This is a genomic window from Stenotrophomonas sp. STEN029 (genome assembly GCF_056760015.1).
In genome coordinates this window covers 1-57,671 of the sequence record NZ_JBRREC010000005.1, presented here as the reverse complement: position 1 = coordinate 57,671, position 57,671 = coordinate 1, and the positions used below count along the sequence as shown (strand labels likewise).

The window sequence follows — 57,671 nt, the reverse complement described above, 5'->3', positions numbered from 1 at the left end:
TGGCTACCAGCACTGACTTTGCAGGTGGGTGACTTGATGATTGCGCCCCCGTTGCGAAGGTTCAGCGTGACCATGGGAGTTCTTGCATTATTCAGCACCTGCCCCGCAAAGATGCCATCATTCCCAATCTTGCCACTGCCTACCGTCGCGCTGGTTTTGATCAATTCGACGGTTACAGTGGATGCTGGAATACCCAGAACTTGCCCAATCCGATAATATATTTCCGCAGTGTAGTTGACCGATTTGGGTCCACTATCGCCAGTCAAGGTCTGCGTTATTCTGATTCCAATCCCAGGCACCGCAGTAGTAAGCCCCCCCGGCACCGTTGGGACATAGCCATTGGAAGTAGCTTGAAAAATAGCCAATGAAGAGCTGTTTGGTCCAAACGGATCGCAGATGAATGTATTCGCGCTCGTCGGGCTGATGCTGAAGGTACGTGTGAGAATCACCCCCCCAACCGGCAAGCTGGATGGAACACTGATTTCGCCTAGATTGATGTCGATGTTCTGCGCGGAAAAGCTCACTAATGGATTGACACGGCAGTTCGCTGACGCATGTTGGGAATAAGTTGCTCCCAGCACTGCGAGCAGGGTTGCAGCAAGCAAATGCACCGTTGGATGGATCACCGGCATACCGTCTCCAATGAAGTTACTCCGAACTGATCCTGCCCAGGAACAGCCGCCACCTGATAGTCAAACACGCAACGTTGCGATGCTTGCGATCCCCATTCAACTTGCAGCCTGCCGTTATCGCGGTCACTACGAACATAGAGGCGACCGCCCTGCCCAACCAGGCCAACCAGCTGCCCCTGCTCATCCTTGACTGAGGCACCCAACGGTAGCGATTTCCCCGCTGCGCCTCTCACGCTGATCAGCAGCGCGCGTCCGCTACGCGTCTGGAAGCGCAGCAGACCGATAGCGCCAGCGTAGGGTGCTATCGACTGGCTACTGGACTCCAATTCAACATCGCGCGGCATGTCTCCTGGATCCAGGGTGATGGCATTGAGCCGAAAGGGCGACACATACGGCACAACGGCATAACCGCGCCGATCCACACGTAGACCCAGTGCATTGGTCACCTGCGCATCAGCCGCTCCCGGCGCATGCACCAACACCATGGTGTCGCCGCGATACGGTGCGAAAGTAACCCCGCCAGCATGCATCACCACATTGCCGCTTGCACTCAGCGACAACTGGCGGAAGTCATCCGAGTAGCCATAGGCGCCATTGAGGCTTGTGTAACGGCCACGATAACCCGCAGTGGCCATGACGCTGGTGCTCCCGCTACGGCTGTCTGCCAACGTCAGCCCATAGTCAAAGTTGTAGTCGACGCCGGCAGACCCGCTGATACCGATTCGGCTGTTGTCATAGCCACCGGCTTGGTTGCGCGCACCACTATCGCGAATGCCGATATCTGCATTAAGCGACATCGATCGATTCCGCCTGCCCAATGGCATGCTCATGCTGAGCAGATATTGCGTATCACGTACCGCAGGCAGGCCGACTTCGGTACGCACCGCAGAGAAACCGAAATTCACCGCGCGCCAGGCATTGTTGTAACCCACCTGGTACTGCACGCTGCTACCTGCGATATCGTAGAAATCACGTACCGATCCCGTTACATACAGCGCACCCCAGCCCTTGGCCAACGGCTGATTCAAGGTCAACTGGAACTGGCTGCGTTGCCGCCCGTAGCGTTGCGCGTCGAAGCCACGCGAAATTGCATCACGATGGTTCAATGCATCCTGCAGGCTGTAGTAGCCGCGGGTTGAATACCGGTATGCCGCTAGGGTCACATTGGTACCCAGCTGACCAATCAGGTTGCTATAGCTCAGCCGCATGCTCGCGCCCAACTTGTCCTCACCTCCCTGGAAGCGCGAACGTGCCTGCGTCATGTCGAACGACAATGCGCCTACCGGCGTTGCAAGTCCTGCCCCATATAGCAGCGCACCATAGTTCTCGCTCAGCAAGCCGCCGCCATACAAGGTCAGACGATTGCCAATGCCACGCTGGTAGGTGCCCTGCGCCAACCAGGGCTCATCCAGCAGGTTCTCGTTGCGCACCTGTCCGACGGTGAACGCGTAGCGTGACATCCCCGGGCGCAGCATCTGCGCCACCGCGCCGAACGGAACCTTGAAGGAGCGCGTGCGACCATCAGCCTCGACAACACTGACCTCCAGATCGCCGCCATAGCCGGTCGGATACAGATCGTCGATAACGAAGCTGCCAGGCGATACCGTGCTCGAGTAGATCAGCTGCTGGTTCTGGCGAATCTCCACGCGCGCATTGGTTTCGGCTATACCACGAACGACGGGCGCGTACCCACGCAGCGAATCGGGCAGCATGCGATCGTCGGTCGCCAGGCTGACGCCGCGATAACCTACCGAATCGAACAGCTCACCGCTGGTATAGGCCTCACCAACAGTGAGCGCTCCACCCACCCTTGCGAATCCTCGCTGGGCATAGGTCGCGATGCGCTGCCAATGGCTGCCATCACCCTCGTTCCAGGTCAGGTTCGAGTCCTGGCGCAGCTGCCAGCCCGCCAGATTCAGACCCACGTTCAGGCCAAGATAGGCGCTACGGTTGCGTTGACCAAACGCGCCACGCGTCTGCCCATCCACCATGTTGAAACTGTAGCCGACGAAGCCCGCATTGATACCGCGGTCCCATAGCGCAGGATTCACGTAACCGCGCGCCTCGCGGCGAAGATTGACCTGGGGGATGCTCAGGTCGTAGCGCAGATTGCCGCTGTCATAGATACCGAATGCATCTGGCATGCGCTCCTGCACCTGGTAACACACGTTTTCTGCATTGCCGTCGGCGGCGGCCGCCTGCAGCTGCTCGGTATCTACACCGAGTTCCTCGAGCAGCGCGATGTCCAGGCAGGCACCCACCTCGCCCTGCCGGTTGGCGCGGAACGGCAGGTCACGGCGCCCCTTCCAGCTGCCGTTGACGTAGATATCCACGCGGTAGTCGCCCGCCACCATCGGGTTGCCATTGCTGAAAGCGGACAGATCGACCTTGGTGCCGGAGCCGGAGAGAAAGTTGGAGTCGAATTGCGCCACTTCGGGAGCAGCGCGCCTCGACGGGCCTGCGCTCACCAGCAACGCCTGCTCGCCCAGATTGGCGCTTGGCTCGGGAGACGCTGCCGGCGCCGCCCATAGCTGCAAGGGCAGCGCAGCGCCTGCGACAAGCAGGAACGTGGGCAGCATTCGCTCCCTGCCCGTTGCAGCATCGAAGATCGATCTCCGAATTGATGATGACAACCTGCTCTCAATCACACCGGCTTCCTTCAGAACGATCGCAACTGCGATACCGCTCGATCCATCGAGCCGCTACTCAGGGGCCAGCCGATACGCTGGCGCTGTTCTCCACCCGTCCGCCGTAGTCGTTGATGGTGATGAAGCGCACCTTGTCCATGGGACCGGTGGCATCCAACGTCAACTGCTGGTTGGGGCCGACCATCTTTCCTTTCTCTTCAACCAGCCTGTCTGCGCTGGCGCTGATTGCATGCACCTCCGCCAAGGTCACGTGGTAAGGCGTGGGATTGTCTGCCCTCAGCTTTCCGCCCGACCAACTCCAGCGCAGTTTCGGCGGCGCATCATTGGCGGTATCCGGCAGCCTGTTGGGGCGGTAGAACAACTTGATCCGCGAACGGAAAGCCACCTGCAGATAGTTCTGCTCTTCACCGGTTTCCTTCGGCGATGGCGCGACATCCAGTACGTTCAACCAGAACAGTGACTCGCGATCCTTCGGCAGATCCGCACCGGTGAAGATCACCCGCAAGGCCTGGCTACGCCCTGCCTCAACCCGGGCGATGGGCGGCGTCAGCAGGAACGGAGCGTCACTGTTTTCTGCCGTCTGCTCGGGGTCGCCGCTGTCGATCCACGCCTGTACCAACGATGGCGCCTCGCCAACATTGTTCACCTGGACGGTGATCTCGCGCGCCTGCTCCGGGTAGATCACCCGTGTCCCGCTGATCACCACGCCCGCCATGGCCGACGGGGAAAACGACGCCATCAACACTGCGCCAAGCAGTGTCACTGGAATTTGTGCTTTCATCGCAGTCGCTGCTTCTATGCGTGGAAGATATCCCTCGGCCGGCCGCATCGCCGACCGAGGGTGACGGCAACTGCAATCAGTTGTAGATGATCGTGTACTTCACGCTGCTGGTGACTTCACCCGGGCTGACCGCGCCCTGGGCGTAGTACTCGACCGCGTAGTTGAGGTTTGCCGATCCATCGGCAGCAACAGTGACCCATTGCGAGTTGGTCTGCGGCTGGCCCGCGCCTCCAGCGGCGACCGGCAGCGCGAGGTTGTTGCTGCCAAGCAGCTGCAGCTGCACCTGGGTCGCAGCGTTGGCGGTAGCGGTGTTGTTCAAGCGACCGCTGCTGGCATCGATGGTGGCACCCGGCTCGAAGTAGGTCGCCACGCTGCCAGCATCGCATTGGGTCAGATTGATCGAGAACGGCGTGCGGCCGGCAACCTGGCCACTGGCCGCCAGCGCGCTGGCGCCCACCGTCGGCAGGGTCACGGTGAAGTCCTTGCCCTGCGGCGTGGAAACGGTGCAGGTCTTGTCGGTGATTTCACCATTAAAGGTGATGGTGCCGTCAGCGGCGCTTGCGGCGAGCGGTGCTGCTGCCAGCAGGAGTACTGTGATGATGTTGACGTTGCGCATTGCGATTACCTTGCTCTGATGGAGTGGAAGTGGGTCCGGGGCAAGCAAGGAATTCAACGAAGCAATACTCAATCCTTGACTCGCTTCCCGATCAGGACTCGACACCTGCTGTTCGAGAACTGGACGAGAAGTTATCAGGAACAAATGTGACGCTCTCCACATTAATTGCCAATTAGCCGTTCCAATCAAATCTGCGACAGCCTTTCGCATGACAGCTGCACATGCAGCACATATGTGCCCTTTCGTGTATCCGGATTTCACTCGGTACAGTCGATCGACCAGACGTCTCATCTGCCGTGGAAAAAGATCGACTTGATCGTGATCACTCAACACGCGTGATGTCCGCGAGCAGAACGGCAAGTTGCCTCTTCTGTTGCGTTTCGCGCAGGCGCCTACTGAAGCTCCCAAACGCGGAGTACGGCCATGATTCGTTCTCTCCTGCTCGGTGCGGCGTTGCTTTCCATCACTTCGGCAGCCAACGCCAGTCAAGGCACCATTCGCTTCGTGGGACGCGTAGTTGATTCAGGCTGCAGTATTGGGCTGGTGCACGATCAGCGACAACTGAACCTGGATACCTGCCCGATGTCTGCGCAAGGCGCGCAGCTGGAGGTATCCACTCTGGCCACCGGCGATGTCATCACCTTGGCCGCCTACAAAGCGCAGGTTGGGCTTGCGGCACATCAAGGCGAGGCACACGAGCGCTTTTTTTCCAAGAGCTATGCACTGCAGCCCAGCCCGGGGCAACAGGCAAAAGCAGGCTATCTGGTAGTGGTCACCTACCCGTGACACCCGCAACGGAAGCCGGCAGACCTGAAAGGCCTGCCGGGCTCCGTCCCACTTTTCCATGGTCATCCGATTGTTGGGCTGCAACCCTTGACGCCAGCGACCCGCGCCGATCAGTCGACGTGCAAGGACTCGCGAATCGTGAAGTCGCGCGAGTACCGCGAGCCGTCGCGGTCAATGCTGGTATCAGGCTGCAGGCACGCGTGGAGTATTCTGGCTTCGAACCGCCCGCACACTCCAGCCAGCCAACAACAGCAAGCACGCGAGTGCATACGCCGACGCCACAATCATCTGCGTCCAGATACCCGGCACGAGCTTGAGCAGCACCATCGCCATCCCCAGCACCAGCACAGCCAGCACGGGGAGGCGCAGCATCAAGGGGTCGGCCAGCAGCGCGTAGCGGCGCAGGAACAGATAGGCCGTGAGCAGACAGCCGGCCAGCGCTGCCCAAGCGATGCCCGCGATGCCGGTGACCGCGGGCACCAGCAACAGCACCAGCGCATTGAGACCACTGCCCATCAATTCGTAGCGCATCGGCAACACGGTGTTGCCAACCGCATAAGCGTAGCGCGCGAGCAACGCATTCCACGCGCCAAATACAATCACGCAGGCAAACCACGCCAGCAACATCGGCAACGCGCCCTGCTCCATGCCTGCAGGCAGCAACAGCTTCACCAGCGATGGCGCGCTGGCAATCATGCCGGCCGCGGCAGGAATGGTCAGGGTAGCCGTCACCAGCAGTCCGAGACGTAGTGCGTTGCGTCGAGCGGCCTCGTCTTCGCCCAGCTGCGCCATGCGCGCCAGCACCACCTGGTTGAGGCTCATCAGCGCGACCAGTGGCAGGTTGACCAGCTTGCGTGCCAGATTGACCAGCGTGATCGCGCCTTCACCCAGGAACGAGGCACACACGCGCTCCAGCAAGACCAGCCCTTGGCTGGCACCCGCGCTGGCGAGCAGCGGCCCAAGCCGACGGTACAAGCCATGCGCATCGGCCTGCTGCCAGTACCAACGCCACGGCCGCCAGCCACCGCGCCACAGCAGCGGCAGCACCGAGAGCAGCATCAACACCGCACCAGCAACAAAGGCCCAGGCCAGATCGCGTTCGTTGGTTGCCGAGCGCTGCATCAACAGCAACAGCACCGCTGGCAGGTTGTACAGAAACGAACCCAGGCCTGCCACCAGGAAGCGTTGCTGGGCCTGCCCTATCGCGGCAGCCAAAGCATGCACCAGCAGCATCGGTACCACGCAGGACAGAATCAGCAGGCTGGACGCGGCCGTATGCTGCACCCCCGTCGCCAGGCCAGGTCCGATCAAGCGGACCCAGATGCCCGCACCTGCCGCCAGCGCAATCGCGATCAGCGCGCCCACCAGCAGCAGGCTCAGCATCTGCGTGGACACCCATGCCGGTTGCCGCGGGCCTTCCAACTGCTGGTACAACGGCAATGCGGCGGACGACAACAGACCTGCAGCCAGCGTCATGCGGATGGCTTCGGGCAGGAACAACGCGACCAGGAAACCATCACTGCGTGCACCTGCGCCCCAGGCATCAACCAACAGCCATTCGCGGCCGAAGCCGAGCGCGAGACCGGCCACCGTCACCAAGGTCAACCAGAGCGTGGCGCGGAACATGGCTCAGTGCAGCAGGGTCAGGATGTTCTTGCCACCCACCCGGTAGGACAGGTTGTGCGGGCGTTCGCCCATTGGCTTGGCGCCGCTGCCGCCGATGATCTTGTACGGCGGAACTTCCTTGGCCACAACGGTATTGGCGGTGATCACGCAGCCACGCCCCAGGTGCGCACCGTGGGCGACCAGCGCACGGCTGGCGATCCACACATAGTCCTCGATCACGATGGGTGCCGACACCGACCAGAATTCCGGGGCGGTCAGATCATGCGTCCCGGCGATGATCAGCACATGCGATGCAATCGCGACGTGGTCGCCGATGCGCAGACCCGCACGCGCATCGATCTGGCAATGCCAGGCAATCACGCTGTCCTTGCCGATCACCAGGCTGTCCATGCCCAGTACCTCGGTGTTGCGCCAGATGGTGGAGCCCTCACCAATCTTTGCGCCGCCGATACGCAGCCAGGTCAGGCGTACCCAATGGAAAGGCACCTTGTTGATGGCGATGTTGTAGAGCTGCTCCCACAGGCGCAGGCAGCGATCCTTGAACGTGATCCAGTTGATGCCGTAGCGCGGCACCAGCTTGGTCGGCAGTTCCATCTTCAACTCGTGGTAGAGGCGCTTGCCCAGCGGATGCTGCAGGCGCCATTCAATATCCACCGAGCAGATCGACACGCGCAGCTGATCGCCACTGACTTCCTCGAACGCGCCCTCGTTGGCCAGCAACCACTCATAGGCCTCGGTCAACGCGGCAGGTTCCACCCCCATGCGCGCAGCGTAGTCGCCAAGCCGCGAGCGCAGGTCGACGGAATGAAAAATACGATGCCTCATTGCTGCTTCCTCGAACTCGATAAAGGCCGGCCCTCTGCGCCGGGTGGAACAGCGGCTGCACTCTGCAGCCCGAGCCCCATCACCAGCCAGAACAAGGCCACCAGCACCATGGTGAAACTGTAGTAGTGATCGATCAGCCCTGTCAGCAGGGCGGCAACCAGCGCGGTGGTACAGCCCATCCACAAGCCGTTGCGGCGGTCGATGGTGAGCACCTTGCCCTGCGGCCGCACCTGCCGCCACCAGCGCCAGGTCACCACGCAGTACAGCAGCATGCCGAGCAGGCCCAGCTTGTACATGTAGTACAGCCACAGGTTGGAGATACCGAGCAATCCGCTGCCGGGTACCGGCGGCTCGGTACGGAAACCAATTCCCAAGGGATAACGCGCAACAGCCTCGGGAAAGCGCTTGTATTCATCCACGCGTACCTCGGTACTGGCGTTGTCCGATGAGAACATTGTCGCCAGACGGTCCTGCAGTGGCGCATAGGTCACGGTCAGTACGCCACCGAGAATGATCCCGGCCATCACCATTGCCCGCGCATACGGCACCCGCAGCCAGGACAGCCACAACAGCACCACACCGATGGCGAGGATGGCGCCGCGCGAGCTGCTCAGCAGCAGGGCAGCCGCGCCGAGCACGGCCACCGATGCCCCCAGCACGCGTCGCCAACCGTGCTGGTAGAGCCCGTAGAACGCAGCAAGTGGCACGAACATCGCCATCGCACCACCGGTCAGGTTCGGGTGGACCCACGGCGAACCGAGACGTGCGTTCTCTGCGCTGAAGATGTCCAGCAAGGCCTCCGGGTGCGCATAACGCAGCTTCTCCAGCACGGGAATCATGTCCAGTGCGCTGCGTGATCTGACGAACATCCCCAGCGACAACACCAGCATCGCCAGATTACCCAGCAACAGCATCACCACCAGCTGCTCGCGCTGCTTCTCCTGTGACAGCATCAGCGGCGCCAACAGCAGCAATGACAGGTTGACCAGCCAGCGTACCCAGTTCACCGGCCCGTTGCCGTCAGCCACGATCGTGACCTGCCCCACCACGAACGGCAGCGCGCTGAATGCCATCAACAACAGCATTCCACGTTCGACGCTGCCCCACTGCGGCCGCTCCAGCCGCTGGAAGAACAACTGCAATGCCACCCCGGCCCAGGTCAGCCCGAGCATGGCCTCGGCCATGGTGAAACGAAAGCCGACCTGCAAGGTGCTGAAGGGCATGAACGTCGCCACCAGCGCGAACAGCGACAAGCCGACCACTGGCCAACGCAATACCACCAATGCGGCTGGCAATCCCAGCAGCACCACGATGAACTTGGACGGCGGCAGGAACAGCAACAGGCTGCCAAACAGCAGGCCGCAGAGCACCGCGATGGTCGTGCCCAGCCTCATCGCGACGCCGCCTGCAGCAGTTGCGCTACCCGCTGCTGGTAGGGGCCAGCGCCGTAGCGCTGTGCTGCCGTGATCAAGGTTTCGCGTGCCTCGTCCTCGCCTCGCCCGCAAGCCGCTGCGAGCAAGGCATCACGCAGCGACGTCGCACTGCGTGGATCGAAGCGCAACGATTGCGGTGGAGTGATTTCATCCAGCGCACTGCCGGTGGCAACCGCGACCGGCGTGCCACACCCCAATGCTTCGATCACCGGCAGACCAAATCCTTCCGCGGTCGCCGGGTGCAGCAGACGTTCGGCATCGTGATAGAGCCGCGACAGCTGCGCGTCACTCAATCCGCTGCGCCAATGCAGGCCAGGCAGGCCAGCCAGCTCCGCGTCCACATCAGCGCGATCGCCAACCAGCACCAGGTCCGGCAGCGGATTACCTTCCCCACGTAGCGCACGCCATTGCTGCAGCAGGAACGGAATGTTCTTGCGCGGCTCGCGGGTCCCCACCACCAGCCAATAACGCGCGGGCAAGGCTGGATCGGCCGCCGCGCTGGGTACCGCCAATGGCAGCACTGCGTTGGGCAATACCGAGGTCCGCGCCCGCGCACCCGGATACAAGCGGGCAAGCTCGCCAGCGCTGAACTGTGATGGCGTCCAGATCGTGTCTGCCGCACGCACCGCGTGCCCAATCAGGAAGCGGTCCATGGCAGCGTAGACACGACCATGCAACCACGTGGCATGACGCCCTGGCAAGGTCAGCTGGAATACGTCGTGCAGCAACAGTACCTGCCTGCGCAGCGTCGCCGGGCGGCGCAGCGGCAAGCCGCTGTTGGCGGTGGCGATGTACAGATCGATGCCCTGCTGGCGCAACGCGCCCGGCAGGAAACCCAGCTCGAAAGCCATGCGCGTACGCGGACGATGCAAGCCATTGCTTGCCACCGACGCAGGCGGACAGATCGCCAGCTGCCGGTGCGGGTGCCCATCCGGCGCCATGCTGAAGCGCACCAGTTCACGGCCTTCAGCCAACAGTGCCTGTTCAAGCGCCAGCACCTGACGGGCGATGCCCGAGTGCGGCGCGGCGGTGACTGGCCGGTAATCAATGCCTATGCGCATGTCAGCTCGGTGTACACCGCCTCCAACTGGTCGGCGGAACGCTGCCAATCATGTTGCGCGCGCACGTAGTCACGGCCAGCCTCACCGGTCGCATGCGCCAACTGCGGATCGGCCAGCAGCTGCAGCGCCGCAGCAACCAAGGCGGCAGTATCGCCCCCGCCTTGATAGTGGGTGCCACGCTGGACGTCCAGCCCGGACACCGCCTGCGCTGTGGCGACCACCGGCAAGCCCGCCGCCATTGCTTCCAACACCTTCAGCTTGGAACCGCCACCGTCGCGCAGCGCGGCCAGGAACAGACTGCTCTTGGCCTGCACCGGTTGCAGACTGGGGACGAAACCGCGCCACTCGATGCGTGCATCCGGCCAGCGCTCGGCCCAGTGCGTCGGCAATGCGTAACCGCACAGGCATAGCCGGGTCTGCGCTGCAGCCGCCCAGATCGCCGGCATGACCTCGTCCAGCAGCCATTCCACCGCATCGATGTTGGGCGCGTACTCGAAGTTGCCGACGAACAGGATCCGTCCGGCGCCAGGATCGGCCACCACCTCGGCAAAGGCCTCGGTATCGGTGCCATTGACCACCACGGCGATGGGCTGCCTGCTGTATGCGGCCAGCACCTTGGCATCATCCTCGGTCAAGGCCACCACCTTGCGTGCTGCACCCACTACGTGACGTTCCCAACGCTGGTAGCGCCAACGGTCCAGCCGCGCCAACGGCCTGAACACTGCAGGCAGGCGGCTGTAGGTGACCTCGGCAAGCGTGGATTCGACATTGTGCTCACTGAGCAGGAAACCCGCCGCGTACCGCTGCAATGGCGCCCGGCACGGTTCGTACATGTACGAATGCTCCAGCTGCACCACATCCCAGGGCTGCTCCAGCAACGTTCCCAGCGTGCGACCGAAGTCCGGCGCGTGACCATTGACCGAAGCCAACAGCGGCACCGGTGACAACAGTCCGTTGATCATCGTCTTCAACGAACGCAACGGGCGCCGCTGCAGCACGATCAGGCGCTCCAGCAGCGGCTCGAGTTGCGCCTGGGTTGCAGCGTCCAACGGCACTTTGCTTTGCACCAGCAAGGTGATGCGATGTCCGCGCGCGGCCAGGCAACGCAGCAGATGGTATTGGCGCAGCTTGCCGCCACTGGTGGTTGGCCATGGCAGGTAAGGCAGGATCCACAGAATCCGCAGCGGTCGCATTACCACTCCAATACCGACAGCGTCGTCGATACCGGTACGTTGACCGCATCGCCGCTGCCGATCTCCTTGTGCGCGCCGCTCAGTACATCGTGCAGCACCGCCTGCTTGAGGCCATTGACCTGCACCTGTCCGGGTTGCGCGCCCCAGAACAACCATAGCCGACGGCCGTCCGGGCGCTGCCAGCCAATGCTGATCATGCCCGGCGTATTACCGGTGAATACTGGCGCCTTGCCCGGGACCAGACGCGGCCCGGTGATCTGCAGCAGCCGTCGCACCGCGCTGTACACCGGCTTGGCGGCAGCAGCTTCATCCAGCAGCCCATAGCGGCGATCACGCGCACCTGCGCGCTGGTCCAGGTCACTCAGGGCGAACAGGAAAATCTTGTCGTAATCCAGCGCGCTCATCAGCGCCAGGCGGCGGGTCACGAAGTCCGCCTGCCCCTGTGCGCCGATGATGGGCTGCTCTTCCTTGGGGCCTGCATAGCTGGACCAACCCCATTCGTCGGCCCAGATGTCACGCGCACCGGCGGCGCGCAAGGATGCATTGCCTTGGCGGGCACGCTGCACGAAGTCCATCGCATGTGCGTCGTCGCCTTCCGGATACAAGGAGTACGGGTGATAGGCGGTAATCACGTCCAGCGAGAACAAACCGCCCTTGGCCAATGCTTCAACCATCAGCGCACCCCCGCGGGTGGGCATCTGGCTGAAGTAGCCCATGCCACCCAGCACGATCTTGCGACCAGGCGCCTCGCGACGCATGGCCTCCACGCTGGTCAGCAACAGCTGGCCATAGGCGGCAGGATCCTCGCGCGGTCGCCAGAATGCAGGCAGGTTGGGCTCGTTCCACACCTGCCAGGCAACAACCTTGGGATAGCGCTGCGCCAGCTGCACCAGGGCGCGCGCGTAGAGCTTGGGATCCTTCGGCGGGTATTGGTCCGGGTTCGGACTGCCGGCTGGTGCGGAGGTGGCATGCGGCGCCGATCCGACCAGATACACCTCGGCCTTGAGACCGCGCCGTTCCATTTCCGCCATCAAAGGGTCCAGTACATCCCAGCGGAATTGGCCCTCTTGTGGTTCGATGGTGTCCCAGTGCAGATCCACCCGCACCCACTGCAGGCCCAAGGCCTGCAGCTGGTTCATCTGTTTGCGGTATTGGCTGGGCTCAAACCACAGGAAGTGTGCGTTCACCCCAAGATAGTCGGCCCACACCAGCGGTCGCGGCGGCACCAGTTCCAGGGTCGCGCGTTCGCCCTTGGCACAGGCAGTGACGCCCCATAGCAGCGAACCGACCAGCACTGCTGATGCAAGTACCCGCAGCAGCCGCGCCTTGAACATGCCTGGTCCTTTCATTGCTTACGCTCCACAACCGATCTAAACAGTGCCGCAAATTCGCTGGCAATGGTCGCCCACTGACGCTGTGCGCCCAGCGCGGATGCCGCTGCCGCCCAGCTGTGCGCCAACGACGGCTCATCCAGGAGGCTGCCAATCCGTTCGGCCAGGGCCGCGCTCTGCCCCTGCGCATAGACCACGCCGTTGCCGTGGGAAACTTCCTCGGCAAACGCGCGCGCATCCGAGGCAATCACCCCGCGCCCGCTGGCGTTCGCCCACGACAGCGCACCACTGGTGCCGCGCATGCGGCCAAGCAAGGCCAACTTCTTTGAATCGCGATACGGCAACACCATCGCGTGATGGGCCTGCACGCAGTCCAGGATGCCGCTGGCAGGCAGGTCGAGCTGCCACTCGATCCGATCTGCGATGCCCAATTCGGCAGCGCGTCCCCGCAGCTGCGACAGGTAGTTGCCGCGGCTGCCAAACGCCAGCTCAGGCGCCGATCCGCCAGCCATGGTCACTGCAAGCCGCGCCTGCGGGCGCTGGCGAAAAACCGTGGCCAAGGCATCGAACAGATCCTCGATCCCCTTGCCCGGATAGATGAAACCGAAATACAGCAGCTTCAGCAGCTCGCCGTCAGGCAACGCGGCGGTAGCAAACACCGGATTGCCGTGCGCGATGAAGTGCACCTTGTCTGGCGCAACCTGCATGCGCTCGACCAGACAGCTGCCGCCGGTACGGGTCAACGCAACCATCGCATCCAGACCGGCAGCCAGGCTGCGCTCGCGCGCCAGCGTGCGCCGGTCCTGTGCCAACGCCAGCAGCTGCGGCAAGGGGCGCGGCCAGGCCGCTATGCGGCGGGCCAGCCCCTGCGCAGGGTCCGGTGAGCGCCATACCAGCCGCTCCGGGTCATGCACGGTTGCGCTGGTCGCCAGTTGCGGCCAGCGCAACCGTAGTTGTTCAAGCGCGAGGAACTCGGGACCACGCCCGCCGCCCAGCTGCGCATGGACGATATCCACGTCCCGCCAGAACGCTGCATCACTCGTGTCCCAGGCACCGTCTGCGCGCTGCGGTGGTACCCGCACATCAACGCCCGCGCCGCGCAGCGCCTCCATCCACGCCTGCGCGTAGTCGGCGATGCCGTTCTGCAACGGCGGCAGCGGTGCGAGCAGCGCCAGCTTCACTCAGTACGCTCCGAGCCAACGACTGATCGGCTTCCAGAACCTGGCCGGGATTTCAAAAACGCGACGATTGAGCACGATGCCGTCGACACGCCCCAAGGCATCACGCAGCAACGCCAGGGCGTTTTCCACCGCCGGCACCGTGGTGCTGCGCGCCTGCACCACCAGAATGATGCGATCGCAGCCGCGCAACGCAATCAGCGCGTGCTCGTCGCTCAGCGGCGGCGCCTGCACGATCACCATTTCGCCAGGCTGCGCCGGCAGTGCGCCCTCGCGCACGCTATAGCCCTGCTGCCTGAGCACGATGGCCAGACGCGAGGCAATGAAGCTCACGCCTTCGCCGGAACGACCCGAGGTCAGGCCCACCGACAGGCCATGCTCGGCGATCTGCTCCAGCGGCAGGCGGCAATAGATGCGGTACAGGGCCGCACGCAAGGGTTGCGAAGCATCCTGGTCGCGTTCGATCTCCGGTACCGTGGCCAACAGGGGCACGTTGAAGGTTTTCTCGATGCGGCCACCGTCATGGATACGCTGGTCCATCAGGTATAGCAGGAACACCACCACCAAGGCCACGGCCAGCGCCACCGGAATGGTCAGCAGCAGCATCAACATGCTCTTCGGGAACACGCGCGACGGGGTGAAGCTCGACTCACCGACCAGCGCCACATTGCTGAGGCGGTTGCGATTCAGGTCACGGATCACGCGCGCACGCAGCAGATAGTCCGAGTACTGCGCAAACGTTTTTTCGGCAGAACCCAGCTCCAGGCTAAGGCGCGACAGCGATGGCTCGGCCGCCATCACTTCTTCGCGTGAGGCCTGCAGCTGCTTGAGCTGCTCATCGATCTCGGCGATGTTGGCGTCGATCTTGGCCACGTTGATACGCGCATCCTGCATGTCCTGGCGCAGGCGGGTACCCAGGGCATTGGGCGCGACATTGCGCGAGCGCACCACATTGTCATTGACCGCTGCGATCTCCGCTTCCAGTCCGGCAATGCTCTCATCCAGCGCACGTACCGGCGGTGCACCTTCCTTGAAGTTGCGCAGCAGATCCAGGCGCTGCTGCTTGAGTCCGTTCAACTTCAGCTTGAGGTCTTCGCGGGCAGGATTGAGGCTGATTTCGCGCTCGGTCACCACTTCCCCTGCGACCGCGGGCAACTGCCGGCCAGCCGCGCCGAGGATGCCGAGCAGCGCTTCACGCTCGGCCTGCAGTTCGCGGCGGTGCCGATACAGCTTCTGCAGCTGGTCGGTCACATCCTCGATGCGCTGCTCGACGCTGGTGGCATCGATGACACGCAGGCGGTCACGCAGCTGCTGTTTCAGCTTGATGATGGTGTCGTTGAGCTCGGTGTTCTGCTGCTGGTAGAAATCAAACAGCGCATCGCCGCCGGCAGCATTGGCGCGCTCGTCGAAATACGCGTCCACCCAAGCCTGCGAAATACCCTGGGCGACATGCGGGTCGCTCCAGGTCACACGCATCTCCATCACGTTCGAGCCCGGATCGTGGCTGACCGTCAGGCGCTTGGCCAGGCGTGCCGCAAGGCGATCCTCCGGCGGCGCCTTGTCCATCAGGCCCACGCCGACGAACACATCACGGACAACTTCCTTGCACCAGGCCGCCGCCTTGCCTATCTGGAACTTGAAGCGCGCCCAGCCGCCCTGCGGCGGTACCGATGACATCGCCAGATAGGCCTTGGCGACCTTCAGCATGACCGGCGCACTGGTCGCCATTTTCTCCTCATCCAGCAGCGGATCGCGCTGCGGGCTCTGCTGCACGAAACCCGATTCCGGGCCCGGCTGCACCGGCAACTGCACGCTGGCGCTCTGCGTTGGCTTGACCAGCAGGCGCGCATCGGAGACGAAGCGATTGGGCAGCAGGAAGGCACCGGCCACCACCACCGCGATCGTGACCATCAAGGTCAGGCGAAACTCGCGGGCGAAAATAAACAGCAGACGCAGCGCGTCGCGAAGGCTACGGACTTCGATCACGGCACGGTTACCTCTGGCGTATTGATCCGGTAGGACGGCTCGTTTATCTGGTAGTTGGCCGATGCACCGAAACCACGGAACATCAGCAACTGGCCGACATACATGTCCACGCGCTGGATCGCATTGCCGATCCGCGAGCTGGGCACGAACACCAGGTCACCGCGCTGCAGCTGCACCCCCGGCTGGCCGTTGGTGGCAGGGCTGAGCAGGGCCGCGTAGTCGAAGAAATAGACCTGCTGCACGCCATCGTCATCCTGGCGCACCAGCGCCACATGATGGCTGTCCGCGGTCGGCAGCACGCCACCGGTGGCGGTGATGGCCTGTGGCACGGTCACCGCCGACATCAGATCGAAGGTTCCCGGGTTGCGCACGGCGCCGCCGACATACACCCGGCTACCGGGTGCTTCAGCGATATTGATGGTCACCCGCGGCTCGCGGTAGATCGCATCCAGCCGCTCGGTCAGCTCTTCGCCGATCGCTTCGGGTGTACGCCCGCCAGCCTTGACGATGCCGATGAATGGATAGGCGATATTGCCGTCGGGCCTGACCCGGTACAGCGTTGCCTCGTCCTTCTCTGCTGGCGTCTGCGCATCGCGCACGATGCGCAGCACATCGCCGGTATGCACCTTGAGCACCGGCTTGGGCAGCTGTTCCGGGCTGAAATTGCTGATCTGCCGCTCACGCACCACCTTGCCAGCGGGCAGCTGGACAACGTTGGACATGGCGCAGGCGGTAACCAACAGCGTAAGCAGCGCCGGCAGCGCCAATCGCAGGGACTTCATGATTGCCTCCAGTAGCCGGTAAACATTCCAATGCGTCGCTTCAGGCGCAGCGGCAGATGCCGTTCCATGTGCCCCAGACGATAACCAATGAACTTTGCAGCGGTGCGCAACAACGCACCGGGTATTGCAGTGACCGCACCGGCCTGGCGCAGCGCGCGCAGCTCGGAACGCACGAAGCGACCACCTTCACCGCCGGCACCACCAAAGCTTTGTCGTATCCAGCGCTCGCGCGAATAGAACACGCCGATGTCGAAGTAGCGTCGCAGCTCTTCCACGATGCTGTAGTCGTGCGAGTGCCAGGCCTCGGCAGCCGCCACATAGTTGATCGCCCAGCCCGCCAGCAGCGCGCGCGCGGCGACATGGGTGTCCTCGGTGCCGATCACATCCTCTGGAAACCCGCCCACCTCGGCCAGCACGTCGGCGCGGTAGGCGCAGAACGCATCGGAACTGAAGCAGGTCTTGATGCCGAGCTCGGCGGCGTCGCTGCTGCGCTTGATGCGGCCCTGCGACGGATAGTTGAAGGCGCGCGCATGCCGGGCCAGGATGCCGGCCTCCGGATGCGGAATCTGCCGCCCGTAGGCCACCGCCACGTCGTCAGCGGCATACACGCCATCCACCAGCGCCTGCAGCGCATCCGGCGGCACCGGTATCGCATCCTGGGTCATGTAGATCAGCACATCGGCGCTGACCAGGCTGGCCGCAAGACGCCGCGTGCCGCCATGGTTGAAGGTGGCCGGATCAATCTCCACGACGCGCGCGCCAAACTCGCGCCAGCGCGCGACACCGCCATCGCTGGAGGCACTGTCGATGATCAGCAGCTCGTCCGGCTGCAGCGACTGCGCGCGCAGCGCAGGCAGCATCCGCGCCATATGCGCTTCACCGTTGCGTACTGGAATGATCAGGGCAACGCGCGGCCTGGCCATCAGTACGCCGCCTTCATCGACAGCACGGCCGGCAAGGTGCGCAGCAGGATGAAGGCATCCAGCCCAAGCGACCAGTTCTCGATATAGGCCAGGTCGTACTCGACGCGCTTCTGCAGCTTCTCGACGGTATCGGTCTCGCCACGGTAACCATGCACCTGCGCCAGACCGGTGATGCCGGGCTTTACCTTGTGCCGCGCCACGTAGTTGGCAACCGCCTCCTCGAACAGGATATCCGCCGCCTTGGTGGCAGTGGCATGCGGGCGCGGCCCGACCATCGACATGCTGCCGGCCAGCACGTTGAACAGCTGCGGCAACTCATCGATGCTGCTCTTGCGGATGAAGCGCCCGATCCGGGTCACCCGCGGATCGCCAGCGCGCGTCTGGGTCTGCGCATCCATGTCACGTTGATCGTGGAACATGGAGCGGAACTTGTAGACCTCGATCAGCTGGTGGTTGTAGCCATAGCGGCGCTGCCGGAACAGCACCGGACCACGCGAATCCAGCTTGATGGCGATGGCTACCAACAGCATCAACGGCGACAGTAGCAGCAACGCCAGGCTTGCCAGCACCACGTCCTCGGCACGCTTGTAGGCAGGCGCCCAGCCTTTCAATGGCGGCTCCGAAACCACCAGCATCGGCACGTCGGAAATGTCCGCAACACGCGGCAGCGCGAAGTTGAAGGCCTGCATCTCCGGCACCAGGAACACCTGCACCGGCATTTTCCTGAGCAGCTCAACGTAGTGGTGGTTGCGCCCCTCTGCCGCCGCTGGCAGCGCCATCAGGACCTGATCCACCTCGTTGTTGCGGATCAGCTGTTCGAGCAACGCGAAGTTGCCGATCAACTGCGGCCGCAGGTTTGAGGCGATGCGGTCTGGACTGCGGTCATCGATGAAGCCCAGCAGGCCACTGGCGATATCCACATTCTGCTGCATGTGCTGTGCCAGCCGGCTGCCGTTCTCGGTTGCTCCAAGGATCACCGAGCGGCCAACGAAGTGGCCGTCGCGGATCCGCCGCTGGAAGAACGCCAGCATCAGCAGTCGCCCAAGCACCAGCAACAACAGGGTCGTCAGGTACCAGAGCAGCGCCATCTTGATCGGCAGGTAGGCGATCACCCGGAACACGGTATGCAGCATCAGCACCAGGCCAAAGCTGGCCGACCAGGCAACGATGGTGGAGCGGATCAGCACCCGATTGCTGAACATCTCCCGCCCGTACATGCCGAACGCGGTGAACACCAGGATCGTCAACAGACCGGCCAGCAACGCCAGCACCCCATAGGTACGTATCAAGCTGCTGTCATGGACCCCCATCAGCAACAGCACCAGCGCCGCCGGCGAAACCGCAGCGCAGAAGTGGAAAATACGCGCCATCAGACGCGACCAGCGCATCACTATCGGGCGTGTATTTGCAAACAATGCATCTGAAAACGGTAAGCGCATTACGACGTCAGACACCTGTGCTGATGCGAACAAAACAGGCACACACCCACACAAACCGAGGCAGCCGCCTGCAAAGCGACGCCATCGGCTTGACCCTAGTGAGCCACCTGCCCCCCTGCAGACAACCGGCCGGACTCATTCAACGACGAGCACGGCTGTACCTGATCATCTGTTCCTTACCCGATACAATAACGTGATGGGACTCACGTTTACAGGGGTATAGGCACACGGATGCGCTGCGTTAAGGAATCAACCGCAGTTGTCAAGGCCAGATGACAGAAGTTTGACGCCTACTGAAGCTCGAAGACCTGCCGCAGATAGGACAGGTAGCCCGGATCATCACACATGCTCTTGCCGGGTGAGTCGCTGAGCTTGGCCACCGGCTGGCCATTGCAGCGGACCATCTTGATGACGATGTTCAGCGGCGTCGGGCCCAGGTCGTTGGTCAGGTGTGTACCAACACCGAAGGCAACCTGGCAGCGGCCACGGAAGTGGTCGTACAGCTGCATCACCTTCTCGATGTTCAAGCCATCGCTGAACACCAGCACCTTGCTGGTCGGGTCAACGCGATTGGCCTTGAAATGGGCCAGCATGCGGTCGCCCCACGCAACCGGGTCGCCGGAGTCATGGCGCACGCCATCAAACAGCTTGCAGAAGTACATGTCGAAGTCGCGCAGGAAGGCGTCCAACCCGACCACATCCGACAAGGCGATACCCAGGTCGCCGCGGTACTCGCGTGCCCAGGACTCCAATGCCGCCACCTGCGAGTCACGCAGGCGCGGGCCCAGTGCCTGGAAGGCCTGCAGGTACTCATGCGCCATGGTGCCGTGCGGGGTCATCCCATACATGCGCGCGAAGTACACGTTGCTGGTGCCGACGAACTGCGGGCCCAGCGCGTCGCGCAGCATCGGCAGCATCGTGCCATGCCATTCCCGCGAGTAGCGACGGCGGCTGCCGTAATCGGCGATGCGGCAATTCTCGAAGCCGGCGGTATCGCGCAGCAACGCAGCCTTGGCCTGCAGGCGGCGCTCGCCTTCGGCGAAATCAGCGGTGGTGGTATTGCGGAACCAGACTTCGTTGATGATCGCCAGCAACGGCACTTCGAACATGATGGTGTGCAACCACGGCCCGGTGATGTCCAGCTCGATCTCACCCGGCACGGTTTCCGACGCACGCAGGCTGATGTACTTGCGGTCCAGGTGGAACAGGCCGAGGAAATCGGCGAAGTCCGGCTTCACGAAGCGCAGCCGACGCATGTATTCCAGCTCGTCGGCGGTGAAGCGCAGGCTGCACAGATGGTCGATCTCGCTGTTGATCTCGTCCATGTACGCGGCCAGGTCAATCCCCGGCGTACGGCATTTGAACCGGTACTGGACGATGGCGCCCGGGTACTGGTGCAGTACCGCCTGCATCATCGTGAATTTGTAGAGGTCGGTGTCGAGCAGGGATTGGATGATCATGTCCGGCATTATGCGCTGGCTGGAGGCTCGGGTTCAGGCTGGCACGGCTGCTTGTTCATGGTCTGTGGCGGGCAAGGGGCTTAGGGCTGATGGCGTCTTCTCGAAGAGCACCCCTCCCCAACCCTCCCCTTGGCTACGCCAAAGGGAGGGAGCAATACACGGTCCTGCCCCCTCCCTTGCGCACCGCGCAGGGAAGGGTTGGGGAGGAGTGCTCTACGAGCCCCACCAGCCCCGGGAACGAAGCTACTTCATCAACAAGCGCGGCACCTGCAACGCCGCATGCGCCCAGATCGCACACCACACCCCTGCCCTCACCGGCAGGCTGCGCTGGCTGGCTTCGAATTTGCGGAAGTAACGCCACAGGCCGCGATGCTTGTGCCACTCCACGAAGAACGGCCGCGAACGGCTGGACACGCCGCGCACATGCAGCACCTTCAAGTCGTTGGCGATGGCCACCACCGCGCCGGCCTGGCGTGCGCGCCGGCATAGATCCAGGTCTTCGGCATGCAGCCGGTAGCCAGCGTCCCAGCCTTGCAGGCGGTCGAACAAGCCACGCGGCATCAGCAACAGCGCGCCCGACAAGGCCTGCACCTGCTGCAACGCTGCCGAATGGTCCACCTGCACCGCCAGCCGCGAGCCCGCACCAGGGTTACGCAGCATCGCGGCGAAGTCCGGGTCGCGGCGGCGTACCGCTGGATCAGCGGCGCCGTCTTCGTCCACCTGCTCCACGCCGAGCAGGCAATCGCCCAATGGCCGGCCAAGATCGCGCAAACGCGCCAGGGTCTGCGGCTCGACCATCAGATCCGGATTGACGAAGGCCAGCCACGGCGAATGGCATTCGCTTGCGCCCTGGTTGCAGGCGGTGGCAAAGCCCGGATTGTCAGGATTGGCAATGAAACGCACGCGGCTATCGGCCAGCGCATGCCGCTGCGCGATCGCCAGCGAACCATCGCGCGATTCGTTGTCGACCACGCGGATCTCGGCAATGTCAGCGGCGGCGCGCAGACGCTGCAGGCACTCATCCAAGGTGCTTGCACTCTGGTAACTGACCACCACCACCGCAATCGAATCGCTCACACCGGCTCCGCGCCTGGAAGGGAACCACAGGCATCGAACAGGTCGGGCTGGGCTTGCGGCATTATCGCCTGCTCGCACAACTGCTGCAGTTGCTGGCGGTGGGCATGAAGCGGGTCGTTCATCAGGAACGCGGCCAGCCGCGCGGTCCACACCGGCCAGCGATTGGCCAGCACTTCCATGTCGCCTTCGGCCGGCCGACCTTCGCTGTGGCGGCCAACGAAGGCGTTGTCACACAGCACGTTGCGCCAACCCAGCCCGCTCATGCGCAGGCTCAGGTCCACCAGCGCGGCGTACCAGGAGCCGTAGCTGTGGATATCCAGTCCACCAGCACGGCGACGCGCGCTACCGCGGATCAGCACCGCGTGGGTGACTGCCGAGGGCAGCTCGGGCTGCAGCAAGGGCATCGCCGCCAGGGCCTGCAGCAGCCGCGCCGGATCGGCAGGCAGCGGATTGAGTTCGCCGGCACGCGGCCACGATACGGCTTCGCCGGCGTTGCTCCACGGCGTGGCGGTGGCGATGGAGGCATCACGCGCCAGGCAGTCGCTGAGCTGCTGCAACCAACCGGCCATCGGCAAGGCATCGGGTGCAAGCACGGCGACATCGGCGTCGCCACAGGCCTTCAGCATCTCGTCCAGATGCGCGGCTTCGCCGATCGGACGTGGACGGCGCGTGTACTCGGCCTGCAGGCGGGTGCTGGCAAGCCAGTGTTCGATCACCACCTGGCCGCGCGGGCCGCTCTGGCCATCGTCGGCCAGCCACACCGGCGTACCCGCCGGTGTGTGTTTCTCCAATGCCGCCAGGCAGGCATCAAGCGCTGCATCATCCACACCCACCGGCAGCAGGATGACCGGCAGCGCCATGCTCAGCGCCCCTTGGGTGCGTTGATCGGATCCAGCGCACGGAATTTGCTGCCGTACTCGTCGGTGAGATTGCGCGCTTCCTGCGGATTGCGAACGATGGTCGGGGTCAGCAGCACGATCACTTCGCTGCGGCGGCTGCTTTGGGTCTTGCGACCGAACAGGCCACCGATCACCGGCAATCGGCTCAGTCCGGGCAGACCGGATGAGCCCTTGGTGGCGCTGTCCTCGATCAAGCCGGCCAGCATCACCGTGTCGCCGGCATTGACCGCCGCTTCGGTCTTCATGCGGCGGGTGTTGATGCGTACGTTGCCGTTGTCATCAGGCTCACCTTCGGGCGAGCTGACTTCCTGCACGATGTCCAGGAACACCATGCCATCGCGGGTGACACGTGGACGCACCTTGAGGATGGTGCCGGTCTCCAGGTACTGCACCTGCGCGTACTGGTTGTCGCTGATGCCGGACACCGACACCGAATACACCGGAATCTTGCTGCCCACATTCAACGTGGCCACCGCGTTGTTGCGAACGAACAGCGACGGGGTTTGCAGCAGGCGGACATCGGTGACCTGGTCCAGTGCCGTGATCACCGCAGCAGCATTCTTGCCAAGGAAGGTCCAGCTCAGCCCGCCGCCGCCTTTGCCGTCACCGGGAATCAGCGAGCCAGCGATATCACCCCAGATGCCGCGCCCGAGGGCTGACGGCAGGCCGGCGCCACCCTTGTCGACGGCGGCGTTGACCGCCTGCTCGAAATACCAGTTGACGCCATAACTCAGGTCACCGCTCAAGGCGACCTCGGCAACCTGCGCCTCGATGTGCACCTGCATTGGCATCACATCGAGCTTTTCCACCACTTCACGGATCGAACGCCATGCCTGCGGTGTGCTGCGCACCAACAAGGTATTGGTTTCCTCGACGGCGGAAACACCGACGCGGTCGCCTTCCACTTCCAGGGTCACGCTGCCATTGCCCGAGCTGCGCTGCGGCAAGGCCATGCCCTCGCCCATGCCGCTGCTGCCGCTGCTGCCGCTACCACCGCCCACGCCATCGCTTTTGCCGAACGAACCGCCGCCGTCACCGAGATTGTCGTCGGCGCTGGCCGATGGATCGACGGTGCCACCGCCTTGCAGGCTGACTGCACTGGCGCCCGGCGCCAGCGAAGCGGCACCACTCTGCCCGCCACGCGAACCACTGCCAGCGCCAAACACTTCGGCCAAGCGGTCCGCCAGATCCTTGGCCTTGATGTACTTCAGCTCATACGAGAACAGACGCGCACTGCCGCCGGCACTGTCGATGCGGTCCAGCCACTGCTGGATCTGGTCCAGGTAACGCGCCTGCGGAGTGATCACCAGCACCGCATTGGCATTGTCCAGCGGCATGAAACGGAACATGCCGGCGCTGGGCGTCTTGCTGGCTTCGCCGAATACCTTCTCAAGGTCACTGGCCACCTGTGAGGCGCGTCCGGACTGGATCGGGAACACGCCCACCGACATGCCCGACAGCCAATCCACGTCGAAGATCTCGACCGTGCGCAGGTAGTTTTCCAGTTCGGCGCGGGTGCCACCCAAGGTGATCACATTGCGCGAGCCATCCACGCCGACAATCGCGTTCGGGCGTGCATACGGCTCCAGCACCTTCTTCATCTCACTGGCCGAGATGTACTGCAGCGGCACCACCCGCACCTCATAACCACGTGCGGCCGAGGCCGGTGCCGTGCTCGGTGCGACCGTGCCCGCCAGCGACTGGTCAGCCGGCACCACGTTGTAGCGGCCGCCGCTGTAGATCAGCCGGGCGTTGTTCCAGCCCAGTACCATCTCCAGCAGGTTCAGCGCCTGTGCCGGCGACACCGGCTTGGGCGTGGCCAGGGTTACCGTGCCCTGCACGGTCGGGGCGATGACGTAGTTCTGGCCGAGCATGTCACCGAGGATGGCTTTGGTGACTGCCTGTACCGATTCGCCCTCGAAGTTGAACACCGCCGTGCCGTTGCCAGCGACGGTCAGGGCGGGGGTCGGTGCCGAGGCGGCAGCGCGGTTGATCACCGTACCGTTGCCACGACGGATCACCGCCCTGCCCTGGGCGTCATCGACCTTGGGGGGCTCTTCGGCGCCGAGCGGATTGGTGCGCGCTGCCTCACCGGGGGCCGGCGTACTGCTATCCGTCGCAGCATTGCGACGGATGTCCGGTGCCGGCGTGGTAACGCAGCCGCTCAGGGCACCGATCAGCAGGCTGACTGCAACTATGCGTGATGTCATACGCTCACTCTACGGGTTCTGGCGGCCGGAGCTGCCGTTCTGATTCTGTTGTGCCTGCCGACGGCGGGCCTGGATGCGATCACGGATCGCCTTTATCTGGTCTGCCGATGGCGCAACCGGGTCGGCTGCAGGCGGCGGAGTAGCAACGCTGACCGGCGGCGGAATCGGCTGCGAATTGCCAGGCAGGGGCACTGCCCCGCCCTCTGTTGGCGGTTTGGGCCCGCCGCTGAACACCTGCAATTCCAGGCTGAGCGTGCCGGCCGGGCCGCTGACCACCGCGCTGCGCGGCTGCAACGACAGCAGCTGCCAACCGTCCTGCACCTCACCGCCCAGGCGCAGGCGCAGCGACTTGCCCTGCTCGGTGGTCAAGGTGGCCATGTCCAGCCCCGGTGTCATCAATACGCCGGTCAAGCGCACACCTGTCGTTGCCGGTTCACCGGCTTCGCCAATGAAGAACGGATGCGGCCGCCGATCGCTGGCGAACAGTGGCCGGTTCAAGGCTTCGGTGTTGTCGGCGGCCACCAGCTCCCTCGCCTGCGGTACCGCTGGCAAGGCCGGCACTTCCAGCGCTGCGTTGCTGCTGCCAATCCTGCCGCCAAGGCCGAACAGGCAGGCTGCCCACACCAACAGCGCCCAAGCCGCGAATGCAGCCAGCAACCAGGTGCGTAGACCCACTGCGTCATTGCGCATTGGCTGCCTCCGTCGTTGGCGCGACCACGCCCGGGCGCAGGTAACCGCTGAGCTCGAAACTAACGTCCAGTCCGCCACCGCCTTCGCCCAGGCCGGCGGACAGGATGTCGAGCCGGTCCACGCGCAATTGCGGCGCACCGGTTTCCAGCGTCTGCAACACGTTCATCCATTCGCTCATGCCACAACGCAGCCGCGCCTGCACCGCAACGCGCGGGAAGCGGCCAGTGCTGTCGGCCGGCAACGGCGAGCGATCGCTGATCGCGCAGCTGCGCTGGTCCGGACTGGCCAGACGTGCCGCTTCCTCCAGTCGTTGCACCAGTTTGGAGGTCGCCAGCTCCGCTGAGCTTTCCGCCATGAAGCCGGGTTGATCGACCAGTGCCTGCTGGGCCTGCTGCAGCCGTTGCGCGACCTGCGGCGCCTGCCGCAGCTGCATGCCGATGCGCTGCTGGCGCTCCTGCAAGGCCTGGATTTCCGCTTCGACCACCAGCATCGGGCGGACCCACAAGGGCTGCACCAGCAGCAGGTAAATCATGCCCAGTACGGCCAGAAGCAGGCCAAGTGCCAACCAGCGGTCACGGCGTGCGGGATGCGTTGCCATCGGCAGCCTCCTGGTTGGGGCCGCGCAGTTCCGCGGTCAGGGTGAAGCGTTCACGCGCGGCCCCCTGGCCGGCCTGCAACACACCGGTCAGCGATGGCGTCTTCCACAGCGTTGAGCCCTCAAGCTTGGAAACCAGCGATGACGCACTGCTGCTCATGCCGATCAGCTGCATGCGGCCACCTTCGATCGAGAGTTTCTCCAGCGAGGTATCGTCGCCCAGGCGCTGGCTGAGTTCGTTGATGATCTCCGTTGCGGTCGCCTGCTGGGCGCGTTGTGCGGTGAAGAACTGCTGGCCATCGACCATATCCTGCAGCTGCTGCAGCTGCGCGGCCACCGCACGCGCGCGCACCGCAGCTGCATCCACCTGTGCCGCCAGCCGGGTCGCGGCGGCGCGTCGATTATCCAGCAACTGCCACGCGGCAAGCACCAGCATCACAACGCCTGCGACCAGCAACAGCCGGTTGAGCCGGCGCATGGGATCGTGGCGCTGCCGGCGCAGTGCCGACGGCAACAGGTTCACCCCCAAGGGCTGGCCCTGCGCATCAACTGCATCCACGCCATCCAATTGCTGCTGCCACGTCTCACCCGGGCCCAGCAGCGCATCCACCAGTGGTCGCGGTACGACCACCAGTTCGGTATCCAGTTGTCCATCTTCGCGACGCTGCAACAGCCGCACGTCGTAATACACCTGCGCGGCGGTGAATGGCGTCTGCCGGTCTATCTCGAAACCCAGCACTTCGCGCAGGCGTGCCTCGGCGGCGGCCGGCATGCGCAAGGGTTTGCGCAGAACCGCGCTGGCTGGCAGCAGTCCGTGGCGCGGCAGGCTGGCCACGCGAGGCGGCAGCGCGGCATCCACCGCGTGCGGCGTGGCATCGGCAGGCAGCGCCTGCAGCACCTGCCGCTGGCCGTTCTGCTGCAGCGACAGCAGCAACTGCGCGTTACCCGCTTCCAACAGCAAGCGTGCATCGGACACACCCAGCAAGGCCTGCCAGCGCAGCGGCAGCCACGACAGCAGGGACTGGCTCCACCAAGCCCAGAAGCCACCCGCGCCCGGCGCAATGCGTGCACTCACCTGCCCCAGTCGTTCACGCAACCCCGTCATCTGGACATCGCTCCCTGTTCCCATTGCAGCACCGTATACGGTGCACCGACCACACCACCGGGATTCAGACGCACCACCGCGCGGACAACTGCCTGTCGCTCGGCCACCAATTGCACCTTGCTGGTGACACTGTAAGTGCCGGTGTCACCCACTCCGGCTGAAGTTTCGCCCATTCCGGGATTGCCGTCTTCACGTTCGCGCTGGGCCAGGATCAAAGCCGCATCCATTCCCATCGCGGTCAACACCGGACCGGGGGCAAAGCGCGGATTGGGCCGGGCGCTACCGTATACCGTCACCAGCGGCACAAGCTGTACGTAAAGTGCTGGTTCCATGCCGAGCACACGCTGCAGTTCGCTGACGCTGTCGAACGGTGCGTTCTTGGCGCCATACGGCAACCCGGCCGCCTGGTAGTCGGCGGTCTCAGCGCCGCCAGCAACCTGCAGCAGCGAATCCGGATCACGCCAATCGACGATGGCGCCGGCCAACCGCGCGGCCTTGTCCGGTGGCAGTTCGAGGCCACGCAGCAAGGCCTGCAGCAGGTTCAGGTCGGCCTGGTTCAAATCAACCTTGCCGGTCTCGTCAACGATGCGCAGCTCCACCGTGCGGCTGTCGAACTGCCAGCGATAAGGCCGGCCATCGGCGCGCCAGCTGGGCTGGGTCGGGGTGGCGCGCATCCGCGACAATGCATAGTCGATGCCGGCGTGGGCAATCTGTTCGCCCCCGGCCAGGTCACCGGTGACCCGGCCCTGCAGGTGCTCGACCCGCGCGGTCAAGGCAAACGCGGCAATGGTCGTAGCCAACAAAGCCACCACCCACAGCACCAACACCAGGGCTGCACCGCGCGCCTTCATCGCCAGCTCCCGGCAATCGAGGACTGCGGCAAGGCCACCACCAGCGGCGGCCAGGCCGCACCCTGTGCGGGCGTGATTTCAATCGACACCAGCATCGGCATGCGGCCCGGGACCTCCCAGTTGTCCTGCCAGCGCCCCATTGCAGTCGTGCCCGGTTCGATACCGCGATAGCGCAGCTTTACCTGCTTCAGTCCATCTGCCAGCAACTCGCTGCCGCGCGGCGGGTTTTCCTCCAGCAGCTGACCGGATTGCAACAGGGTCAAGCCCAGACGCAGCTCCTGCGTCGAACCGCTGCCGCTGACCTCCAGCGTGTGCAGGTAGGGGCCGCCACGGCCCAGGTAATCCGGCACATTGGCCACAAAGCGCAGCTGCGTCGGGCTACCGGTAAACACTGCGGCGTTGCCACTGAGGGCGTCGCGTTCCAGCGCCAGGGGCATCGCCGAGACCAGACGCCGGCGCAGAAAACCTTCCACCGCGCGCATGCGCTCGTTGCCGCTGGCAATCGCCTCGCCGCGGCTGCTGATCGCGAGCGTCGAGCGCACCGCGGCGAACGCCAGTGCCATGCCTGCCGCCAGCAGCACGGTGGCCAGCAATACCTCGATCAGGGTGAAGCCACGTGCCCGCAGCGGATGACGCAATGAGCACCTCATGGCAGCACTTCCAGCGGTGCATTGGCGCGCAGTCGCAGGGTGCGCCAATGCAGTTGTTCCTGCGCGCTGTCGCCCCAGCGCACCTGCAGGTCCAGCAACCACAGCCGCGCCTGTTGCTGGCGCGGCTCGACGTAGGGCGAGACCTGCAGATTCCACTGATAGCGGCCCTGCTCCCACTCACCCTGTTGGCGACCGGCCTGCAAGGGTGCTTCAACCCCGGCGACTGCCAACAGCGATTGCGCATGCAGGGCGGCACGGCCGTAGCCGTCGGCCATGCTGACCTGGCGTGCGGCACCGGACAGGCTGCCCAGCAACAAGGTCATCGCCAAGGCCAGCAAGCCGAAGGCGACGATCACTTCAATAAGCGAATAACCGCGTTGGCGCCTCATCCGGCACCCTCGCGCAACGGCCCGGCCTTTACCTCGCCTGTTATCCACGCAACGTCGATCCGCCACACCGCCTTGCCGGCACGCAGTTCAATGCGGCCGCCGCTGGAGGCGCCATCCTCGAAGAAACGCACGACGCCTTCGTCCTTGCGCGCCTGCAATTGCCCAGCGCCGGTGAATGTCACCACCAGCGCCTGTGGCAGCTCACCATGGTGACCGTCCGCGCCCTGCCAACGGCGGCTGCCCGGATTGATCTGCAACTGCTGTGCGACCCCGGTACTGATCGCACGGGTACGCGCATAACGCAGTTCGGCCGCCAGCGTCTTGCCGCTCGAGCGCAGCTGCATGCCGTCCATGCCACCACTCATCGCCATCGCAGCCATCATCGCCAGCGCGGCGACCAACGCCAGCACCAGTACCATCTCCAGCAAGGACATGCCGCGCATGCCTGCGGGCCGCGCGGATACGGCACGCGTGGCAGCAAGCGGTAGTGGAAAGCGCGTCACGACCATCAAGGCTTATTCGTAGCGGATGTCGGCGTTGTAGCTCTCGCCGCCGGGCTGGCCGTCGGCGCCCAGGCTGATCAGATCGAACGGACGACCTTCACCCGGCACCCGGTACTGCACCGGATTGCCCCACGGGTCATTGAACTCCGCCGGCTTGGAATACGGGCCCAACCAACCCGCCACACCTGCAGGCTGCGTGGACAGGTCCTCCAGCTTGCTCGGCAAGCGGCCGGTATCGAGCTTGTAGTTCTCCACCTTGCTGGCCAGCGTCTGGATCTGGGTCTTGCCAAGGTTGGCCTTGCCACGGTCGGCACCGCCCAGCACACGGCTGCCGACCAGGGTCAGCACCGCGCCAATCAGCACGATGACGATGATGATTTCCAACAAGCTCATGCCAGCCTGGCGTGCGCGTGACAGGGGTTGCTTCAGGGTTCGCCTCATTTCTTCATCCTTCCACGAAAACAGGGATCAACCGATGGCATTGGTGAGGTCGTACAGCGGCACCAGCACCGCGATGATGACCACGCCCACCACCGACGCCAACAACAAGGTGATTACCGGCACCAACGCCGCCAGCATGCGGTCGATGGCGCGGGCACTTTCCTGCTCAAAGGTATCGGCGGTCTTGAGCAGCATGCTTTCCAGCGTGCCGGACTCTTCGCCGACCTGGATCATCTGCAGGGCCAGGCGCGGGAAGCGGCCATTGCGCCCCAATGACGAAGCCAGCCCGGCACCGTTCTTCACTGCGTCGGCGGCCTCGCTCACGTCCGCGACCAGGGCACGGTTGCCGAGCACGTTGCGGGCAATGCCCAGCCCGGCGAGCAATGGCACGCCATTGCGCAGCAAGGTGCCAAGCGTGCGCGCAAGCCGTGCGCTCTCCAGTTTGGCAACCAGTCCACCAATCATCGGCCGCTGCAACAACCAGGTATCAAAGCCCAGACGGAATACCGGATCACGCCGCTTGCGCTCCACCCACAGCAGCAGCAACGCTGGCACCACGATGAAAACGAACCAGCCCTGGCGCACCAGCAGGCCGACTTCCAGCACCGCGCGGGTGAACCACGGCAAGGTCACATCGAGACTTTGGTACATCAGCGAGAACTGCGGCACCACGTAGCCGAGCAGGAACAACAAGGCCAGGCCAACCACCACCAGCAGGATCGCCGGATAGATCAGGGCATTGATCACCCTGCCCTTCAACTCCTGGCTGCGCTCCAGGTAATCGGCCAAGCGCTGCAGGGTTTCGTGCAGGCTGCCGCCCGCCTCGCCGGCGCGCACCATGTTCACGTACAGCCGCGAGAACAGGCCGTGTTGGCGCTCCAACGCCTGCGACAGTGGCGCGCCACCGCGTACGCTGTCGCGGATATCGGCAATCACCCGTTGCGAGCGTTGGTCTTCCGGCGTTTCCATCAGGATCGACAAGGCACGGTCCAAGGGCTGTCCGGCGCTCAACAAGGTCGCCAGCTGCTGGGTGAACTGCACCAGCGCGGCGCCGGCAAACGGACGCTGCCGCCATTGCTTCCAGCCGCCGCCCTCGAACGCCGAGCCGGTCGCCGGCCTGGCTTCCACCGGCAGGTGGCCCTGCTCCTGCAGACGCGCGATCACCTCGCCTTCGCTGGCCGCATCCATCTGCCCTTCGAGCAGGTCGCCGCGGGCATCCAGCGCCTTGTATCGGTAACGCGGCATCAGCAGCACCGCTCCGGGTGTACGCGATGACTCATGCGTCCTCCGTCACCCGCAGCACTTCTTCCAGCGTGGTTTCGCCACGCAGTGCCTTGCCGATGCCATCTTCGTACATGGTGCGCATGCCGGCCTTGCGTGCGATCTGTTCGATCTCGCCCATGCCGGCCTTGCGCATCACCGCATTGCGCAGCGCATCGTCCATCACCAGGAACTCGACGATGGTGGTGCGGCCGAGGTAACCGGTCGGCGCCAGCGCCGACGGCTGCGCGCGGTAGAGATGGATGTCGCCCTGCGGCTGGAAGCGGCGCAGGCCGAAGCGCTCGATCTCTTCTTCCGACGCGCGGTAACGCAGCGCGTGGGTCGGCTCCAACCTGCGTACCAGACGCTGGGCGAGGATGCCGTTGATGGTGGAAGTGAGCAGGTAGTCTTCCACCCCCATGTCCAGCAAGCGGGTAATGCCACCAGCGGCGTTGTTGGTATGCAGGGTGGACAGCACCAAGTGGCCGGTCAGCGCCGACTGGATCGCGATGCGCGCAGTTTCCAGATCGCGCATTTCGCCGATCATGATGATGTCCGGGTCCTGGCGCACGATGCTGCGCAGGGCATTGGCGAAATCCAGCCCGATCTGCGGCTTGGCCTGAATCTGGTTGATTCCCTCCAGCTGGTATTCCACCGGGTCTTCGACGGTGATGATCTTGACCTTGTCGGTGTTGAGCTGGTTGAGCGCGGTGTACAGCGTGGTGGTCTTGCCCGAGCCGGTAGGGCCGGTCACCAGCAGGATGCCGTGTGGCTGCTCCAGCACCTTGCGGAACTGCGGCAGGAAATCCTCGCTGAAACCCAGCCGCTGGAAATCAAATACCACCGCTTCGCGGTCGAGCAGGCGCATCACCACGCTTTCACCGTGTGCGGTGGGCATGGTGCTGACGCGCAGGTCCAGCTCCTTGCCCTGTACGCGCAACATGATGCGGCCATCCTGCGGCAGGCGGCGCTCGGCGATGTTGAGCTTGGCCATGATCTTGATGCGGCTGATCACCGCCGCGGTGAGGTTGACCGGCGGGCTTTCGCCATCGACCAGCACGCCATCGACGCGGTAACGCACCTTCAGTCGGTTCTCGAACGGCTCGACGTGGATGTCCGACGCGCGCAGTTCCACCGCACGCTGGATCAGCAGATTGACCAGGCGGATCACCGGCGCTTCGGAGGCGAGGTCGCGCAGGTGCTCGATATCGTCCAGAGGCGCGAGTTCACCATCGGTGGTTTCCAGGATCGTCCCCATCGCGGTACGGCCCTGTCCATACCAGCGCTCGATCAGCTCATCCACTTCGCTGCGCACGCCAACCACGGGGGCAACCTCGCAACCGGTAGCGAGGCGGATCGCGTCGATCGCGTAGCCGTCCTGGGGATCAGCCATCCACAGCAGGATGCGGCCACGTTGCTCACCCAGCGGCAGCACCAGGAACTGCTTGAGGAAGCGCAGCGGCACCGGCTCCACGCCTTCCACCAGCTCAGGCGGTTGTTCGGGCAGGTCGCGGGCGGCAAGCAGCCGCAGCTCCAGTACCTTGGCACAGGCTTCAGCATGGTCGCGCTCGGACACCAGCCCCAGCCGTGCCAGCAACACCAGCAGGTCGCCACCGGATTCACGCTGCAGCTGGCGTGCGCGCTGCAGGTCAGCGTCCTTCAGCCGGCCCTGCGCCAGCAGTTCGGTGACGATGCGGTCGGCAGGTGATGGCGCAAGTTGGGCGTCGTGGGCTACCGCGTTCACGCAATCCTCCTGAGTTGGCCGAACTTTAGCAGTTCGCACCCCAAGGTCGTGCACATGAACCCGCATTACAGGCAAAAAGAACCCCGGCATTGCCGGGGTTCCAAGGTCGCACGACAGTCAGAATTACTGACGGGCAACCAGACTCACACCGCTGTACGAGCTCGCCCCAACCAGGGTGACGTAGTAGGTGCCAGCCTGCGGCTTGTTGATGCGCACCGTTTCGCTGTTACCGCCGCGGGTCGATTTGGCGTCGAATTCGCTGCTGCTCGCCACCGCCTCGTAGCGGACATACACCGATACGTCGCCGCTGCCACCGTAGGTCATGAAGGTCAACACCTTGCCGGCCTCGGCCTGGAAGCTGTAAACCGTCTCGCTACCACCACTGCCGGAAACCCCGGTCAGCGCAACCTTGTTGACCAGCGGCGTGGCGTCCGGGCCGCACTGCTCGACATTGGGATCGCACGGCGGCGTGGTTGCCTTGATCAACGCGGCGTTGATGTTGAGGATGCCGGCGCCGATCGGGGTAGAGGCCGGGATCGCCACCGGGAACGGCGTGGCGGTCGTCTTCAGCAGGTCACGCATCTGGTTCAGGGTCAGCGGCGTATCGACCACGCTCTGCACCATCGCCACCGCAGCAGCCACATGCGGCGATGCCATCGATGTGCCGCCCATGCCGCCGAGGATCCAGTTGCTCGGCTCCGGCCCCTTCTCGCCGCCGTTCATCACCTGCCAGATGTAGCCGTTCGGGTTGCCGTCGACCGAGCCACCGCCGCCAGGCGCAGACAGGTCCACGCGTGCGCCGTAGTTGGAGTAGTAGGCGCGCGCGCCGGTGACGCCGGTGGCGCCGACGCTGATCACGTTGTTGCACGAAGACATGGTGTAGCTGGCGGCGTTGGCGTTGTCGTTGCCTGCCGCGACCACCACGATTGCACCCTTGCTGTTGGCCAGATCGATGGCTTCCTGGTACTCGCTCGGGCAGGTCGCGGGCGATACGCTGCCCAGGCTCATGTTGATGACTTCGGCAGGATTGGTGTTGAGCGGCAGCCCCGGCACCTCGCCGCCTGCGGCCCAGACAATGCCGTCAGCGATATCACTGCCGAAACCACCGCAGGAACCCAGCACGCGTATCGGCATCACCTTGGCTTTGTACGCCAGGCCGGCCAGGCCCCTGCCATTGTTGGTCTCCTGGGCGATGGTGCCGGAGACGTGACTGCCATGCCAGGAACTGACGTCGGCCGCATGCGAGCCACCGGTTGCCCAGCCGGTGCAGTAGTTGGCCTCCACCCAGTCACCGATATCCCAACCACCGGCAACCCGCCCGTCACTGTCACGGCGCGATACGCGCTTGTCACTGATCATGTCGTAGCCGGGAATGACATTGTTCTGCAGGTCCGGGTTGCCCTGGGTGATGCCGGTATCGATCACCGCCACCACCACGCCTTCGCCCTGCGACAGATCCCAGGCCTGCGGTGCTCGCACACCGGTGCTGGGGTTGAAGAAGTTCCACTGGTACTGGGCATAGTTGGGGTCGGTCGGAACCATTGCCGGGGCGACATCCACCATGCGCTGGTACATGCGATCGATGTCAGCGCGTTCAACGGCCGGATTTGCCTTGAGTTCGCGGACGAAGTTCGCCGCTTCCTGCGCATTGAGGGCACGCGAGGTCTTTACCACGCTCCAGCCCGGCGCGCCCATGCGCCGCAGCAACGCCGCCTGGACCGCAGGCTGCGCGGCTGCACGAGACGTCTTGGCCACGGCACGATCCAGACCGGCGCGCGACGCCGCTGCGCCAAGGCCACGGTTGAGCGTCGCCGCATCACGCAATTCGCTGCTGCCGGCGCGGTACTTCACCACGAACCGATAGCCACCGCTGCTGTCCACCGTGGACGAACTCAAGCCTATTGTCTTCGCGGGTCCAATTCCGGCAGCAGATGCGGCGGGCACGCCGATCGAAGCCATCAGTACGGCACCAGCAATCGCCAAACCAAGCTGGGTCTTCTTCTTCATGTCGGATCTCTCGTCTTGATAGAACAGGGATGGAACTCAACGCTGCATCGCTTTGCCGTCCTGGCCCGCAACAGCCGCACTGCGGGGGCAGCACGGCTCCTGGCGATGAACCTGGAAGCCCCCGCCGCAGCAGGCGGGGGCAAGACCAAACCGCTTACCAGCCGAAGCCGGCACCAACGCCGACCGAACTGTCGTCACTGCTGAAGGCACCACCCAAGGTGACGGTGGCGCGATCACTGATGGCACGCTGGTAGCCCACGGACAGTGCCGATTCGCCGCCCTGGTAGCCGACACCGACACCGACCCGGTTCTGCGTGCGCACGCCCGCAGCACTGGTAGCCATGTTCAACATGGCCGCGCTCATCGCGCCTTGACGATCCAGACGACGGTCGACGTGGCGCAAGCGCTTGTCGATATCGCCACGGAAGATGTCGAAGCTGTCGGCCATGCTGCTGAACTTGGTGTCGGTATAGGTATTGGCGGCGGTGATGCCACTATCCAGCTGCGCCTTGTTGACCGCATCGGTGGCCTGCGTGCCAGCAGCAACGTTGGTGACCTGCCGCTCATGGCCGCTGCTACCGACCGACACCGTGTTGGCACGGTCCGCAATCGACCCTTGGCCCAAGGCAACGGCACCGGTTGCAGTGACGCTGGAACCCTGGCCAATCGCCGTACCGGAGGCAACGCTGACGGTGGCACTTTCACCCACCGCCACCGCATTGGTGGCCACCGCCGCGATGCTGGTATTGGCACCCACCGCGGTGCTGCCGTCGGCATTGACGCGGGAATTGCTACCAATCGCGGTGTCGTTCGGGCCATGTGCATAGCTGTTGTTGCCGATGGCGCTACCCGCAACGCTGTTGGCCTTGGCTTGCTCGCCCAGCGCTACGCCAGTGCTCGCAGCCGGCGCAGCAGTCTCTGCTCGCGGGCCATTGCCATTGCCATTGCCGTTGCCGTTGCCGTTGCCATTTCCATGACCGTTTCCATTGCCATGCCCGTTCCCGTTCCCGTTCCCGTTTCCATTCCCGTTGCTGGCAATACGGTTGTTGATGGCCGTAACCTGGCCGTCGAGCGCCGACAACGCTGCACCCACGTTGTTGTAGCTGGCCCCCTGGATGACATAGGTCGGTGCGACGAACATGCCCTGCATGCCCACGCCGGCACCGCCACCGAGGAAGCTGGCCATATTGCCCAGCGACTGGAACAGCTGCCCGCCATTGATGGCCTGCATGCTGCCAGCGGCGATGGCACCGGCAGCGACGTTGTCCAGCGTGGTTCCCTGGATGCCAGCCAAAGTCAGCTTGTCGCGGCTGGCGTCGTCGTAGGTCACCGCATTAGCGGTCACGCCCTCGATGCTGCCGATACGACCATCGATGTCGGTAACGCGCGTCTCCACCGCACCGACCCGCTGGTTGGTGACATGCAGCTGACCACCGGTCACCGCATCAGTGCTGCCTTCGGCAATACGCCCTGCACCGACATTGACGATGCGACGCGTCACTGGGCCATTGCTGCCGTTACCGCCACCTACCGAAACCACGTTGGCTTCAACTGCACGCGAACCAGCGCCCAGGGCCACCGAATTGGCGCCTGAGACGCCAGCACCCGCACCGATTGCGACACTGTTGACGCCGTTGCTGGCGAACGCGCCGTAACCGATGGCGACACCGTTGACTGCAGTTATCGAGGTCTGCCGGCCCAGCGCCGTGCTGTTGCTGGCACGTGCCGATGCATCGGCACCTACCGCAGTCGCGCCATTGGCATTGGCGGTGCTGGCGGCACCCAAGGCGGTACTGCGCTCGGCACTGGCAACCGCACCCGAGCCCGATGCAACCGCGTTGGTACCGCTGGCAGTTGCCACGCCATCACCGGATGCCTGGAAGTACTTGTTAGTCTCGCCTGCGACCTCGGCCACCGCATCCAGCTGCGACTTGTTGACCGCATCGGTTGCCTCGGTACCCGCAGCGACATTGGTGATCTGCCGTTCGGCACCCACATCACCCACTGACACGCTGTTGGCGCGATCAGCAATGGAGCCTGCACCCAGCGCCACCGAATTGGTGGCGCCGGCTTCGGCACCAGTACCAACTGCGGTGCTCTGCTGGCCGAAGGCCCAGGCATTGGCACCCACCGCGGTCGCATCATCACCGAAGGCCCAGCTGCCGCTGCCGATGGCCACGGCATTGGTCGCGCCGATGCCGAAGAAGCCAAAGCCGGTTTCGGCACCATCACCAATCGCCAGGCTGCCTTCGCCCAGCGCCGACGCATTGCGGCCCACGGCGACATTACCGTCTTCGTAGGCAGCCGCGTTGTAGCCAACCGCGGTGGTCCCAACGCCTTCGGCGTAGCTCTGCGAGCCGGTCGCGGTGCTGTAGTTGCCAAGTGCATTGGCCACCGCACCACTCGCGGTGGACTGGTCACCCTTGGCATATGCACCAACACCGGCTGCGGTGGCGGCGAAGCCTTCGGCGTTGGCACTGGCACCCAACGCGGTGCCGCCGACGCCAGCACTGGTAGCACCGGTCTGCACCGGCTCACCGCCGACGTTGATCAGTGGATCACCGTTGGCATCCACCGCATTGCCACCCACAGCCACTGCACCCGGGCCCATCGCCTGTGCGTTCTGGCCGAATGCGGCTGCGTTCTGGCCACTGGCCAAGGCGTTCATGCCGACTGCGGTTGCGCCGTCAGCCACTGCATTGGCGCCACTGCCGAACGCCGATGCGCCGTTGCCAATCGCATTGGTCGCCTCACCGGAGGCCGTGGCGTTGTCGCCTTCGGCGTACGCACCGGCATCACTGTCGGCACTGCCGGTGGCCTTGAAGTACTTGGCCGTGGTCTGCCCTTCCGCCGCTACCGCGGCCACTTCATCGAGCTGGTCCTTATTGACCGCATCGGTGCCCTCGGTACCGGCGGCCACGTTGGTGATCTGCCGTTCGGCGCCCACATCGCCCACCGATACGCTGTTGTCGCGGCCGGCAATGGAGCCTGCACCCAGCGCCACCGAGTTGGTGGCACCCGCCTCGGCACCGGTACCAATCGCCGTGCTCTGCTGACCGAAGGCCCAGGCGTTCGCACCCACCGCGGTTGCATCATCACCAAACGCCCAGCTGCCGCTGCCGATCGCTACCGCATTGGTCGCGCCAATGCCGAACAAGCCGAAACCCGTCTCGGCACCATCACCAATCGCCAGGCTGCCTTCGCCCAGTGCAGAAGCATTGCGGCCGACCGCAACATTGCCGTCCTCGTAGGCGGCCGCGTTATAGCCGACGGCGGTGGTGCCAGCACCTTCCGCATACGATTGCGAACCGGTGGCGGTGCTGAAGTCGCCAACCGCATTGGCGACCGCACCGCTCGCGGTGGACTGATCACCCTGCGCCCATGCGCCAACACCGGTTGCGGTAGCGGCGAAACCCTGGGCATTGGCACTGGCACCAAGTGCGGTACCGCCGACACCCGCACTGGTCGCGCCGGTCTGCACCGGTTCACCATTGGAGGTGATCAGCGGATCGCCATTTTCATCCACGGCATTGCCACCGACGGCAACCGCGCCCGGGCCGGTTGCCTGTGCGTTCTGGCCAAAGGCCGCTGCGTTCTGGCCACTGGCCACGGCATTCATGCCAATCGCCGCCGCACCGCTTGCCAAGGCACTGGCGCCGTTGCCGATCACGATGGCGCTCTCACCGCTGGCCACGCTGTTGCTGCCCAGTGCGATGGCGTTGTCACCATCCACCAGGTTGGCAAAGCCGAACGCACTACTGTTCTCTCCATCTACCTGGTTGAAGTTGCCGAATGCCGAGCTGTTGCTGCCGTTGGCGGTATTCACGTAGCCGACGGCGCTGGAGTAATCACCAGCGGCGACGTTGTAGCTGCCGACGGCCGTACTCTGTGCGCCGGAGGCCTCCGAGCCAACACCAGCCGCGGTTGCACCGTCACCGCTGGCAATCGCGTCATCACTGCCATCGGCAGCGCCATTGGCCTTGAAATAACGCCCGGCCAACAGTGCACCTTCGGCTGCGGCATTGAGCTGATCAACGTTGACCGCATCGGTGCCTTCGGTGCCTGCAGCAACATTGGTGATCTGGCGCTCCGCGCCCTCCGCTCCAACCGACACACTATCGGCACGATCTGCCAGCGAATTTGCGCCCAGGGCAACACTGTTGGCGGCGCCCGCGGTGGCATTCGCACCCAAGGCGGTGCTGTCTGCGCCAAGGCTGGTGCTGTAGAAGCCAACTGCCGTGCTGTTGATACCGCTGGCCCAGCTCTCCGCGCCCAGCGCACTGGCGTTGTCGCCCGCTGCATAGGCGAAGTAGCCGACAGCCGTGGATTCAGCACCCGCAGCTTCGCTCAATGCACCCGACGCCAAAGCGTAATCACCCGAAGCGATTGCGCCAGCGCCCAGCGCCGTGGAAGCCTCGCCACTGGCCTGGGTATCAACGAAGAAGCCAAGCCCCGGGATGAGGTCGATCGGACCACCTACCGCAACACTGCTGGTGCCCGACGCAGCACTCTGGCTACCTACCGACGTGCTGTAGTCACCGGTTGCATTGGCCACCGCGCCAAATGCGGAGGACTGCGCTCCCTGAGCGAACGCGCCCAGACCGGTGGCGGTGGCGGCGAAGCCCTCCGCACTGGCACTTGCACCAAGCGCAGTTCCACCGAGGCCTGCGCTGGTCGCACCGGTCGTCACCGGCTGTCCGCCAAACGTGATCAATGGATTGCCATTGGCATCCACTGCATTGCCACCGACGGCCACCGCCGCCGGGCCGGTGGCCTCGGCGTTCTGGCCGAATGCGGCACTGTTCTGGCCGGCGGCCAAGGCATTCATGCCAACTGCGGTTGCACCGTTGGCCACCGCATTGGCGCCTGTACCGTAAGCCGACGCGCCGTTGCCGATGGCATTGGCGGCTTCGCCCGCAGCGGTAGCGCTATCGCCTTCCGCGTAGGCACCGGCATCGCTGTCGGCGCTGCCAGTGGCAGTGAAGTACCTGCTGGTGTTGCCAGCTACCGCGGCCACTTCATCCAGCTGGTTCTTGTTGACCGCATCGGTGCCTTCAGTGCCGGCGGCGACATTGGTGATCTGCCGCTCGCTGCCGACGTCACCTACCGAGACGGTGCTCTCGCGATCAGCCCAGGAATTGGCACCGATGGCGACGCTGTTGGCCGCTTCGGCCACCGCGCTTTGGCCCAGGGCTGTGGAGTTGTCGGCATCGGCCCAGCTGTTGAAGCCAATGGCGGTGGCGTACTCACCCACTGCCCAGGCGCCATTGCCGAATGCCGCGGTGCCGGTGCCGGAGGCCTTGGTGCTGATGAAACCGCCGAAGGTGGTGCCGCCAACCGCAGTCGATTCCTCACCCGAGGCAATCGCCGATTCACCGACTGCGGTGGTGCTGACGCCCGAAGCCGCTGCCCCCAGGCCCATCGCAACGCCGTAGTCGCCGCTGGCCTCGGCCCCGTAGCCGACCGCCGAAGCGAGGTCACCGGAGGCAACCGCATAGCTGCCGACTGCCGTGGTGCCACGACCGCTGGCCTCGGCACGGAAACCGTTTGCCAACGCCTGCTGGCCAGATGCCACCGACTGTGCGCCCTGCGCAGTAGCGAACGCGCCCGAGGCTTCCGCTCCTTCGCCGAAGGCACTGCTGCTGTCGCCGCTGGCAACGCTGCCCGTACCTACGGCAATCGCGTCATCGGCATCGGCCAATGCGCCATCACCGATCACCACGCTGCCGTCACCGCTGGCAACGCTGTTGCTGCCCAAGGCAATCGCATTGGCACCATCGACCAGGTTGGCCGTGCCGAATGCGCTGCTGTTCTCGCCATCCACCTGGTTGAAATTACCTACCGCCGAGCTGTTGGTGCCGTTGGCGGTGTTCACGTAACCGACGGCGCTGGAGTAGTCACCGGCGGCGACGTTGTAGCTGCCAACCGCGGTGCTCTGCGCACCGCTTGCCAGCGAGCCGACCCCGGCAGCGGTTGCACCGTCGCCGCTGGCGACCGCGTCGTCACTGCCATCGGCGGCGCCGTTGGCCTTGAAGTAGCGCGCGGTCAGCTCTGCGCCTTCCGCGACGGCAGTGAGCTGATCGACGTTGACCGCATCGGTGCCTTCGGTACCGGCGGCGACATTGGCGATCTGACGATCAACAGCGGCGTGGACGACGCCGGCCGAATCGGTCCATTCCTGCGCCGCCCCGACCGAAACCGTGTTGGCACGGTCAGCGAACGAACCGGCACCCAGCGCGACGCTGTTCTCTGCGTCCTTGCTGGTCCAGGCATTGGAGCCCAGCACCACCGCGTTCTGCGCCTGTGCATAGCTGTTGTAACCAACGACGGTGGCTCCGTCCTCGGTCGCCCACGCCTCCGCACCCAGCGCGGTGGTGTGCTTGCCTTCGGTGACGCTGTAGAAATCCTGGCCGGCCAGCGAGTTGAAGCCGACTGCAACACCAAGCTCACCGGTGGCGGCATTGTTGCCGACTGCGACGCCGGTCAAGCCTGCACGCGCCTGTACGCCGAACGCAGCACCTGCGATGTCCGCAATTGCGTTCTGGCCTACCGCAGTCGCCACGTCAGCGGCCTCGGCAAACGTACCGATCGCCGTGCCGAAGAACGTTGCATAAGCGCCGCTACCAACAGCCACCGCCTGCCACGCATCGGCGTAGGCACCGAAGCCCAGTGCGGTAGCCTGACGACCGGTTGCCCAGGCCGATGTGCCGATTGCGGTAGCAGCAAAGCCTGCAGCCTGCGCATCGGTACCCATGGCGGCGGAGAACAGGCCCTGCGCGTTGGCACCAGCGCCGATGGCCATGAAGGCACCTTCGCTGACCGAGGCATCAGTACCAATGGCAATGCTGTCGCCGTTCTCGGCGTTTGCATTCTGGCCCAGCGCGATGCTGCCGGAACCGGTTGCCAGTGCATTGGTGCCGACCGCAACACTGTTGTCAGCCAAGGCATTTGCGCCGGTGCCGTAAGCCGATGCACCGTTGCCGATCGCATTGGCAGCCTCGCCGGCTGCGATGGCACTATCGCCCTCCGCATAGGCACCGGCATCGCTGTCGGCACTGCCGGTCGCCTTGAAGTACTTGCTGGTGTTTTCGGCAACTGCCGCCACTTCGTCGAGCTGCGACTTGTTCACCGCGTCGGTGCCTTCAGTACCGGCAGCGACATTGGTGATCTGGCGTTCGCTGCCAACATCACCCACCGACACGCTGTTCTCGCGATCGGCCCAGGAGTTCGCACCGATGGCGACACTGTTGGCGGCCGCCGCGGTGGCGCTCTGGCCAAGCGCGGTGGAATCGTCCGCATCGGCCCAGCTGTTGAAACCTATCGCGGTGGCGTACTCACCGATCGCCCACGCACCATTGCCGAACGCCGACGCACCGGTACCCGATGCTTCGGTGCTGATGAACCCACCGAAGGTGGTACCACCCACCGCAGTCGACTCCTCGCCCGACGCAATCGCCGATTCACCCACCGCCGTGGTGCTGGTGGCCGAGGCGGAAGCACCCAGGCCCATCGCAACGCCATAGTCGCCACTGGCATCAGCGCCATAACCCACTGCCGAAGCAAGGTCACCGGAGGCGGAGCTGTAGGCGCCCAGCGCAGTGGTGCCGCGACCGCTGGCATCGGCGCGGAAGCCACTAGCCGTTGCCTGCTGCCCGGAAGCAAGCGCCTGGCTGCCCTGCGCGCTTGCATAGGCACCTGTCGCTTCTGCACCGCTGCCGACGGCAGTGCTGCCCAGCTCGCTGGCAAGACTGCCGGAGCCGACCGCAGTGGAGTCATCGGCAGCCGCGTAGGCGCCATCGCCGATCACCACGCTGCCATCACCACTGGCGATGCTGTTGCTGCCCAGGGCAATCGCATTGTCACCATCGACAAGATTTCCGGCACCGAAAGCGCTGCTGTTGGCACCATCAACCTGATTGAAATTGCCGACTGCCGAACTGTTCTCACCGTTGGCGGTATTTACATACCCCACCGCGCTGGAATAGTCGCCTGCAGCCACGTTATAGCTGCCTACCGCGGTGCTTTCCACGCCGCTTGCCAGCGAGCCGACACCTGCAGCCATCGCACCTTCGCCGCTGGCCACCGCATCATCGCTGCCATCAGCTGCACCATTGGCCTTGAAATAGCGACCCGCCAACAGTGCGCCGTCTGCGGCCGCATTGAGTTGATCGAGGTTCACCGCATCGGTTCCGACAGTACCGGCAGCGACGTTGCTGACCTGTCGTTCGTTGCCAGCCGAGCCGACCGATACCGTGTTGGCGCGATCAGCAATGGAGCCAGCCCCCAATGCCACGCTGCCTGCAGCCGAAGCCACCGTGCCAGCACCAATGGCCACCGCGTTCGCGCCCGATGCATCGGCGCTGTTGGCGATGGCGCAATCCACCAGGGTTGCGCTGCCAAGCACCATGCACTGCGCGTTACCGCCCACTTCCACCGACTGTGCCTGCGCCGCTGTTACCCAGGCACTTGCTCCCAGACCCAACGCAACGGCAACCGACAAGGCTTGCAGGCGTATCCCGGCGCTATGCCGCTCATCCATGACCACACCGGCCGAGCTGGACGATGCCAACTCCGACGCCACCACCAACTGCCCCAATGCCTTGTTCCATACCTTGCGGTAGATCCGGTTCATCGCTGCTGCTCCTCAAGTGGACGGGTTTTTTCGCTTGCAGAAAACCCCATCGCTGGACTGGCGTGCCCAACGATCCCCCTGTGGTGTTGTGGTCCCGGTCCCGCTGCTGCTGGGCACGTGAGGCTCACGCCTGTCGTGGTCTACCCCCCTGGTTCCATACCTGTCGGGCGACTACGGGATGGATGGAGTCTTAATCGACGATTCATGATTCGTCAAACTTTTGGCTCAAATCTCAGTTTTTGAGATGAATCTCTCAGATCTCTCAATTTGGTGAGATTTTCGAAAATTTACTTTTGAAACAGTCTCCTAGTCCCGAGAAAGCAGTCAGACATGGACATCCATCCCACTCGATGAAGGGACCGCCGTGGGAACCGAAACCATTGGACTGCAATCGTTTCCCGACTCCCGTCGATTCCTCTGGAGCAAAGGATTCATCTTCCTTAAAGAACGGTGGACAGTTGCATTGCAGCAAGGCAAGTTGCGCCAACAAGTCCATCTCTGGGCGCGAAAAAGGACTGGCAAGGCTCCCGAAGCGTCAAGTTGCTGGCACCCTTCACTGACACAGGCGGCATTCAACTCCCGACCGTCTGGTCAGCCGAGAACGAATTGACCATTCACCGGGAGCAAAACTGCTCTGCCCCGAACACAGACAATCCACGCCCCCCCGGTGAACCTGCAGTTCGGCCCTCATCAGCGCTGCATGTATCCACGCACAAAACGACATCCGAGAACGGAAAAAGCCCGCAGGCTGTGACCTGCGGGCTTCTTTGACTTCCTACGCACAGAAACTACCTATCGGCGTTCCTGCCTGTTCAGCCGCACCATACCCGTGCGTTGCGGAACATCCGCAGCCACGGCGAATCTTCGCCCCAGCTGCTCGGCGCCCAGCTCAGGTTGACCGTGCGCGGGGTGCGTTCCGGGTGCGGCATCAGGATGGTGACGCGGCCATCGCTGGTGGTCAGGCCGGTGATGCCGTCCGGCGAACCGTTCGGATTCAGCGGGTACTGGGTGGCCACGCGGCCATCACCATCGACGTAACGCAGCGCGATGCTGGCTGCTGCCTGGTCCACCGCGCTGTCGAACTCGGCACGGCCTTCGCCGTGTGCCACGGCCACCGGCAGGCGCGAGCCGGCCATGCCACGCAACAGGATCGACGGCGACTCGACGACTTCCAGCAAGGCGGTGCGTGCTTCGAACTGCTCGCCGGCATTGCGCAGGAACTTCGGCCAATGCTCGGCACCGGGGATGATGTCCTTGAGCTGGCTCATCATCTGGCAACCGTTGCACACGCCCAGCGCGAAGGTATCCGGGCGGGCGAAGAAGGCCGCGAAGGCCTCACGCAGTGCCGGACGTTCGAGGATGGAAGTTGCCCAGCCGCGGCCTGCACCCAGCACGTCGCCGTAGCTGAAACCGCCGCAGGCAGCGATGCCGCGGAAGTCGCTCAGCTGCACGCGGCCTTCGATCAGGTCGCTCATGTGCACGTCGTAGGCGTCGAAACCAACGCGCTCGAAGATATTGGCCATTTCGATCTGGCCATTGACGCCCTGCTCGCGCAGGATCGCCACCTTCGGCCGTGCGCCGCTGGCGATGAACGGTGCAGCGACGTCGTCGGCCGGATCAAATGCCAGCTTCGGCTTCAAGCCCGGCGCGTTGAAGTTGCGTGCAATCGCACGCTCCTGGTCAGCCGCATCCGGGTTGTCACGCAGCTTCTGCATGGCGTGGGTCACCGACCACCAGGCATCGAACAATTCTTCCCAGCGCCATTCCACCACGCTGTCGCCGGCCAGCTGCACGCGCACCACCGGTGCGGTGGTCGGGCGAGCGATGCGCTGTGCGCATTCGGTCAGCGCGTGGCGTTCGACCAGGTCGGCGAACGCAGCGCGGTCTTCCTTGGCGATCTGCACCACGGCACCCAGTTCTTCGTTGAACAGGCTGCGGAACGGATCATCGCCCCAGGCATCGAGCACGATGTCCAGGCCCATGCGCGAGGCGAATGCCATTTCGCACAGTGCGGCGAACGCGCCGCCGTCACTGCGGTCGTGGTAGGCCAGCAACAGGCCCGACTCACGTGCATCGCAGATGAGTTCAAAGAACGCGCGCAGGCGCTGCGGGTCGTCCAGATCCGGCACATCACCGGCGAATGCCGGCAGCGCGCTGTGATCGGCCTGGGTCTGCGCCAGAATCGAACCGCCCAGACGCTGCTTGCCAGCGCCCAGGCCAATCAACCACAACTCGCTTTCGGTTTCGCGGTCGAGCAACGGGGTGAGCTGCTGGCGGGCATCGCTGACCGGGGCGAACGCAGTGATCACCAGCGACACCGGCGACACCGACTTCTCGGCCTGGCCATCGGCCTGCCACTGCGCCTGCATCGACAGCGAGTCCTTGCCCACCGGGATGCTGATATCCAGCTGCGGGCACAGCTCCATGCCGACGGCCTTGACGGCGTCGTACAGCAGCGCGTCTTCGCCGTTGTGGCCGCAGGCGGCCATCCAGTTGGCCGACAGCTTGACCGTATCCAGCGCGGTCACCGGTGCGGCACACAGGTTGGTGATGGCTTCACCCACCGCCATGCGTGCCGATGCAGCGGCGTTCAACAGTGCCAGCGGCGTACGCTCGCCCAGCGACATCGCTTCGCCGGCGTAGGTGTCAAACCCAGCCAGGGTGATTGCAACATCCGCCATCGGCAGCTGCCACGGGCCGATCATCTGCTCGCGCGCGGTCAGACCACCCACGCTGCGGTCACCGATGGTGACCAGGAAGCTCTTCGAAGCGACGGTCGGGTGTGCAAGCACACGCAGACCGGCGTCATGCAGGTCGATGCCGGCGGTCTTCAGCGACGGCCAGCGCGGTGCCGGCGGATGCACGGTGTCGCGGTGCATCTTCGGTGCCTTGCCGAACAGCACGTCCATCGGCAGGTCGATCGGTGCATCGGCCGGGGTGTTGCCCGGGGTCGCGCCATAGGCAACGACCAGGTGCTCCTCCGCCGTTGCAACGCCGACGGCGGCGAACGGGCAGCGTTCGCGCGCGCAGATGGCTGCGAATTCGGCCAGGCGCTCCTGCGCCACGCCGAGTACATAACGTTCCTGCGACTCGTTGCACCACAGCTCCAGCGGCGACAGCGAGGGATCGTCGGTGGGCACCTTGCCCAGGTCGATCACGCCACCGACGTTGGAGTCGTGCAGCAGTTCAGGAATGGCGTTGGACAGGCCACCGGCGCCGACGTCGTGGAAGAACTTGATCGGGTTGTTCGTGCCCATGGCCACGCAACGATCGATCACTTCCTGGCAGCGGCGTTCCATTTCCGGGTTGTCGCGCTGCACGCTGGCGAAGTCGAGGTCTTCGGCGCTCTCGCCCGAGGCCACCGACGAGGCCGCACCGCCGCCCAGGCCGATCAACATGGCCGGGCCACCGAGCACGATCACCGCGTCGCCCGCCTGCAGCTGCAGCTTGTCGACCTGCACGCGATCAATCGCACCCAGGCCGCCAGCCAGCATGATCGGCTTGTCGTAGGCACGGGTGATGCCGTCTTCCGGCAGTTCGAAACTGCGGAAGTAACCGAGCAGGTTCGGGCGACCGAATTCGTTGTTGAACGCGGCGCCGCCGAGCGGGCCGTCGAGCATGATGTCCAAGGCCGGCGCCATGCGCGGGTTCAGCGCGCGCGGCGCTTCCCACGGCTGCGGCAGGGTCGGGATGCGCAGGTGCGAGACCGAGAAGCCGGTCAGGCCAGCCTTGGGCTTGCCGCCGCGACCGGTGGCACCCTCGTCGCGGATCTCGCCACCGGCGCCGGTCGCGGCACCCGGGAACGGCGCGATCGCGGTCGGGTGGTTATGCGTTTCCACCTTGATCTGGAACGCGCTGGGCACCACCGCTTCGCTGCGGTACTTGCCGGTGGCCGGGTCCGGGCGATAGCGCGCGGCCGGTTCACCTTCGATCACCGCGGCGTTGTCGCTGTACGCGCTGAGCGTGTGCTGCGGGGTCTGCTGGTGGGTGTTCTTGATCATCTTGAACAGCGAGCGGTCCTGCTCGTTGCCATCGATGGTCCAGCTGGCATTGAAGATCTTGTGCCGGCAATGCTCGGAATTGGCCTGCGCGAACATCATCAGCTCGACGTCGGACGGATCCCGGCCAAGCTCACTGTAACGCTGACGCAGATAGTCGATCTCGTCATCGGCCAGGGCCAGGCCGAGGCGCTTGTTGGCGCCTTCCAGATCGTCCAGGGCGATGCGCTCCAGAGTGCCGCGGCCGACGTTTGCGAACAGCGCCTGGGCCTGGTCGATGTCTTCCAGCAGGGACTGGGTCATCGGATCGTGCAGCAACTTGGCCAGTGCAGCCTGTTGCGCCGGATCGGACGGCCAGCCGCTCAGGTCGATGCGGGTACCGCGTTCAACGCGCTGGATTGGTAGACCGGCGCCGCGTACCAGCTCGGTGGCCTTGCTCGACCACGGCGACAGCGTGCCCAGGCGCGGCACCACATAGCGCGAGATTGCGCCATCGGCGCGCTCTGCAGCCTGTGGCTGACCCTGCAGGATGCGGCCCAGCGTGGTCTGGTCGACCGCGCCGGCATCGGCAGCCTGGGTGAAATAGACGTGCCAGGCACCGGTGATGCGCAGATCGGCGGCAATGGACTGCAGGCGGGATTCAAGACGTTCGCGGCGGAACGGCGAAAGGGCAGCTGCGCCCTCGAGGACGATCATGTCCGGGAGACCATGGTGGGAATCGGCCCGCGATTGTACCGGACTCGGCCGCCCCAAGCCTCAGCAGCCCGACTACCGGAAGTCCTCAGGGATGACGCGGTTCACACCGACAGTCAGCTGCGCAGGCCAAACCGTGCCGCCTTTTTTGACAACGTTATCCTCATTCGACCGGCACCTGCGTGCTGGTGCAACGGCCCAGATCCGGGCCCAGCAAGCATTTTCCTCGTCCCAAGGCCGGGCGCAGCCGCGCCCGCCCCGCCGAAGGCGTGCCCCGGAACAACGCACAACCATCGCCCCACCAAAGAAGGAGACCCACCATGACGGACCATCCCACAGGCCCTTTCCGGCCCCGATATACCTGCCAGCTCGCCCGCAGGCCGCGGCTGGGCCGGGCCCTGGCCCTGGTGTTTGCGGCCGGCAGCGTCGTACCGGCAGCCCAGGCCGCCAACTGTGCAGGGGTGAAGCCCTGGCTGGGAACCACGATCTACCAGCCCGGCAACCAGTTGCAGAAAAGCGGCACGCTGTACCAGGCACGCCAGACCATCTGGAACGCACCACCGGACCACCCCGCAGGCCGCCGCTACTACGACAATCTGGGCCGCTGTGATGACGGCGCACCAGCAGCCAACCAGCCGCCGCAGGTCCGTCTGACCGCGCCCAGTGCAGGCAGCACCTTCAACGCCGGCAGCAGCATCACCTTCAGCGCAGTGGCGACAGACAGCGACGGCAGCATCCGCAGGGTCGAGTTCTTCCGCAACGGCCAATCCATGGGCAGCGTCGGCAGCGCTCCTTACCTCCTTGCATGGCACAACGCCACTGTCGGCAACCATCTGCTCAGCGCCATCGCCACCGATGACCGCGGTGCCAGTACCACCTCGGCCACGGTCAACGTGACGGTCACCGCTCCGGACAAGGACAGCACCGCACCCTCGATCCCGGACGGGCTCCGCGTAGAAGCGAGCACCCCGACCAGCATTGCGTTGCGCTGGAATGCTGCCAGCGACAACCCCGGTGGCAGCGGCATCGCCGCCTATGACCTGTACCGGGACGGCACGCAGGTCGCTTCGACTGTCAGCAGCCAGCATGCCGACACCGCGCTGACCCCGGCCACCACCTATCGCTATGCCGTGCGTGCCCGCGACAAGGCCGGCAACGCCTCCGCGCTCAGCGCCATTGTCAGCGCCAGTACCTTGGCCGAGGACGGCGGCGGCAACGAACCAGGAAAACCAGGCGGGCCCGGCACTCCAGGCGCCGGCGGCAAGCGGGTGATCGGCTACTTCACCCAATGGGGCATCTACGGCCGCAACTACCGCGTCAAGAACATCGACAGCAGCGGTTCGGCGGCGCACCTGACCCATATCAACTATGCCTTCGGCAACGTCCGCAACAACCGCTGCGAGGTTGGCATCACCCAGGCCGCCGATCCGGCCAGCGGCGCGGGCGGCGACGCCTATGCCGATTACACCCGCAGCTTTGGCGCCAGCGAAAGCGTCAGCGGTGTCGCCGACCAATGGAACCAGCCGCTGCGCGGCAACTGGAACCAGCTCAAGCAGCTCAAGGCCAAGTACCCACAGCTCAAGACGCTGATCTCGCTCGGCGGCTGGACCTGGTCACGTGGTTTCTCCAGTGCCGCACGCCCGGAGAACCGCCAGGCCTTTGTCGCCTCCTGCATTGACGCCTACATCAAGGGCAATCTGCCGTTCACCGACCATGCCGGTGGCAAAGGAGTAGCTGCAGGCGTGTTCGATGGCATCGACATCGACTGGGAGTACCCGGCCGCCTGCGGCCTGGGCTGCGGCACACCCGCCGACCGCGACAACTTCACCGCCCTGCTGGCCGAATTCCGCCGCCAGCTGGATGCCGTGCGTCCCGGCCTGCTGCTGACCGTGGCCGTGGGTGCAGGCATCGACAAGATCCGCCCGACCGACCCGGCCGCCTATCACCGCCACCTGGATTTCATCAATGTGATGACCTACGACTTCCATGGCGCCTGGGCCGGCACCACCAATCACCACACCGCCCTGTTCCACTCCCCGGCAGATCCTTCAACCGGCGACGCTGCCCTGTACAACAGCAACGACGCCATCGAGGCCTACCTGCAACGCGGCGTCCCGGCCGCCAAGCTGAATATCGGCGTCGGCTTCTATGGCCGCGGCTGGACGGGCGTGGCACGAACCAACAACGGCCTGTACCAGAGCGGGCGGCCGGCAAGCGGCAGGTTCGAGGCCGGCATCGAGGACTGGAAGGTGCTGAAGAACCTCGGTTGGCCGGTGCATACCGACCCGATTGCGCAGGCGACGTGGCTGTATGACGGCAACACCTTCTGGAGCGTCGACACGCCGGAAATGCTCGGCCGCAAGATGACCTACGTCAAAGCCCAGGGGCTGGGCGGCGCGTTCTTCTGGGAGTTCAGCGGTGACGACACCCAGGGCACCTTGGTCAACAGCATCAGCAACGGCCTGAAGTAAGCAACTGCCAAAACCACAACGCCGCTCGCGTTACCGGAAGGGGCGTTGTCTGTTCAAGCCTTGTCGCGCATGGCTATCAGCGGCTACCGCCACCTTCCAGGCGATCCAGCGTGGCCTTGAGCTGTGCCGGCGGCAGGTAGCCACCAAGCTGGCTGCCATCGGCGGCAAAGATCGCCGGGGTACCGTTGATACCCAGCTGCTGGCCAAGGTTGTACTGCATGGCCACCGGGTTGGTGCAATTCCTGGACGGTACCGGCTGGCCGGACTTGGCAGCAGTCAACGCGGCCTTGCGGTCACTGGCACACCAGACCGAGATCATGTCGGTGGCGTCCTTGCTGGCCAGGCCCATGCGCGGGAACGCGAGGTATTCGACGGCGATGCCGTTGCGGTTCAACTCGGCGATATCCTGGTGCAGCTTGCGGCAGTAGCCGCACTCGATATCCGTGAACACGCTGATGGTGTGCTTGGCATTTGGCGGTGCAAACACGATGCGGTCCGCATGCGGCAGCGTCTGCAGCAGATTGCGACGGTAAGCCAGCAGGCCGGGGCTGGTGGCCTGGCCCTTCTTCTCGATGTCGTAGGGCGTGCCCTGCAGCAGATAACGGCCGTCATCGGTCACGTACAGCACCTGCCCGGACACCAGCACCTCACGAAAACCCGCAAACGGTGCCGCGCCGATGTACTCCGGCTTGAGGTTGGGATCCAGCTCCTTGAGCGCGTCGCGCACCTGCTTTTCGACTGCGGCATCGGCCGGGGAGGCAGCGGCACTGGCAGCGGCTTTGGGAGCTGCGGGCTGTTGCGCGCAGGCAGTAAGGCTGAGCGCGCCGAATAGCGCGGCAATGGCAAATCGGAACATGACGACCCATCGAAAGAGAACAGCCGGATTCTCGCACACCGCCCGAATCGGCGTGGGAGCGGCCCCGGCTTTTAGGAGCGGCGTAAGCCGCGAAGCCACCCATCCCTGAGCACAGGCATCAACCGCAACCTGACACCCCCTCTGCTTCGCGGCTAACGCCGCTCCTACGGGCTTCGCTGGGAAAGCCCCTGCCGAGCATGGCTCGGCACTACCCCTTTGCCCCCTGACGCAGGGGTAAGCCTCTGCCCCCTCCCTTGCGCCAAAAGCGCAGGGCCATGCCTCTGCCCCCTCCCTTGCGCCGAAGGCGTAGGGGAGGGCTGGGGAGGGGTTGGCTCTTCGCTGTCCGCTTTCAAACAAACCCTACAACTTCACCCCCGCGGGTGATGCTTGCGGTGCAGCTTCTGCAGGTGTTCGCGGGCGACCAGGGTATAGATCTGGGTAGTGGACAGGGAGCTGTGGCCAAGCAGCATCTGCAGCGCGCGCAGGTCGGCGCCGTGGTTGAGCAGATGGGTGGCGAAGCTGTGCCGCAGTCCGTGCGGGCTGATCTTGCCCGGGTCGATACCGGCCACCGCCGCACTGGCTTTCACCAAGGCCCAGAACTGCTGCCGGCTCAATGGGGTACGGTCGATGTCGACAAACAATGGCACCTGCCCCGCCAACGTGGCCGCAACCGGCTTGCCTCCCGTGAGATGTGGTCTTGCCGTGGCCAGATAGCGCTCCAGCCAGTACTGCGATTCCTCGCCCAAGGGCACCAACCGCTCCTTGCTGCCCTTGCCGGTCACCCGCAGCACACCCTGGCGCAGATTGACCGCATTGGCCGGCAGGTTGACCAGCTCACTGACGCGCAGGCCAGCGGCGTACATCAGCTCCAGCATCGCGCGATCACGCAGGCCGACCGGGCTTTCCGTATCTGGCGCAGCCAACAGCGCCTCGACCTGACTCTCTGCCAAGGCCTTGGGCAGCGAGCGTGGCAACTTGGGCGACTCCAGCAGTGCCGCAGGGTCTTCACTGCGCTCCCCGCGCTTCAGTGCCTGCGCGAAGAAGGCGCGCAGCACCGATAGCAGGCGGGCATTGCTGCGCGCGGTCCAGCCGTGGCGGGTGCGCCAGGCCAGATAATCAAACAGGCCCGCACGATCAATCCCAGCCAGGCCGTCGTTGGCGCCATCGCGCCAGCGCGACAAACCTTCAAGATCGCGTCGATAACTCTCCAGCGAAGCCCGGGCCAAGCCGTTCTCGGCCCAGATCGCATCCAGAAAGCGTTGGATCAAACGGTCATCGGCATCACGCAATGGCGGCAGTTGCTGCACCAGTTGGCGGCGTTCGGCAGGAGTCATGGACGCGGACATCGGCATAAGGATAAGCCCGGCACGAACGACTGCCCATGCGCGCATGCCATCACAGAACGTATGCTCGGCCCATGAGCACACCCGCCCTTGCCGAAACGCCCCGCCCTTCCGCGTTGCTGCTCCGCCGCCTGGCCGCGCTGTTCTACGACCTGTGGCCGGTGTTGGCGCTATGGATGCTGGTGTCGGCTTTGTTCACCGTCGGCTACACCCTGGCCGGCCATGCCAGCCGCGACAACATCCATCCCTTCAGCGCACTGCAATGGCTGCTATGGCTGAGCTGCTGGTTGATTGCCGGCCTCTATGCCACCGAGAGCTGGAAGCGCGGCGGGCAGACCCTGGGCATGCGCCCGTGGCGGCTGCGCCTGCAGAGCGCTGACGGGCAAACCCCCAGCAGGGTGCAGCTGTGGAAGCGCTACGCACTCGCCACGCTGTCGCTGCTATTGGCTGGTTTCGGCTTCATCTGGGCGCTGTTCGACCGCGAGCGCCTGACCCTGCACGACCGCCTGAGCGGCACAAGGCTGACGAAACTGTAGTGCCGAGCCATGCTCGGCAGGGGCTTTACCCTCAGTGCCGAGATGTAGTGCCGCGCCCAGCTCGGCAAGACGCGTTACCGGGAAAGCCTCAGCCGAGCATGGCTCGGCTCTACCCCGCACTACCCAACCCGTCGTCGTGACAGCCAGGCGGAGATGCCCAGCATCAGCAACGGCGGCAAGGCATAGGCGATGCGGTAATCAAACTTCAGCGCGCCGGCCATGCGGCCGAAGAACATCTGAAGCAGCAGGAAGCCCAGCGCGAACAACATGCCCAGGAACAGGCGCTTGCCCATGCCGCCGCTGCGCAGCGAACCAAACGCAAACGGCACCGCGGCCAGGCACAGTGCCAGCACATTCAAGGGGTAGAACCAGCGCCCCCAGTAGGTGTCTTCGTACTCACGCGCATCCAGGCCATTGCGCTTGCGGTAATCGATGCTGGTCTTGAGATCGCCAACACCGAGGTTGCGCGGCTTGGCCAGGCCGGAAGCCAGCGCAGAGGCATCCAACTGCGAGGCCCACTTTTCGCTGGGCAGCTCCTGGCGCGCAACCGAGCGTTCGCCGAAGGTATCGCGACGCACGCTTTCCAACACCCAGCCCTGGCTGTCGTGACGTGCGGTCTTGGCATAGGTCAGGCTCAACAGGCGCCCGTCTTCGCCCAGCTGGTACAGGCGCACGTCATGCAGCAGCAAGGTCGACTGACCGTCGGCGCTGAGCTGCTCTTCGCCGGTCAACGCATTGAGGAATGTATCGCCTTCACGCGCCCACAGGCCCGAATAGCGGGCCGTGGCCATATCGGTATTGAAACGGGCGCTGGCCTTCAAGGCATCGGCGCGGCCCTGTGCCCAGGGCGCCAGGGTTTCGCCATTGACCACCATCAACGCGGTCAGCAGCGACAACGCAATCGCCACCGATACCGCAATCCGCCGCCGCGACAGGCCAATCGCCCGCAGCGCAGTCAACTCGGAGGTCGCCGCCAGCTGGCCCAGGCCCATCAGCGCGCCAATCACCGCAGCCATCGGAAACAGTGTGTAGGCACGACGCGGCAGGGTATATGCCACCCACGCCAAGGCATGGCCGAAGCTGTAATGGCCCTGGCCGATCTTCCCGGCCTCGCCGGACAAGGCCATGATCGCGTCCAGGCCCAGCAGCACCATCCACACCACCAGCACCGTGAGCAGCACGGTACGGCCTACATAGACGTCATGAATCCGCGGCAGCAACCTCATGCCTTTGCTCCCGCACGGCGGCGACTCAAGCGCCCATCACGGAAGTACAGCCACAGGGCCAGCAACAGCAACGGCAGGGTCAACCACCACATGCCGGCATCGACCGGCAGCTTGCCCGCGGCCAGCCACTGGCGGCCAAGAATGCTCAGGCTCACGCCCACGGTGTAAGCGAGGAACGCGACCATGATGCGGCCATAACGCTGCTGGCGCGGCGCGCTGCGCGCCAGCGGCAGGGTCAGCAGGGCAAATGCCAGCGCCAGCAGCGGCGGGGTGATGCGCCAGTGCAACTGCGCCTTGGCCTCCGGCCGGTCATCGCCGAGCAACTGGCCGGTGGTCAGCATTTCCGGGTCATTCTGGTCGCGTACTTCCTCGCGGTCCGGCAAGGCAACTTCATTGCGCGCATAGCGCATCAGCCGGTAGTCCAGGGTTCCGCTCTCCGGGCCTTCGACCCGGTAGCCGTCCTCCAGCCGCAGGTAGCGCTGGCGTTCGCCTTCGAAGAACATCGCGCCACTGTTTGCCGATACCACGTCGATACGCCCTTCCTTCTGACGCTGCATGAACACCTTGCCCATCTTGGTGCCGTCGCCCGTCAAAGACGACAGGTAGACAATGCCGCCACCAGCCAACGGGGTGAACTGGCCCGGCTCCAGCCCGGCCACAACCATGCTGCGACTGGCTTCCTGCAGCATCCGCTCCGCGTTGCGGTCGGCCCAGGGGCCCAACCACAGCGAGCAGCCCGCAACCAGCGCCACCACCGGCACCGTCAACAGCAGGATCGGCTTGAGCAGGCGCTTGGGACCGACGCCAACACCGGTCAACACCGCCATTTCTGAATCGCGGTACAGCCGCGCGATCGACAGGGCCAGCCCCAGCATCAGCGCGAGGGGCAGGATGATGGGCAGGTAGACGATGAATTGCAGGCCCAGCTGGGACAGCATCAGGCCGGCCGGGATGCGGCCATCGGCGATACGGCCGAGAATGTCGACCAGCACACCACCCATGCTGACTACCAGAAGTACGGTCAAAGTGGCCAGAAAACTCTGGAGGAAGTCACTCAGAAGGTAGCGGTCAAGCTTCGCCATAGGGTCGGTGGTTTAAACTCTCGGTTTAGTCCGCAGAACGCCCGGCCTCGGTGGCCTTGCGTATACAGCCTGCGATTGTACGGATTTGGCAACGGAATCTGATCAATGTCTCTGGAATTCACCCTGAACCACGCCGCCCCGGTCTCCGCCGAGGTGGATTGCGTCATTGTTGGCGCCTTCTCTGACAAGTCGCTGACCCCGGCCGCACAGGCCCTGGACGCAGCGTCTGGCGGCCGTCTGGCCGCCCTGGTCGAGCGCGGCGATGTTGGCGGCAAGACCGGCAACACCACCCTGCTGCACGATCTGGCCGGCGTCAGCGCCGCCCGCGTGCTGGTGGTTGGCCTGGGCGACCCGGCCAAGTTCGGCGTGGTGCAGTACCTGAAGGCTGCCGGCGACGCCGCCCGCGCCCTGAAGAGCGGCAATACCCGCAGCGCGCTGTTCACCCTGAACGAACTGGAAGTTGCTGGTCGCGATGCCGCCTGGAACGTCCGTCAGGCCGTGATCACCGCCAACCACGCCAGCTACCGCTATACCGCCACCCTGGGCAAGAAGAAGCCGGAAGCCCCGGGCCTGGAGTCGCTGGCCATCGCCAGCAGCGACGAAACCGCGCTGCTGCAGGGCCAGGCCATTGCCGCCGGCGTGGAATACGCCCGCGAGCTGGGCAACCTGCCTCCGAACTACTGCACCCCGGCCTATCTGGCTGAATCCTCGGTCAAGTTCGCCGCCGAGCACGACGGTGCCGAAGCCGAGATCCTGGACGAGGCGCAGATGGAAGCGCTGGGCATGGGCTCGCTGTTGGCCGTCGCCCGTGGCTCGGCCAACCGCCCGAAGCTGGTGGTGCTGAAGTGGAGCAATGGAGGCGACGCCAAGCCCTACGTGCTGGTCGGCAAGGGCATCACCTTCGACACCGGCGGCGTCAACCTGAAGACCCAGGGTGGCATCGAGGAAATGAAGTACGACATGTGCGGTGGCGCCAACGTCATCGGCACCTTCGTCGCCACGGTCAAGGCCAAATTGCCGTTGAACCTGGTGGTGGTCGTCCCGGCAGTGGAGAACGCCATCGACGGCAACGCCTACCGTCCGTCCGACGTGATCACCTCGATGTCGGGCAAGACCATCGAAGTGGGCAATACCGACGCCGAAGGCCGTCTGATCCTGTGTGACGCGCTCACCTATGCGCAGCGCTTCGAGCCGGCCGCACTGATCGACGTTGCCACGCTGACCGGCGCCTGCATGGTGGCCCTGGGCCACCAGACCGCCGGCCTGATGAGCAAGCACGACGACCTGGCCAACGAACTGACCGCCGCCGGCGAGAACGTGTTCGACCGCGCCTGGCGCCTGCCGCTGTGGGACGAGTACCAGGGCATGCTGGATTCCAGCTTCGCCGACGTCTACAACATCGGCGGCCGCTGGGCTGGCGCCATCACCGCCGGCTGCTTCCTGTCGCGCTTCACCGAAGGCCAGCGCTGGGCGCACCTGGACATCGCCGGCGTCGCCAGCGATGAAGGCAAGCGCGGCATGGCCACCGGTCGCCCGGTCGGCCTGCTGACCCAGTGGCTGCTGGACCGCGTTGCCTAAGTAAGTCCTGGACAAAGCCGGGGGGGGGGGGGGGGGGGGGGGGGGGGGGGGGGGGGGGGGGGGGGGGGGGGGGGGGGGGGGGGGCGGCGGGGCGGGGGGGGGGCCGCCGCCCCGCCGGCCGGGCGCCGGGGCGGG

At 64.7% G+C, this 57,671-nt stretch carries 40 protein-coding genes (1 of these 40 running past the window's edge); 4 read left to right on the top strand and 36 right to left on the bottom strand.

What is annotated here, in order from left to right; all coding sequences use genetic code 11:
- From ACVOLI_RS02195 to ACVOLI_RS02180, 4 genes are all read right to left on the bottom strand, one after another.
- A protein-coding gene (locus ACVOLI_RS02195) for a fimbrial protein (protein ID WP_481533356.1) crosses the window boundary here: on the bottom strand, window positions 1-632 show its 5' portion. Its footprint begins 412 nt before the window's first position; 632 of the gene's 1,044 nt are visible here — the first part of the coding sequence; the start codon lies at window positions 630-632; its stop codon lies off the left edge, out of view.
- Window positions 623-3,211, bottom strand: coding sequence for a fimbria/pilus outer membrane usher protein (locus tag ACVOLI_RS02190; protein WP_481533355.1), 2,589 nt, complete (start codon window positions 3,209-3,211; stop codon window positions 623-625). Before ACVOLI_RS02190 ends, ACVOLI_RS02195 begins: the two co-directional genes overlap by 10 nt.
- 127 nt (window positions 3,212-3,338) lie before the next feature.
- A complete protein-coding gene (locus ACVOLI_RS02185; protein WP_481533354.1) occupies window positions 3,339-4,061 on the bottom strand; it encodes a fimbrial biogenesis chaperone in 723 nt (240 codons plus the stop codon).
- A gap of 76 nt (window positions 4,062-4,137) precedes the next feature.
- Window positions 4,138-4,677 (bottom strand): fimbrial protein, encoded by a 540-nt coding sequence (locus ACVOLI_RS02180; protein WP_481533353.1) that lies wholly within the window; start codon window positions 4,675-4,677, stop codon window positions 4,138-4,140.
- A gap of 423 nt (window positions 4,678-5,100) precedes the next feature.
- On the opposite strand from ACVOLI_RS02180, the gene ACVOLI_RS02175 reads away from it, so the two are divergent.
- Window positions 5,101-5,463 carry a hypothetical protein gene (locus tag ACVOLI_RS02175; RefSeq protein WP_481533352.1) on the top strand — a complete coding sequence of 121 codons (363 nt, stop codon included), beginning with the start codon at window positions 5,101-5,103 and terminating at the stop codon, window positions 5,461-5,463.
- Between the two features lie 183 nt (window positions 5,464-5,646).
- Here the strand turns inward: ACVOLI_RS02175 and ACVOLI_RS02170 are convergent, their stop codons facing one another.
- From ACVOLI_RS02170 to purL, 28 genes are all read right to left on the bottom strand, one after another.
- On the bottom strand, window positions 5,647-7,089 hold the full coding sequence (locus ACVOLI_RS02170; protein ID WP_481533351.1) for a lipid II flippase MurJ: 1,443 nt from the start codon (window positions 7,087-7,089) through the stop codon (window positions 5,647-5,649).
- 3 nt (window positions 7,090-7,092) lie between these two features.
- Complete coding sequence (locus tag ACVOLI_RS02165) at window positions 7,093-7,914, bottom strand: acyltransferase (RefSeq protein WP_481533350.1); 822 nt, start codon at window positions 7,912-7,914, stop codon at window positions 7,093-7,095.
- Complete coding sequence (locus tag ACVOLI_RS02160) at window positions 7,911-9,308, bottom strand: O-antigen ligase family protein (protein WP_481533349.1); 1,398 nt, start codon at window positions 9,306-9,308, stop codon at window positions 7,911-7,913. The genes ACVOLI_RS02165 and ACVOLI_RS02160 overlap by 4 nt, the downstream gene beginning before the upstream one ends.
- Window positions 9,305-10,408, bottom strand: a complete 1,104-nt coding sequence (locus tag ACVOLI_RS02155; protein WP_481533348.1) for a glycosyltransferase family 4 protein — start codon at window positions 10,406-10,408, stop codon at window positions 9,305-9,307. The genes ACVOLI_RS02160 and ACVOLI_RS02155 overlap by 4 nt, the downstream gene beginning before the upstream one ends.
- Entirely contained in the window at window positions 10,399-11,601 is a 1,203-nt protein-coding gene (locus ACVOLI_RS02150) for a glycosyltransferase family 4 protein (RefSeq protein WP_481533347.1), read from the bottom strand. The genes ACVOLI_RS02155 and ACVOLI_RS02150 overlap by 10 nt, the downstream gene beginning before the upstream one ends.
- A complete protein-coding gene (locus ACVOLI_RS02145; RefSeq protein ID WP_481533346.1) occupies window positions 11,601-12,950 on the bottom strand; it encodes a beta-galactosidase in 1,350 nt (449 codons plus the stop codon). Before ACVOLI_RS02145 ends, ACVOLI_RS02150 begins: the two co-directional genes overlap by 1 nt.
- Window positions 12,947-14,113 (bottom strand): glycosyltransferase, encoded by a 1,167-nt coding sequence (locus tag ACVOLI_RS02140; RefSeq protein WP_481533345.1) that lies wholly within the window; start codon window positions 14,111-14,113, stop codon window positions 12,947-12,949. Before ACVOLI_RS02140 ends, ACVOLI_RS02145 begins: the two co-directional genes overlap by 4 nt.
- Complete coding sequence (locus ACVOLI_RS02135; protein WP_481533344.1) at window positions 14,114-16,096, bottom strand: GumC family protein; 1,983 nt, start codon at window positions 16,094-16,096, stop codon at window positions 14,114-14,116.
- Complete coding sequence (locus tag ACVOLI_RS02130) at window positions 16,093-16,878, bottom strand: polysaccharide biosynthesis/export family protein (protein ID WP_481533343.1); 786 nt, start codon at window positions 16,876-16,878, stop codon at window positions 16,093-16,095. The genes ACVOLI_RS02135 and ACVOLI_RS02130 overlap by 4 nt, the downstream gene beginning before the upstream one ends.
- Window positions 16,875-17,801 carry a glycosyltransferase family 2 protein gene (locus ACVOLI_RS02125; RefSeq protein WP_481533342.1) on the bottom strand — a complete coding sequence of 309 codons (927 nt, stop codon included), beginning with the start codon at window positions 17,799-17,801 and terminating at the stop codon, window positions 16,875-16,877. Before ACVOLI_RS02125 ends, ACVOLI_RS02130 begins: the two co-directional genes overlap by 4 nt.
- Window positions 17,801-19,189: an undecaprenyl-phosphate glucose phosphotransferase gene (locus tag ACVOLI_RS02120; protein WP_481533341.1), complete on the bottom strand. Its 1,389-nt coding sequence runs from the start codon at window positions 19,187-19,189 to the stop codon at window positions 17,801-17,803. The genes ACVOLI_RS02125 and ACVOLI_RS02120 overlap by 1 nt, the downstream gene beginning before the upstream one ends.
- Before the next feature lie 341 nt (window positions 19,190-19,530).
- Window positions 19,531-20,700 carry a nicotinate phosphoribosyltransferase gene (gene pncB / locus ACVOLI_RS02115; protein ID WP_481533340.1) on the bottom strand — a complete coding sequence of 390 codons (1,170 nt, stop codon included), beginning with the start codon at window positions 20,698-20,700 and terminating at the stop codon, window positions 19,531-19,533.
- A 243-nt stretch (window positions 20,701-20,943) separates the two neighbouring features.
- On the bottom strand, window positions 20,944-21,777 hold the full coding sequence (locus ACVOLI_RS02110; protein ID WP_481533339.1) for a glycosyltransferase family 2 protein: 834 nt from the start codon (window positions 21,775-21,777) through the stop codon (window positions 20,944-20,946).
- On the bottom strand, window positions 21,774-22,637 hold the full coding sequence (locus ACVOLI_RS02105) for a glycosyltransferase family 2 protein (RefSeq protein WP_481533338.1): 864 nt from the start codon (window positions 22,635-22,637) through the stop codon (window positions 21,774-21,776). The genes ACVOLI_RS02110 and ACVOLI_RS02105 overlap by 4 nt, the downstream gene beginning before the upstream one ends.
- 2 nt (window positions 22,638-22,639) lie before the next feature.
- Entirely contained in the window at window positions 22,640-24,886 is a 2,247-nt protein-coding gene (gspD, locus tag ACVOLI_RS02100) for a type II secretion system secretin GspD (protein WP_481533337.1), read from the bottom strand.
- Between the two features lie 9 nt (window positions 24,887-24,895).
- The gene (locus tag ACVOLI_RS02095) at window positions 24,896-25,576 is read right to left on the bottom strand and encodes a hypothetical protein (RefSeq protein ID WP_481533336.1); all 681 of its coding nucleotides are present in this window, start codon (window positions 25,574-25,576) and stop codon (window positions 24,896-24,898) included.
- Window positions 25,566-26,174, bottom strand: coding sequence for a type II secretion system protein GspM (gene gspM / locus ACVOLI_RS02090; protein WP_481533335.1), 609 nt, complete (start codon window positions 26,172-26,174; stop codon window positions 25,566-25,568). The genes ACVOLI_RS02095 and gspM overlap by 11 nt, the downstream gene beginning before the upstream one ends.
- Window positions 26,149-27,276, bottom strand: coding sequence for a PilN domain-containing protein (locus ACVOLI_RS02085; protein ID WP_481533334.1), 1,128 nt, complete (start codon window positions 27,274-27,276; stop codon window positions 26,149-26,151). The genes gspM and ACVOLI_RS02085 overlap by 26 nt, the downstream gene beginning before the upstream one ends.
- On the bottom strand, window positions 27,273-28,127 hold the full coding sequence (locus ACVOLI_RS02080) for a type II secretion system minor pseudopilin (RefSeq protein WP_481533333.1): 855 nt from the start codon (window positions 28,125-28,127) through the stop codon (window positions 27,273-27,275). Before ACVOLI_RS02080 ends, ACVOLI_RS02085 begins: the two co-directional genes overlap by 4 nt.
- Entirely contained in the window at window positions 28,124-28,777 is a 654-nt protein-coding gene (locus ACVOLI_RS02075; RefSeq protein ID WP_481533332.1) for a prepilin-type N-terminal cleavage/methylation domain-containing protein, read from the bottom strand. Before ACVOLI_RS02075 ends, ACVOLI_RS02080 begins: the two co-directional genes overlap by 4 nt.
- Window positions 28,774-29,166: a type II secretion system protein XpsI gene (xpsI, locus tag ACVOLI_RS02070; RefSeq protein ID WP_481533331.1), complete on the bottom strand. Its 393-nt coding sequence runs from the start codon at window positions 29,164-29,166 to the stop codon at window positions 28,774-28,776. The genes ACVOLI_RS02075 and xpsI overlap by 4 nt, the downstream gene beginning before the upstream one ends.
- Complete coding sequence (gene xpsH, locus ACVOLI_RS02065; RefSeq protein WP_481533369.1) at window positions 29,163-29,609, bottom strand: type II secretion system protein XpsH; 447 nt, start codon at window positions 29,607-29,609, stop codon at window positions 29,163-29,165. The genes xpsI and xpsH overlap by 4 nt, the downstream gene beginning before the upstream one ends.
- 72 nt (window positions 29,610-29,681) lie before the next feature.
- Complete coding sequence (gene gspG, locus ACVOLI_RS02060) at window positions 29,682-30,110, bottom strand: type II secretion system major pseudopilin GspG (protein ID WP_303748838.1); 429 nt, start codon at window positions 30,108-30,110, stop codon at window positions 29,682-29,684.
- 27 nt (window positions 30,111-30,137) lie between these two features.
- Window positions 30,138-31,355 carry a type II secretion system protein XpsF gene (gene xpsF / locus ACVOLI_RS02055; RefSeq protein WP_481533330.1) on the bottom strand — a complete coding sequence of 406 codons (1,218 nt, stop codon included), beginning with the start codon at window positions 31,353-31,355 and terminating at the stop codon, window positions 30,138-30,140.
- A gap of 31 nt (window positions 31,356-31,386) precedes the next feature.
- Window positions 31,387-33,114 carry a type II secretion system ATPase GspE gene (gspE, locus tag ACVOLI_RS02050; protein WP_296249330.1) on the bottom strand — a complete coding sequence of 576 codons (1,728 nt, stop codon included), beginning with the start codon at window positions 33,112-33,114 and terminating at the stop codon, window positions 31,387-31,389.
- Window positions 33,115-33,237: 123 nt separating this feature from the next.
- Window positions 33,238-35,121, bottom strand: coding sequence for a S8 family serine peptidase (locus ACVOLI_RS02045; RefSeq protein ID WP_481533329.1), 1,884 nt, complete (start codon window positions 35,119-35,121; stop codon window positions 33,238-33,240).
- Between the two features lie 154 nt (window positions 35,122-35,275).
- A complete protein-coding gene (locus ACVOLI_RS02040; RefSeq protein WP_481533328.1) occupies window positions 35,276-43,753 on the bottom strand; it encodes an ESPR-type extended signal peptide-containing protein in 8,478 nt (2,825 codons plus the stop codon).
- An 812-nt stretch (window positions 43,754-44,565) separates the two neighbouring features.
- The gene (gene purL / locus ACVOLI_RS02035) at window positions 44,566-48,447 is read right to left on the bottom strand and encodes a phosphoribosylformylglycinamidine synthase (RefSeq protein WP_481533327.1); all 3,882 of its coding nucleotides are present in this window, start codon (window positions 48,445-48,447) and stop codon (window positions 44,566-44,568) included.
- A gap of 317 nt (window positions 48,448-48,764) precedes the next feature.
- Between purL and ACVOLI_RS02030 the strand changes: the two genes are divergently transcribed.
- Entirely contained in the window at window positions 48,765-50,915 is a 2,151-nt protein-coding gene (locus tag ACVOLI_RS02030) for a glycosyl hydrolase family 18 protein (RefSeq protein WP_481533326.1), read from the top strand.
- Between the two features lie 76 nt (window positions 50,916-50,991).
- On the opposite strand, the gene ACVOLI_RS02025 is transcribed toward ACVOLI_RS02030, so the two are convergent.
- Together ACVOLI_RS02025 and xerD are read right to left on the bottom strand one after the other, a co-directional pair.
- The gene (locus ACVOLI_RS02025; protein WP_481533325.1) at window positions 50,992-51,771 is read right to left on the bottom strand and encodes a DsbC family protein; all 780 of its coding nucleotides are present in this window, start codon (window positions 51,769-51,771) and stop codon (window positions 50,992-50,994) included.
- A 368-nt stretch (window positions 51,772-52,139) separates the two neighbouring features.
- Window positions 52,140-53,117, bottom strand: a complete 978-nt coding sequence (xerD, locus tag ACVOLI_RS02020) for a site-specific tyrosine recombinase XerD (RefSeq protein ID WP_481533324.1) — start codon at window positions 53,115-53,117, stop codon at window positions 52,140-52,142.
- A gap of 71 nt (window positions 53,118-53,188) precedes the next feature.
- Here xerD and ACVOLI_RS02015 point away from each other — a divergent pair, with 71 nt between their 5' ends.
- Window positions 53,189-53,650, top strand: coding sequence for an RDD family protein (locus tag ACVOLI_RS02015; RefSeq protein WP_481533323.1), 462 nt, complete (start codon window positions 53,189-53,191; stop codon window positions 53,648-53,650).
- Window positions 53,651-53,769: 119 nt separating this feature from the next.
- Here the strand turns inward: ACVOLI_RS02015 and lptG are convergent, their stop codons facing one another.
- Together lptG and lptF are read right to left on the bottom strand one after the other, a co-directional pair.
- Window positions 53,770-54,876 carry an LPS export ABC transporter permease LptG gene (gene lptG, locus ACVOLI_RS02010; RefSeq protein ID WP_481533322.1) on the bottom strand — a complete coding sequence of 369 codons (1,107 nt, stop codon included), beginning with the start codon at window positions 54,874-54,876 and terminating at the stop codon, window positions 53,770-53,772.
- On the bottom strand, window positions 54,873-55,958 hold the full coding sequence (gene lptF / locus ACVOLI_RS02005; protein WP_481533321.1) for an LPS export ABC transporter permease LptF: 1,086 nt from the start codon (window positions 55,956-55,958) through the stop codon (window positions 54,873-54,875). The genes lptG and lptF overlap by 4 nt, the downstream gene beginning before the upstream one ends.
- Window positions 55,959-56,063: 105 nt before the next feature.
- Here lptF and ACVOLI_RS02000 point away from each other — a divergent pair, with 105 nt between their 5' ends.
- On the top strand, window positions 56,064-57,536 hold the full coding sequence (locus ACVOLI_RS02000; RefSeq protein ID WP_481533320.1) for a leucyl aminopeptidase: 1,473 nt from the start codon (window positions 56,064-56,066) through the stop codon (window positions 57,534-57,536).
- Window positions 57,537-57,671 lie beyond the last annotated feature (135 nt).

Excerpts from the sequence above, each read along its gene's own strand:
- lptF (WP_481533321.1), bottom strand. The coding sequence starts at position 55,958 with ATGGCGAAGCTTGACCGCTACCTTCTGAGTGACTTCCTCCAGAGTTTT.
- gspD (WP_481533337.1), bottom strand. The coding sequence starts at position 24,886 with ATGACATCACGCATAGTTGCAGTCAGCCTGCTGATCGGTGCCCTGAGC.
- lptG (WP_481533322.1), bottom strand. The coding sequence starts at position 54,876 with ATGAGGTTGCTGCCGCGGATTCATGACGTCTATGTAGGCCGTACCGTG.
- ACVOLI_RS02075 (WP_481533332.1), bottom strand. The coding sequence starts at position 28,777 with ATGAGGTGCTCATTGCGTCATCCGCTGCGGGCACGTGGCTTCACCCTG.
- ACVOLI_RS02160 (WP_481533349.1), bottom strand. The coding sequence starts at position 9,308 with ATGAGGCTGGGCACGACCATCGCGGTGCTCTGCGGCCTGCTGTTTGGC.
- ACVOLI_RS02170 (WP_481533351.1), bottom strand. The coding sequence starts at position 7,089 with ATGTTCCGCGCCACGCTCTGGTTGACCTTGGTGACGGTGGCCGGTCTC.
- ACVOLI_RS02175 (WP_481533352.1), top strand. The coding sequence starts at position 5,101 with ATGATTCGTTCTCTCCTGCTCGGTGCGGCGTTGCTTTCCATCACTTCG.
- ACVOLI_RS02030 (WP_481533326.1), top strand. The coding sequence starts at position 48,765 with ATGACGGACCATCCCACAGGCCCTTTCCGGCCCCGATATACCTGCCAG.
- ACVOLI_RS02185 (WP_481533354.1), bottom strand. The coding sequence starts at position 4,061 with ATGAAAGCACAAATTCCAGTGACACTGCTTGGCGCAGTGTTGATGGCG.
- ACVOLI_RS02190 (WP_481533355.1), bottom strand. The coding sequence starts at position 3,211 with ATGCTGCCCACGTTCCTGCTTGTCGCAGGCGCTGCGCTGCCCTTGCAG.
- ACVOLI_RS02150 (WP_481533347.1), bottom strand. The coding sequence starts at position 11,601 with ATGCGACCGCTGCGGATTCTGTGGATCCTGCCTTACCTGCCATGGCCA.
- ACVOLI_RS02155 (WP_481533348.1), bottom strand. The coding sequence starts at position 10,408 with ATGCGCATAGGCATTGATTACCGGCCAGTCACCGCCGCGCCGCACTCG.
- gspG (WP_303748838.1), bottom strand. The coding sequence starts at position 30,110 with ATGAGGCGAACCCTGAAGCAACCCCTGTCACGCGCACGCCAGGCTGGC.
- xpsI (WP_481533331.1), bottom strand. The coding sequence starts at position 29,166 with ATGAGGCGCCAACGCGGTTATTCGCTTATTGAAGTGATCGTCGCCTTC.
- xpsH (WP_481533369.1), bottom strand. The coding sequence starts at position 29,609 with ATGCGCGGCATGTCCTTGCTGGAGATGGTACTGGTGCTGGCGTTGGTC.
- ACVOLI_RS02045 (WP_481533329.1), bottom strand. The coding sequence starts at position 35,121 with ATGAAGAAGAAGACCCAGCTTGGTTTGGCGATTGCTGGTGCCGTACTG.
- ACVOLI_RS02040 (WP_481533328.1), bottom strand. The coding sequence starts at position 43,753 with ATGAACCGGATCTACCGCAAGGTATGGAACAAGGCATTGGGGCAGTTG.
- purL (WP_481533327.1), bottom strand. The coding sequence starts at position 48,447 with ATGATCGTCCTCGAGGGCGCAGCTGCCCTTTCGCCGTTCCGCCGCGAA.
- xpsF (WP_481533330.1), bottom strand. The coding sequence starts at position 31,355 with ATGCCGCGTTACCGATACAAGGCGCTGGATGCCCGCGGCGACCTGCTC.
- ACVOLI_RS02165 (WP_481533350.1), bottom strand. The coding sequence starts at position 7,914 with ATGAGGCATCGTATTTTTCATTCCGTCGACCTGCGCTCGCGGCTTGGC.
- ACVOLI_RS02025 (WP_481533325.1), bottom strand. The coding sequence starts at position 51,771 with ATGTTCCGATTTGCCATTGCCGCGCTATTCGGCGCGCTCAGCCTTACT.
- pncB (WP_481533340.1), bottom strand. The coding sequence starts at position 20,700 with ATGATCATCCAATCCCTGCTCGACACCGACCTCTACAAATTCACGATG.
- ACVOLI_RS02085 (WP_481533334.1), bottom strand. The coding sequence starts at position 27,276 with ATGACGGGGTTGCGTGAACGACTGGGGCAGGTGAGTGCACGCATTGCG.
- ACVOLI_RS02120 (WP_481533341.1), bottom strand. The coding sequence starts at position 19,189 with ATGCGCTGGTCGCGTCTGATGGCGCGTATTTTCCACTTCTGCGCTGCG.
- ACVOLI_RS02000 (WP_481533320.1), top strand. The coding sequence starts at position 56,064 with ATGTCTCTGGAATTCACCCTGAACCACGCCGCCCCGGTCTCCGCCGAG.
- ACVOLI_RS02180 (WP_481533353.1), bottom strand. The coding sequence starts at position 4,677 with ATGCGCAACGTCAACATCATCACAGTACTCCTGCTGGCAGCAGCACCG.
- ACVOLI_RS02015 (WP_481533323.1), top strand. The coding sequence starts at position 53,189 with ATGAGCACACCCGCCCTTGCCGAAACGCCCCGCCCTTCCGCGTTGCTG.
- ACVOLI_RS02130 (WP_481533343.1), bottom strand. The coding sequence starts at position 16,878 with ATGAAGTCCCTGCGATTGGCGCTGCCGGCGCTGCTTACGCTGTTGGTT.
- ACVOLI_RS02095 (WP_481533336.1), bottom strand. The coding sequence starts at position 25,576 with ATGCGCAATGACGCAGTGGGTCTACGCACCTGGTTGCTGGCTGCATTC.
- ACVOLI_RS02080 (WP_481533333.1), bottom strand. The coding sequence starts at position 28,127 with ATGAAGGCGCGCGGTGCAGCCCTGGTGTTGGTGCTGTGGGTGGTGGCT.
- gspM (WP_481533335.1), bottom strand. The coding sequence starts at position 26,174 with ATGGCAACGCATCCCGCACGCCGTGACCGCTGGTTGGCACTTGGCCTG.
- ACVOLI_RS02125 (WP_481533342.1), bottom strand. The coding sequence starts at position 17,801 with ATGGCCAGGCCGCGCGTTGCCCTGATCATTCCAGTACGCAACGGTGAA.
- ACVOLI_RS02105 (WP_481533338.1), bottom strand. The coding sequence starts at position 22,637 with ATGGCGCTGCCGGTCATCCTGCTGCCGGTGGGTGTGGATGATGCAGCG.
- xerD (WP_481533324.1), bottom strand. The coding sequence starts at position 53,117 with ATGTCCGCGTCCATGACTCCTGCCGAACGCCGCCAACTGGTGCAGCAA.
- ACVOLI_RS02145 (WP_481533346.1), bottom strand. The coding sequence starts at position 12,950 with ATGAAAGGACCAGGCATGTTCAAGGCGCGGCTGCTGCGGGTACTTGCA.